The sequence below is a fragment of the Psychrobacter sp. DD43 genome (assembly GCF_904846555.1).
GTDB lineage: Bacteria > Pseudomonadota > Gammaproteobacteria > Pseudomonadales > Moraxellaceae > Psychrobacter > Psychrobacter cryohalolentis.
This window is the reverse complement of sequence record NZ_CAJHBE010000003.1, coordinates 115,344-173,014: the sequence shown is the minus strand read 5'-3', so window position 1 is coordinate 173,014 and position 57,671 is coordinate 115,344. Positions and strand designations below refer to the sequence as shown.

Sequence of the window (57,671 nt, the reverse complement as noted above, 5' to 3'; positions counted from 1 at the left end):
AACGTCGTGATGCTGATGGCACATGGCTTGCCACGCACTTTGACTGGCAAATTAAAACATTTTGGTACAGTATTGTGTGGTTTATCGTTGGCATTGGCATCATTACTTTTGCTCTTGGTAGTTTTGGCGTTAGTATGATGGCGGATAGCGGTAATATCGCTGTCGGCTCGGTATTACTAGCAAGCATTGGTTTTATTATTATGGGTGTTGCCTTTATTTGGCATTTATACCGTATCGTGCGAGGCTGGATTGCTCTAGCGGATGGTCGACCTGTCCCTTAATAATTGAGCTACATCTTATTGTAGAGAGTAGCTATTTATAGTCGATTCCAAATAAAATAGATACGCTATATTGCAACGCGGGACTGGAATAAATTTTTCTGGCGTGCTGTGCCTACGCCGACAGAGGGTGCGTAAAATTTATTCCAGTCCCGCTGTACCGTTTTAATACTGAATTCACTATATATTCTTTATAGTAAAATTGGCTGATGAAACTTTGGTCTTATTTCGACTAAGCTGATATAATCGCTGCGCTTGAGCACATTGGTTTTCTTTATTCATTTTCACTTTCAAGCAGGGTCTGTCGTTACTATGTCTTATGCCTTACTTCGCCCTTTTTTGTTTAATATGGACCCTGAGCACGCGCATGAAATGACCTTATCTTTATTGGATAAAGCTCATAAAGCGCGTGTTTTAGGTTTGGTTTATGGTCAATCTATGCAGCCAACTGATTGCATGGGCTTGCAGTTCTCTAATCCTGTTGGTCTTGCAGCCGGACTGGATAAAAACGGCGATTATATTGACGCCTTAGCTGAGCTTGGTTTTGGCTTTATCGAAGTAGGTACAGTCACGCCAAAGCCGCAAGCCGGTAATGATAGACCGCGTTTATTTAGACTCAAACAAGCAGACGCCATTATTAACCGTATGGGTTTTAACAATGAAGGTGTCGACTACCTCATTGAAAATGTGCAGCGCTGTAAATACAAAGGCAATATCGGCATTAATATCGGTAAAAACGCTGCAACGCCAGTTGAAAAAGCGGCTGATGACTATGTTTACTGCTTAGAGCGTATTTACCCACATGCTTCCTACATCACTGTCAATATCTCTTCGCCAAATACCGCAAATTTACGTGACCTGCAAAGCGGAGAAGCATTAACTCATTTGTTAGATGCGATCAAAAACCGCCACAGTCAATTGGCAACAGAATACGGTTTTTATGTGCCATTGGTTCTTAAAGTCGCGCCTGATTTAGATCCAATTCAGGTAGATTATATCTCTCAGCAACTGCTGGATTTCGAGATTGATGGTTTGATTGCGACCAATACCACGTTGAGCCGCGTAGGCGTTGAAGATTTGCCCGATGGCGATCAAGCAGGCGGTTTATCAGGTCGTCCGGTCAGCCACATTAGTACGCAGATTTTACAACAATTCTCTGATCAGCTGGATGGTAAAGTGGCATTGATTGGGGTCGGCGGTATCGATAGTGGCGCTAAAGCCGTCAAGAAAATCGAAGCGGGCGCAGATATGGTTCAGCTTTATTCAGGGCTTATTTATAAAGGGCCTGGGCTTGTACAGTCTTGTATACAGTCTATCGGTGGTTATTACGACGCGATGGAAAATTAATTTAAGCTATATGGGTTACATTAAAAGTATGAAGGCTTGTTATCTAATACTTAATTCAACACCTGATACAAAAGATATAAAGTAACGAGGCGGTATACATGAGTGGTTTAGACATTGTGATTGCTGTTGTGGTGCTAATAGGCTTATGGCGCGGCTTTCAAGTGGGTCTGATTAAGACGGCAGTTGGTTTGGTCGGTTGGTTTATCGCTCTTATTGCAGCAAGTCGATTGGCCGCTTCCATAGCACCGCAGTTATCGAGTATCATCCAGAACCCTGTCTTACAGATGGCTGCTGCTTTTTTATTGGTAGTGATTGCGATATTGGCTATCATGCACTTGGTTGCCTTTGTCTTTTCAGGTGTCTTAAAAACTTTACGTTTGGGTGTACTTGATAAGATGGCAGGTGGCCTATTAGGTGCTGCTAAAAATGTGCTGATGGTGTTGGTGATTCTTAGCATTAGTGCGCCACTATTGGTACAAATGCCGCAGTGGCAGACATCCGTACTGGCACCTGAGCTATTACCTTATGCGCCTGTTGGTAAAGCGCTCGTCTCAGATATGTTTGGGATGGCTTGGGATCAGGTCAATCAATCATAAGGGTTGAATAAAAAGCTATTCAACCGCATCTAATATTCGTAAAATACCATCCATCAATTATCAATGCTTAATTATTAGCTTAATCAACAACCGTTTGTGTCATAGATCACTCTCTTCTTAAAAAGATTTTAATCTTAGCAAACATCATCAGCTTGGCGGCATATGATAGGTCACAAACTAAAGCGATTTTATCAGTAGTAATGCCGTTATTGTGTTTTTAATGTGTGGTTCAAATTCAAAATAGGATACAACTATGTGTGGAGTCGTTGGGGTCGCAGCTCATGAGCCGGTCAACCAAATTTTGTATGATGCCTTAACCATGTTGCAGCACCGTGGGCAAGATGCGGCAGGTATTGTGACTTTACAGGATGGACGTTTATATTTACGCAAAGAAAACGGCATGGTACGTGACGTTTTTATGAATCGCCATATGTTAAAGCTGGTCGGTAAGTTTGGTATCGGTCATGTGCGTTATCCAACTGCTGGCACGTCAAGCAGTGCTGAAGCGCAGCCTTTTTATGTCAACTCGCCTTACGGTATCACGCTGGCACATAATGGTAACTTGACCAATGCTGAGAGCTTGGCGAAGTCGCTTTATCAAGAAGATCGTCGTCATCTAAATACCGACTCAGATTCTGAGGTTTTGCTCAATGTGCTGGCACATGAAATGCAAAATCTAGGCAAAACCCATCCAACGCCTGCTGACATCTTTGAAGCAGTGACAGCGGTTTATGGCCGTGTTGAAGGCGCTTATGGCGTAGTCGCTTTGATTACTGGTCATGGTTTGCTAGCATTTCGTGATCCAAACGGTATTCGTCCGCTTATATTTGGTAAGCGCATGGCAGCTAATGGCGGCACAGAATATATGGTGGCATCAGAATCGGTTGCTCTGACCGGTTCAGGTTTTAGTATTGTTCGTGATGTTAAGCCAGGCGAAGCTATATTTATTGATCTGGATCATAAATTGCATACGCATCAGTGCGTTGAGCAAAAAGAATATACACCTTGTATCTTTGAATATGTGTATTTTGCCCGTCCAGATTCTATTATGGACAATATCTCCGTTTATAAATCACGCCTACGTATGGGTGAAAAACTGGCCGATAAAATCCTTGCTGAATGGGGTGAGGATCACGATATCGATGTGGTCATTCCTATCCCTGATACCTCGCGTACCTCAGCGATGGAGCTAGCGCTAAAGATGAATATCAAGTACCGTGAAGGGTTTATGAAAAACCGCTATATCGGTCGCACCTTTATCATGCCAGGTCAGCAGCAGCGCAAAAAGTCAGTGCGTCAAAAGCTTAGTGCGGTACCATTAGAGTTTAAAGGTAAAAACGTACTCTTGGTTGATGATTCTATTGTTCGCGGTACAACCTGCCATGAGATTATCCAAATGGCACGCGATGCAGGCGCGCGCAAGGTATTCTTTGCCAGTGCAGCGCCACCGGTTAAGTATCCAAATGTCTATGGTATTGATATGCCAGTGCGTAGCGAACTTATTGCGTCAGGACATAGCGTTGAAGAAGTACGCGAGATTATCGGTGCTGACCGCTTAATTTTCCAAGATTTGGACGATTTGATTGAAGCGGTCAAAGATACTAAGCATAGTAAAGTTGAAGGTTTTGATTGTGCCGTATTTAATGGCTGCTACATCACTGGTCAAATCAATGAAGCGTATCTTGAGCATCTGCAAGAGCAGCGTAACGACACTGCTAAAAAGGGTAAAAAAGGGGTACAAATAGTCGCTGATACGCCAGTAGATATGATGGGTGTAGAAGAACTTTAAGCCTCTTTATATCTTAAAATAAAGTAAGTAAAAAAAGGCTGGATTCTCAATGAATTCAGCCTTTTTGCTATTAAATTTATTGTCGAAATATATAGTTTTAAGAGTGATTCTTTAGATTAAAAAATCATTAAACAACCATAAAAAGCCATTAATCGCAGTGATACCGACCACCATGCTGACTAGTAATTGACGGCTAATATGATAGACAAACAATACCAATAATAAAGCGCCAATTTGTGCCATTAGTAAATGCATCTCCGCGCTATTGATACCAGTACTTTGTGACAAACCTTGATAAGACAAGCTGGTCAAAATAAGCAGTACCATGACCGATAACGGTAAACTTTCATTTAATCGATGCAGCCAAGGCGTATCCAGTAGCTTTTTGGGTATTAAAGCGGGTAGAGCGCGGGTAATAAAAGTCACTGCTGCCATCGCGAACGTTGCAAAAATCAGATAACTACTGCTCATTACTGCCTCCTTGCACACTGCGCTGCACCCAAACTCCACGGACTAAAATCATAAGCATACAAATCGTAATCGCTACCAATAATAACCAGTTACTGGTAAAAAAAGAGGCGATGACTAAAGCAATGACAGCAATAATAATAGGGAAATAGCGTTTGATACTTTGGAATTGCTCATAAGCTAAAATCGCAAACAGACACACCAAGGCAAAATCCAAATGCGGTACCAAATCACTGAGAGCGCTACCAATCATTACACCAATCGCACCTGCTAATACCCACCAGCTTTGATTGAATAAGCTTACGGGCACTATCAATGCTTGTCGTGATTCATTCGGCAAACTGGTCATCACCGAAAAAGTTTCGTCAGTTAGAGCAAACAAGCAATAGGTCTTGGCTATTTTATTCTTTGGCAGATATTGTAATAACGGCATGCCATAAAAAACATGACGCAAGTTAATAGCAGCAATATTGGTTGCGATATTGCCAATCGGTAATCCAGCACTTAACATTGGTAGGCAGGCATATTGAGCGGCACCCGCATACAACACTACGCTGAGCATAATCGTTGCCCATACTGGTATACCAGCAACTTGCGCAAGCACACCAAAGGCGATGCCCGCTGGCAAATAACCCATGGCGACTGGTAAGCTTTTTTTAAAGCCTTCTCCCCAGTCATAGCCCTGTACCTGAGTTTGATTGATCTCATTTGATTGAGTATTCACGTCACATCCTAGTTTTTACCATTTTTGTTTATTATTAAATTTTAAAGGGAGCTTAATAGTGTAATGCTGATCGGTCAATGGTCAATGGTCAATGGTCAATGGTCAATGGTCAATGGTCAAGTTGGAGTTTTTCATAGCTGCTAGTTTGATGAGCACGGTATAAAAATCCAGCAAGTATCAGCATTCTTAGCAACAATAAACACCATACGCTGAGCCAGATGCCCGTCATAGCCCACTGCTGATAAAGCAACCAACTCAATGGGAAAAAGATAGCCGCTAATATAAGGGCTGCATTGCGAATAATGCTACCTGCTGTTAAACCAAAAAATATCCCATCTAACCAGTAAGCCCCAACCCCGACAAGTGGTAACAGGACAGCATATAAATGATAGTCGTAAGCGAGCGTAAAGACCGGTTCGATATTGGTCATAAACTGTAAATATGTGGGCATGGCAAGCCACCATATCGTACTTAGCAGGATAGCAAGACCGTAGCTCACGATGCCAGTACGCTTCACAATAATGCGAAAGCGCGACCAATCTCGTCGACCTGCTGCTTGTCCACTTAACGTCTCAGCAGAGACTGCCGCCCCGTCAAGGGCAAAGGCTGAGATGCTCAATACTTGTAATAAAATGGCATTGGCAGCAAGTATGACATCGCCGCTTTGAGCAGAGAGTCGAGTAATCCAAGCAAAGCTTAACGTTAAAATAAGCGTACGAATAAAAATATCTTTATTTAGTGAAAATAGCCTAAGCATCTTATCTTTATTAAAATGCTGCGGATCAGCAGTAAATAACGCCTGCCAAGAGATTTTCAAATGTAGACGACTTAACCATAATGCCAATACTACGCCCAGCCAGAAGGCAATCGCTGTACCCAATGCAACACCGACCAAGCCCATATCCATTGCAAAAACAAAAAATAGTGTCAGAATGATATTGAGTATAGCGATAAAACCTTGTTGATATAGCATATAACGGGTCTTGCCTTGACCTGCAAACCAGCCAATAAAAGCAAAGTTCATTAGCTCAGCAATCACACCCCAAAAGCGCACATCTAAATAGGTCTTTGCTGCATCGCCGCTATCAGGATTGGCGGCAAGCGCTTGTAGACCAAAATCAATGAGCCAAGGTTTTACCAGTAGTAAAACGGCACCAATCATAAATGCTAAAACCAAAGCGCGTTGCAAGATGGATAACAGCGGTGATTGCTGACCACGGTTATCTTTTAACTCGCCGTTATGAGCAGTGCTTCTATTATCTAATTGTCCAAGAGCTTGAGCAGAAAGTCCAGATGACGCATATTGCAAAAAGTTAAAACTGACGAGCAATAGTGATAGCAGTTGTACTGCAAGTCCGATACCAGCAAGTTTTGCCGTATCATTCATATTGCCAATAATCGCCGTATCAATGACGCTTTGGAGTGGCATTGCAAGATTTGCCAATAATACTGGCAATGCAATAGCAATAATACGTGCATAGCGAGTATCAATAGGCGGCATAGGACGTGGCGGTAGGATAGATGACATAAGGCAATCGCTTAGATAGGCAGATTAAGAATGCTCATAGGTAGTGCTAAGGATAATAACTTATAGCAGCGCTAAAATTTTTAGGTATTGATTTGATTTTGACCATTATACATAAACAAAAGCACCTAGAGTCTAGGTGCTTTTTTCATGATCACGCTTATCTACTCACTTAATAGAGAATTTACCAAGTGAGCAGGGGTACCATTATCAATCTTGTTCAAACATCTTTGGATCATTGAAAGTCACGATTTCTTCTTCAAACTCAGGTTTTACTTTGACGATAAAGTCATCACGTGACAGACCCATCGCTAGAGGAATCGAGCTTGCAATATAGGTAGAGGAGTAAGTACCAGCAAGTAAACCAATAAACAGTGCCGCTGAGAACCAGAATAAGCCATCACCGCCCAAGAACAGCATTGCTAATACCACTAATAGTACGGTTGAAATGGTCATAATCGTACGGCGTAGTGTCTCTGTTAATGACAAATCAATCGTTTGACGCGGACTGATACCGCGGACACGGCGGAAATTTTCACGGATACGGTCATAGACAACGATGGTATCGTTCAATGAATAACCAATCAATGCCAAGATGGCTGCTAGTACTGTTAAATCGAATGGGAAGCCAAATAAGGCAAAGACACCGATGGTCACGATAGCATCATGGAACAAGGACAATACTGCGCCAAGTGCCAGTTTGAACTGGAAGCGCAGGGCAACATATCCCAGCATACACGCTAGTGCAAGCACAATTGACATGACTGAGCTTAAGTAAACCTCATTACCCACTTGACTACCGATAATATTCACGTTGCTGATTTCAACATCGTTATTAGGTAGCGCTAATGCTTCGCTCAAGCTGGTGTTAAGACCATCGATGTTATCAGATTGAGGCGGCAAACGTATTAGCAGCTCTTGCGAGGTGCCTAGGTACTGCACGACTGCATCATCAAAGCCATTATCTGCCAACGCAGTAACCACATCACCTTGCTCGACAGATTGCTCATAGCGTACATCTGCTGACACGCCACCGGTAAAATCAAGACCAAGGTTTAAGCCATTGACCGCAATTGCAATGATACTACCAATCACCAAAATGATTGATAAAATGCCCATTGGCTTTTCTATCTTCATAAAAGGGATGATACGCTGATCACCAACGGCTTTGATACCGCCTTCGGCATAGGCAGCTGCATCGTCAGCAGCGTCACCCAATGCTAAGTTAGGATCGATAGCAGCAGGCGAGAGTACTTGACTGTCTTTACTAGCGCTTTTGCCACTCCGCGGATTTTTATTAGCTGATTTTTTAGCAGTGGCGTTATTGGTTTGGGTATTGCTGCCTTTGCCATCACGGCGCGGCTTTTTACGGCGACGCGTAGTTGCTTCACTATTTGAGCCATTCGGTTCAGGATTGTTCTGTTTTTCTAGAGGATTGTTATTATCGATTGCCATAGTTTTCTCCTAACCGATGCTCAGACGTTTGATAGATTTACGCTTACCATAAGCAATTTGTATCAGTGCACGGGTTACCAAAATAGCCGTAAACAGCGAGCTGACAATACCAATGGCTAAAGTAATCGCAAAGCCTTTAATCGGACCTGTACCAATCGCAAATAAGATAAAGGCGACCAGTAAGGTTGTGATATTGGCATCGAAAATACTACTATAGGCGCGATCAAAACCTGCCACGATAGCCGATTTCGGTCTCACTCCATTAGCTATCTCCTCGCGAATACGCTCAAAAATCAGAACGTTAGCATCGACCGCCATACCAATGGTCAATACGATACCAGCGATACCCGGTAACGTCAGTGATGAGCCTAAGATGGACATAATAGAGATAATAATAATAACGTTAACTGCTAGAGCAATATTGGCAATCACACCAAACAGACGATAGAAGATAATCATAAACGCAAAGACTAATAAATAACCAACCTGCGTAGAGAATAAGCCTTTATCGATATTTTCCTGACCCAGTGATGGACCAATGGTGCGCTCTTCAACGAAATACATCGGTGCCGCTAACGCGCCTGAGCGTAGTAACAATGCAAGCTCAGCGGCTTCAGCACTACTATCCAGACCAGTAATACGGAAAGATGAGCCTAGTACTGCTTGGATATTTGCACGGTTAATGACTTTTGTTTCAGCATATGGCGTCCGAACTTCAATCGTTTCGCCAGTAACTGGGTCTTCTTCATAAGCGATGCGCTGTTTATTTTCAATAAACAATACTGCCATTTGTTTGCCAACCGCTGTACGGGTAGCATTCTGCATCAGCTTACCACCAGCACTGTCTAAGGTGATACTAACCTCAGGTGAACCACTTTCATCAATACCGGTTTGAGCATTGGTAACTTTATCACCAGTGACAATCGCTTGGCGCTCCAATAATACTGGCGGACCATTAAGGGTTTCAAATGGGAACGCTTCAGTACCGGCAGGTGGAATACCGCCTGTATAGTTTTCGGCACCTTCAGCGACCATACGGAATTCAAGATTGGCCGTACGACCAAGGACGCGTTTTGCCTCAGCAGTATCTTGCACACCTGGTAGCTCAACGACGATACGGCTAGCGCCTTGTGATTGTACCAAAGCTTCTGTTACCCCAAGTTCAGCAATACGATTGCGTAGGGTAGTCAAGTTTTGATTGACCGCGTAGCTGTTGATTTCATCAAGCGTTGCATCGTTATACGCTAAAATCAGGGCAGGGCCTTGCTCATCAATAGAAGATTGCAGGGCAAAGGTGTTACCCATTGAGCTTTGCAAAACGTTTTGGGCACGGTTACGAGTGTCTGTATCGGAAAAATGCAATACCACGCTACGCTTGTCGTTTTTGATACCTTTGACAGCAATGCGCTCAGCTCTTAGATCTCGTCGAATATCGCGACTGGCACTGGTCAGACGTTGTTCGAGCGCCTTGTCCATATCAACTTCTAAGACGAAACGAACGCCGCCACGCAAATCAAGACCAAGTTTCATGGGCTTGGCGCCGATATCACGCAACCACTGCGGCGTTGTCTGCGCTAAGTTCAGTGCGACTACATAGTTCTCACCCAAGTTTTTTCTCAATACTTCCTGAGCTTTGAGCTGATCGACTGGATTGTCAAGACGTACCAATGCGCTGTTACCTTTAAACGTACCATCATGGTAGTTCAAGCCAGCTTCTTTTAACAGGTCTTGTGACTGCGTTAAAATGCCATCAGACAACTGTGTGCCTGCTGCAGCACTGGTAATCTGTACGGCAGGTTCGTCAGGATATAAGTTAGGAGCAGCGTATAGACCGGCAATGATAAGTACGACGGTGATGAGTAGGTATTTCCAAGCGGGATATTGCATAATCACTTCTTTAGGTTGATAAACTACTGGCGACGCAGGCCACAAGTTAGCAGATGGGAAGTTAGCGATAACAATGGTGAGGTGCTTATTTAGCTGCCATAGAAGCCATGATAGTGCACCACTGTGATCATCCGCGATGATAATAAAGCATAAAACGGTAAAGCCAAAAATGACCGTAAATAATGTACGGTCATTTTATAATCATTACAACTGTTAATTGATACTGATACAATAATAGCCAGTCATTATCCTGCTGACTAATTTTAACGATCACATATATCAATTATCAAAGATGTCAATGACGTTTAAACGCTTTCGATAGTACCAGCTGGCAATACTGAAATAACAGAAGCACGTTGTACCTTGATATCTGTATTATTATTTAAGCTTACCACTGCATAATCGCCTTCCAAATGTTTGATACGACCCATCAAACCACCAGCAAATATGATTTCGCTGCCGACTGTCAAAGCACTTACCATAGCGCGATGTTCTTTAGTACGTTTTGATTGTGGACGAATCACCAAAAAGTAAAAAATAGCAAAAAAAGCAACTGGTAATAAGATTTGACCGAACAGTGATGCCGCACCGGCAGTTTCAGCAGCATGAGCGGCTTGGATAAATAACAACATAGTTTCTCTCGACAAGTTATAGATAACAATTAATTTAGACGCATAGTAGCAAAAAATACCAGACTTGGTAACTGTTAATCATAAGCTGGTTATGTTTTTCTTAAGCTAAAGGCATGTTGATAGCGCATTATTTTGCCTATCTGACTTTTTAAGCTGTCTACATTATATAGAAACCATTGACTTATAAAACAAGCCCAATAGTAAATAGTTAACATGCCATCAAGCGAAACCCGTATTTCTCTCATTCGCAAATGTGTCGTGATTATTGAAATATATAGCGATTTATTGTGAAATAAGCGCATCAATGCTACTATCGAAAGCAAATAGTCGCCAGTTTTTAAAGTAAGATTTAAGCCATTGTGCTGAGCGATATGTGCTCATTTATATATCAAAGATCCAGACCATATCAGATAATATTTTCTATCTGCTTGCCTCTGCTCATGATATATTGTGACTTCCTTTTACTTCTTTGTTTAGGTTACCTAACTTGTTCACCTCTTTTATGTCTGTACCTCGTTTACATCGTTCGCGTGCTTGTCGTAAAGACGCCTCTGCCAAACCTCCCCCGACGATGCTTGGCGATACTCGCTTGAGTATCAAATCATTGTTGGCGTTATCTGTCTGGATAACGCTGCTGCTACCGCAAACGGTCTGGGCAGCTGAAGGAGTAGCGGACCCAAGTACAAGCAGTATATTGCTGCTCATACTATATGTACTCGTTGCCATTGGTATCTCATTTATCTGTTCACTGGCAGAGTCAGCACTCCTGACGATGACGCCGTCTTATATCGCTGATGTTCAAGAGCGCAATCCAAAAAAAGCCCATATGTTAAGACGCTTAAAGATTGATAATATCGATCAGTCCTTGGCTGCTATTTTGACCTTGAATACAGTGGCACATACACTAGGCTCGATAGGCGCAGGTGCGCAAGCGACGATTGTATTTGGTAGTGCTTGGTTTGGTTTGTTTTCTGCCATCATGACCCTCGCTATTTTATTCTTATCTGAGATTATTCCAAAGACCTTAGGTACGATGTACTGGCGTCAACTCAGTGGCATGGTTGCCTACTTTGTACGTGGTATTATTCTACTGCTATATCCACTAATTTGGATCTCAGAAAAACTCACCAAGTTGCTGGTACGTGGTAAAGAGCCACAAACCTTTAGCCGTCGCGAATTTGCTGCGCTTGCCAGTATTGGTGAAGAAGCAGGACAAATCGATCCATTAGAGTCGCGTATTATCCGAAACTTACTGGCATTTGGTGCTATTAAGGTTGAAGATATTATGACGCCGCGTTCGGTGATGCTGGCTTTTGAAGAGAATAAAACAGTAGCAGAGTTGCTGGTTGATCGTCCAAAATTGACCTTCTCTAGACTACCGATTTATGATGGTGATTTGGATAATATTACAGGCTTTGTATTAAAAACAGACATGCTATTAGCAAAAGTGAATCATGCCGTACATAAGCCACTGACGCAGTTTAAACGTGACATTACTTTTGTTTTTTCAAAGATGAAATTGTTTGATTTGCTTGAGCTGATGCTGAAAAACCGTATCCATATTGCCATTACGGTCGGTGAATACGGGGAAGTCAAAGGTTTAGTTACTCTAGAAGATGTGTTCGAAACTCTCTTAGGTCTTGAGATTGTCGATGAGATAGATCGCGTTGAAGACATGCAAGCATTGGCACGGCAAATGATGGACAGACGTGTCGAGCGCTTGGGTATGAAGCTGAGTGATGATGAGCATTATGAAGACTATACAGCTGACAGTAAGCAGTAAAAACTTAATCAGTTTTTATTGCGTAAACTACTGATAATTTATCGTATGCTTTTTATAAGATAGCTCATTTATTCAAAAAGCATACTTTACTGAAGTAGTCGCAATAATTACACAGGGTGTCACATGGCTGTGAGAATTAAGTGATAGGCTAAAAGTATCCTAATAAGAGGCTGCTAGAAATCTAATATAAAAGCACTTGTTAGAAATGCCTATCAATAGAAATACTCGTTAATTACTACATCGATTGAAGATACTAGTTCGTCAGTAGTTAAAAGTTCAGGGTATAAGATTTATTGGATATAAATAGCACTCTATAATTAAATCGTAGCTATTTCATTGTCGTTCAATAGTAATGATTATAAAGCCACCATTAAGGAATATCATGAAACAACTATGGGGAAAAGGGCTATTGGCTCTATTGATAAAAGGTGCCAGCTTGGCGGCAATCGTTGCTGCTGTTAGTACCATAACTATCACTGCGCAAGCAGCAACCATGACTGAAGCCTTGGTACAAAACTACGCGACTGCTATGAAGTCTGCCGCTAATAATCGAGATATTAATCAGGTGGCGCGTTTAGTTTCTGATGAGGCATTGATTTCATTGTCAAGAAAAGGCAAGTCTACCAGTTTGGATAAAGAGGCTTATTTAAAACTGCTGCAAAATAGCTGGGGCAATACCTCAAACTATCGCTATGACATCAATGTTGATAACATTGTAATTTCAGGTGAACAAGCAAAAGCCAATGTAACGACCAATGAAAGCTGGGTCAAAGATGGTCAAAAGGTCTCCTTTGTTACTACTTCAAGAGTGACACTGGCTTTGTCTACTGGTGACGCCATACTTTTGCGTGCTGTCTCCCAAGTTACGATCAATTAGTCTTCGTTCAATAATAAAGTCAGCCAATGAGCAGAACCTTTAGCCATCAATGATAGGGCACATTAATTTTTGTGCATTATCTTTTATATTGAGCTGGTCTTTATTTGATATTGCGTACTATACTGTCGATCAACTTTATTTCATCACTTCTCGTTGTTAGGAAACTTCCATTATCATGTCTACTGTGTCATCAAACTATCGCTCATTTATAGCTTTACCATTGACGCTTGCGGTGTCAACTCTTCTTATCAGTGCGTGTAGTAATACATCAGCGGTGAAAAAGACGGGGGCGACTGGCAGCACAGCTGTGGTTAAGCGTCCTACCACGCAAGTTCAGCCAACGGGAAATGCAGATTATTCGACTGCATTTTTGGATGCTGAAAGCTTAGATGAGCTTGCTGATTTATTGGAAGCCACCGACATGACTATGGTTGAGGGCAACAAACTTGCTATTCAACAATATGGTGACTTGTGGAATCGCCTGCGTGCTGGGTATCGGATGAACGGTGGACAGCCGGTTTATAATCAGCGTATTGAAGCACAAAAAGGCTGGTTTACCAGTAGACAGGATTATTTAAACCGTTTAACAGCGCGTGCCAGTCGCTATATTTATCACACAGTAAGAGAGGCAGAGCGTCGCAATATCCCAACCGAGCTGGCTTTGCTACCTGTGATTGAGAGCTCCTACGATCCAAGTGGTACCAGTAGTGCGGCAGCGGCAGGTTTATGGCAGTTTATTCCAAGTACGGGACGTATTTATGGTCTAAATCAAAGCAGTACATATGATGGTCGCCGTGATGTGATTGAGTCAACACGTGCCGCTTATGATTTTCTGACGGCATTGCACAATCAGTTTGGTAGTTGGGAGCTGGCATTAGCCGCTTATAATGCCGGTCCTGGTCGTGTGCAAAAAGCCATTGATGCCAATAGAGCTCAAGGTTTACCTACCGATTATTGGTCACTCAGATTACCGACTGAAACCATGAACTATGTACCACGCTTTTTGGCAGTTGCCGAAATCGTTGCCAAACCTGAAAAATATGGTGTCTATTTACCGGCTATCGCTAACCGTCAGCATTTCCGTAGTGTGCCTGTCAACTATGGCGTAAGCTTAGCCGAAGTATCGCAAGTCACGGGTGTTAGCTACGATGAATTAGAAAGATTAAATACGGCGTTAACCTCAGCACGTATCGATTCATCAGGTCCGCAGCGTATTATTATTCCTAATGATGTCAGTCTGACCACTGATGTGAAGCTGAGCGCTTTGAGGGGTAATGGCAGTAGTAATATTCTCGCTTCTAGCAATGCTGTTACGACGACTACGCCAAGCTACTCTGGGTCAACAACGCCAAGCTATAATAATAAGCCATATACTACCAGCTCATCATTACCGGGTACTGGCAAGGGTCTGGCTGACTATGCTGCCAGTGCAAGCGTCCCGCAGCAAACCACCAGCTATATTCCGCCATCGTCATCAACGACCAGCAGCTCAGTTTATAGCAGCAGTGCGTCAGTGCGTACAGAGCCACCTTTAACCTCAGCAGAAACCAAAAAAATTAATGCTGAGCTGAAAAGTAGTAACAGCTTACCGACCACATCAGCGCAAATCACTCAAAACAATACCATCATTCAAGAGCCGCCGCTAAGTAAAGCGGAGCGTGATTTTATTGCCAATCAAATTCGTATTAATACGCCTGAAACCAATGTCATTAACGCCGATGGTAATATCAATTTATCTGCCGTCCAGACGCAGCAGTCCGTCTTAGAAGCCACGGGACAAGAGAAGAAACTGAGCTTTCCAAAAACCTCAGTTAGTAAGCCAAAACCACAAGGCACACGTACCACTTATACGGTCAAACGCGGTGATACTTTGGCTAACATTGCCAGTCGCTCTGGTGTGAGCTGGCGCGATATTGCCGAATGGAATCAGATGGATGCCAGTGCCAAGCTACTCTCTGGTAGTACTTTATATCTATATAATGCCAAAACTATCGAGCCATTGAGCACTACCAGCAGCACTGTCGCGAGCCAGCCTGAAAGTTATGTGGTACAAGGGGGCGATACGCTTATAGGTACTGCCAATCGCTTTGGTTTATCAGTGACGCAGTTAGCAAGTTATAATAATTTGAGCAGCCGTGCAGACTTATTAAGAGGTCAGAAACTATGGCTTATCCCAGGCAAAGTAACAGCGCCAGTCAGCACTCCTGCCGCGCCATCTACTAAACCGAAGAAGTCATCGACTGCGACCAAAAACTATAAAGTAAAAGCGGGTGATGGCTTGATTGCACTTGCACGTCAATTTAATATAACGACTGAGACATTGGCCAGTCTTAATGATATTGGTACGACAGATTCATTATACGTCGGTCAGACCTTAAAAGTACCTGCCAGTGTAGATTTTACTTCTAACAGTGCGCCTACTGCTACACAGAGCACTGCTAACAGCAATAACACCACAACCAAAGCCAGCAGTTCAAGCTCAGTGCCAACTAGCAATTATAAAGTCAAATCAGGGGATACCTTGATTGGCATTGCTAATAGTGTTGGGGTCAGTGCAGAAGATATTGCTGCCGTAAACAGTAACTTTGATGCTAAGGCGCGTTTGCAACGTGGACAAACGATTAAAGTTCCTGTATCAAAAGAATTGGTTGATCGTCAACTAAATGATGAGGCAGTCAGCTACAAGGTAAAATCAGGCGATACTTTGACGGGTGTTGCTCAGCGTTACAATATTGGCTTGGGTGATTTGGCAGCAGCTAACAATCTCAAGACCAATTCCAACTTGATCTTAGGTCGCACGATTACCATTCCTGCTAAAGGTAGCGTGAGTACTAGTGCGAATGCTGCGGCCAGTAGCAAGAGCAGTAGTTCGGTGAGCACAGAGACGACCAGTAAGGCTGATAGCGCGCCATCTACCAGTAATAGTGGTAAAAAACTCGGCAACACAGAAAGCTATAAGGTTCAGTCTGGCGATGGACTCATTGCTTTAGCACGCCGCTTCGGTGTTTCAGTTGAAGACTTAGCTGCTACCAATGACATTTCGACCAAAGCTCAATTACAACGTGGTCAGACCATCAAAGTGCCGAAAGTAACGGTCAGCTATACGGTTGGCTCAGGAGACAGCTTGATTGGTCTGGCACGTAAATACGACGTTTCAACCAAAGAGCTTGCAGATATGAATGACATTGCAGTCGATACCATGCTGCAACGCGGTCAACGCTTAACGGTGCCTAATCGCTAATCTGTGCATGTTTGAATAAATGTTGTTAATAAAAAAGCTGCTCTTATCAAAGAGCAGCTTTTTTTATGGCAGTATCAATTATCAATATCTGATTAAACCGTGGCGGTTTTTATTGTTTCAAGATAGCTTCTGATATTGCTCACATAATGCATGGCTTGACCATAGCGGCTATTTGACGCTTTATTATCAGACAGATAGGCATATATATTTGCCCAACTTTTATCATCGATACCTTTGGCACTCAATTTACGCTGAATACCTTTAACAGCATTTGGTCCCATATTATAAGCCGCAAGCGCAAACCAAATACGATCCGTTTTTGGCACATCGGCAAAATCAGTTTTCATCTGCTCCAAGTAACGAGCACCGCCGCCGATACTTTGGTAAGGGTCAACACGGTCTGAGACACCCATTGCCTTTGCCGTATTATTAGTCAGCATCATAATACCACGTACTCCGGTCGGAGAGACGGCATTGGCATCCAAGTGCGACTCTTGATAACCCATGGCAACCAAAAGCTCCCAATCATGATTGTAGTTGCGCGCTTGTTCTTCAAACGAAGACTGATAATCAGGCAGCTTTTCTGTCAGTGTGGTCTTGAAATGGTCTTGACTATAGGCATCTTTTAATAAGTCTTGATTATAAAAGGCGGCTAGCTTTTGAGTGTTATCAAGCTTGATGCTATCACATAAAAAATAGCTGGCTTTTTGTGACAATGGATCATTGGCAGAATTAAACGTCCAGCTTACTTTAGGATGCAAGCCATTTTTGGTCAAGCTAGCATCATAACCACAGCTGACATTAATAGAAGACAAATTCAGCTGGCTTTTTAATTGGGTGCTGGCCGTGGTCAATGCCATATCCGCATCGCCTGATTGTAATGCTCTTAGCGCAGCTTCCTCATCAGCATAAGCTTTGAGAGTGACTTTTACCCCAAGCTCATCAGCATAGTTACGCACTAAGTCGTAACCAAATCCATGTTGGAAGCCATCGGTCGCAAAATAAGTGCTATCGCCTGGAACAGCAGCGATGGTCAAGGTCTTCTCCAGCATCACATGGTCATAAGCTGGTACTTGGTTATTCATGGTCGTCAAACTCTCAGCAGGGAGTGAGAGCAGGGCGATGCTTGAGATTTGCGCCAATTTCTTGGTTTTGGCGAAACGAGTCACTTTGATAGATGCAATAGCTGGAACGATGTTACTTTCTGTGTTTAGCAAGCGTTTAGATGGACGCAATATATATGAGATACGGCGTTTAGCCCCTCGCGCAGATGCTTTCGCACGATAAGTAATTCGCTGCATGGATGTCTCCTAATTTTAGCCATCCTACTTACCATAAAAATACGTGCTCATTTATGCCAATATCAGCAGCATAAATAGAGGTGCATTTTAAATACTATAAAATTTACATACTTATTGAGCATATAAATCTCATAACATCTCGTTTAAATGTAGCCGTACAGTCTCAGCTGGCAACCTTATAGCAAGGGGTGTAAAAGCATAAAAAAGCACTTTAATACCAGATTGCTAAAAAAAAGGCTGCAAAACACCGCAAAGGCGCTAAATCAGATGATTCCTTCATCAATGATAGACTTGGCTGTGATTCGAACTATTTAAACGACATTATTTAAAAGACACTTTAAAACATCGGTAAGGTCATGAATAAATTATTGGAAAAACGTGGCGTGAGCAGGATATGCTCAGAGTTGTTACGCTGGTATGGTCAATTAAATACTCTGACTATGTTGAGAGTAAATGGTCACTCATACCGTTTATCCAGCAATAAAGACAAGCAAGTTAATCTGTCTGATAAATAAGACTGATCAATAAAAGCCAATGGTTAAAAAACCATCAGGTAGTTTGCTGTACCGCTATTGCGACACCAAAATAGAAAATATCACCTTACTCAAGAATATATAAGCCGAGGTGAGATTGTATTGATTGCTATCTACAGCCCTATTAAAAAAGTAAAAATAATAGGATTTTAGAGCTCAATCATCATTTTAGTGCCATAACCGGAAGCTGTAATAATGGGGAGTCTCATGACAAGACATTCTTTCTACAGATAGTAATATGCAGATATTCATCTGATTATTCAAGTGTGGTTAAGAAAATTGCGATAAAACTTAACAATAGCACTATAGACGGTAATAGTTTAGCCTGTTTTCTGTCGCATAATTTCGATTTAGTGAATATAAGTTCGTTCTGTAACTGGCAAAAATAGAAGAGACAGGTAAGCAAAAATCTGCTTACCTATCTTTTTTAGGAGAAAAATAAGTTTCTGCTGCTTAAGCAGGATTATCGATATCGATAAATGTCACTGGTAAGTCAAACTGCTGAGCAACAATCCTACCTAAAGCTTCAATGCCGCCGCGTTCTGTTGCATGATGTCCGCAAGCAAAATAATCAATGCCAAGCTCACGGGCAATATGAGTCGTACGTTCTGATATTTCACCAGAAATAAACGCATCACAGCCCATTAATGATGCTTGCTCAATCATATCTTGTGCGCCGCCCGTACAGATACCAATCCGTTCAATTAACCTATTACTGTTATGAGTATCGACGTTATACTCAGCGGCAATATGTAATGGCATGCGCCCCAATGCTTGAGTAATTTGAGCGATAAGGCTTTGAGCACTCTGTGCGGTGCAAATGGCAATATTACCAACCGGATGAGTCTCAGCAGGATACAGTGCCTCGATGATGGTCATGTCTAACGCTGCCGCCAATGTGGCATTGTTACCAATGATGGGGTGGGCATCGAGTGGTAGGTGATAGCCGATCAAGGAGATACCATGTTGCATAAGCTTGCGAATACGCTGACCTTTCATACCAGTCAATGGGGCAGGTTCACCTTTCCAAAAATAGCCATGATGTACCATGATTGCATCAGCATTATCTGCAATGGCGGCATCAATCAATGCTTCACAGGCAGTCACACCAGTAACAATACGCTTAATAGGCCGACCGCCATCTACTTGTAGACCATTCGGTGCATAATCTTTGAACGCAGTCGCTGATAAGTAATCATCGCAAAATTCAGTTAAGGATTGTGCAGTAATAATTGTATTTGATGATGTGATTAAGACATCGTGCGTGCTCATAGTATTCCCTTATCAATGTTTCAATTAATAATTGCAGTAGTTCAAGTATTTATAAATAATGAATTATTTCTCGTGATCACTATTTTAACATGATGCGGCAAAAGAATAGACAAGCCCAATAACTGAAACGGTACACGATGCGCTACCATTGTATTATGAGGACAGCTATAATTTACACATGTGAAAGTGCCTTATATCAAGGCGTACGCCTGATATGGCTTAATACCGATTGTCCATGTGAAATTATAGAGGTTTTTATATGTCGTCATCCCCGAATGCCAAGAACAAGGCTGGTCTCTTAAGGTGGTTACCTTGGATTTTACTGCTATTGGTCACAGCCGCCTTTATTTGGTTATTTGCGAGTATGAAGACAGCATCGGAGGCAAAATGGGAGCCGCCAAAGACCACACCTGCTGAGCAGCAAGCTTCCGAGCCGGTATCGGACTCACCAACGCCTATCGCCTCTTATCATAATGGTGTGGCTCGAGCCTCCCAGTCTGTGGTCAATATCTATACCACGCAGACGATGGCAGAACATCCTTATATGAACGATCCGGTGTTGCGCCGGTTTTTTGAATATCATGGCGCACCGTCAGAAGAGCAAGGCAATACCAACCTAGGTTCAGGCGTTATCGTGTCGGATGATGGTTATATCGTCACCAATGCCCATGTGATCGAAAAAGCCGATGAAATCACCGTTGCTTTTAATGATGGTCGCAAAAGCCGTGCGAAATTAATTGGCACAGACCCAGACAGTGATTTGGCAGTGATTAAAGTCGATATGACTGGGCTTACACCGTTGGGCTTTCGTGAAAAACCGACGCTGGTAGGCGATGTAGCACTAGCGATCGGTAATCCCTTTGGCGTCGGTCAAACCGTTACCCAAGGTATTATTTCAGCGACTGGACGTACAGGTCTTGGGGTCAATAAGTTTGAAGACTTTATTCAAACTGATGCGGCTATCAATCCCGGTAACTCGGGCGGTGCATTGGTTGATGCACGTGGTGAGCTGATTGGTATTAATACTGCCATCTACTCACGCTCTGGTGGCTCTATGGGTATTGGATTTGCTATTCCTACCGCTATCGTTGAGCAAGTGATGAATGCTCTGATCAAAGATGGCAAGGTTAGTCGTGGTTGGCTGGGTATTGAGATACAATCACAGCTGAGAGATCCCACACAGCTCGAATCGTCAACAGGCGTAGAAGTGCTTAACGTGGTTCCTAAGAGCCCAGCTGCTAAGAGCGGTCTAAAAGTTGGCGATATTGTTTTGACCATTGATGGGGTTGAGATGACTGATGCCAATACCTTGATTCAGTATGTCGCTCGTAAAGCACCTAATACCACGCTGCATGCTCAAATCTTACGTCAAGGTAAAAATGCGCAAGTGAAGATATTGCTAGAGGAGCGTCCAGTTGAAGAGCCAGTCACCGTTCCTGTTGTGATTCAAGATGAAACGCTTGGGGGTAATCAGCCACCAAGCTTACAAGCTCCAGAACAAGATACCCCAATGATGTCAGAAGCCGAGCGTGACCGTATGCGTGAAGAGCTTTTATTGCTGTTCGAAAGAGATGGTGCACCTTTGTAAAGAGGGTGTTTACCGATTCTCTGATCTCTAAGAGCAATAAAAAAAAGCGCGCTATCTATAAGATAGCGCGCTTTTTTAATAAGTTTTGATTGATCGAATAGTTAGTAATTTATTGATTTAGCAGCTACTTTTCTATCAGCTCATGATTGACATAAATCACGCCTTGTACTCTACAGCAGCAGGGTAGGATTTCATCTTTTTCAATCATGGCTAAGGGCTCAAAAGGATAATCGATAACATGTGAGCTGGCGATGCGCTTGATGCGGCAGCTGCCACAATAACCTTCTTTACATTGATAATTGATATCATGTCCGGTGCGTAGCAATCCATCAAGCAAGCTTTCGTCATCGTGCAAGTAAAATTGCTTCTTACTCGTCATTACCCAAGTCATAGTTTTATCCTATCTTTTTATAATATGGTCAATCCTAAATAAAATAAGTACAATTATTATAACGTGCTACTGGGATAAATTTTACTTGCTTGCTGTGCCTACGCAGACAGAGGCTGCGCAAAACTTATCCCAGTAGCACTACACTTATTCTATGATGAATCGACTATATTAAAAGCTCAATCTTGAAAAACTATCTTCTATAACTCAAAATCATCAAAATCGCTATCTGATAAATCTGAGTCAATCTGACCAACCAAGTATGAGCTGATTTCTGTTTCTTGTGGGGCAACTTGTACGTTATCAGACGACAACCACGTGTTAATCCACGGAATCGGATTTGATTTAGAGTTCGGGAATGCCACTGGCAAGCCAACCGCCTCCATACGTAAATTGGTGATGTATTCGATATATTGGCACAGAATGTCTTTATTCAGCCCAATCATTGAACCGTCTTTGAACAGATATCCTGCCCATTCTTTTTCTTGCTCAGCCGCTTTGCGGAAGATCTCGATGCTTTCCTCGAAACATTCTTTGGCAATATCGACCATCTCTGGATCATCACGACCGATACGCATGAGGTTAAGGATATGCTGAGTACCCGTTAAATGTAGCGCCTCATCACGAGCGATTAATTTAATAATCTTGGCATTACCTTCCATTAGCTTACGCTCAGCAAAGGCAAATGAGCAAGCAAACGACACATAGAAGCGAATGGCTTCTAGGACATTGACTGCCATCAAGCACAAATAAAGCTGCTTTTTCAGTGATTTTAAATCGATGGTAATTTGCTTACCATTGATCGTATGCGTGCCTGCACCGTATAGGTTATATAGCGATGAGCTGTAATACAAATCATCATAGTACTTGGCGATGTCCGCCGCGCGCCCTAGGATATGCTCGTTCTGCATGATGTCATCAAAGACGATAGCAGGGTCATTGATAATATTACGAATGATATGGGTATAGCTGCGTGAGTGAATGGTCTCAGAAAACGTCCACGTCTCAATCCACGTCTCAAGCTCAGGAATCGATACCAATGGCAGTAGCACGACGTTTGGGCTACGACCTTGGATAGAGTCGAGTAGCGTTTGATACTTTAGGTTACTGATAAAGATATGCTGCTCGTGTGAGGATAGATTGCCATAATCCATACGATCACGTGATACATCGACTTCTTCTGGACGCCAAAAGAACGACAGCTGCTTTTCAATCAATTGCTCAAAGATAGGGTGCTTTTGTTGGTCGTAACGCGCCACGTTGACCGGATTACCAAAAAACATCGGCTCTGTTAGCGCATTGTTTGGCGTTTGGGAAAAAATCGAATAAGTCATGGGACTGCCTTTATCATTGATATGGTTATTAAGTTATAGGGTTTTGACTAGATTTGGTTTGATTGGATTATATTACAAGTGCTCTAAAGATATCTGTTCTGGCGTCTGTCCGTCATTCATATACGCTTTAAACATCTCACTCAGCTCGCTATCGTCCAAACCTTCCAATTCATCGATCGCACTCTTACGCAGCGCACTCAAGCCATCATCATCTGATAGTTGCTGCATTTCTTTCTGTACGTCTTTTTTAGTCCCTCTCTTTATTGGTTTTTTCAATACTTTTGTAGCGACTTTCTTTAATGCTTCTGGTTTTGCTGCTGTGCCTTCGCCTAATTGCTCACGGACGTCTGCGATGTCGACTTCTACTTGTACGATATGCGAGCCACCATCGTTTAGGTCTGAAAATACGTTTGGGATAAACAAACCACCGTCTTTGATGATTGCGGTATATTGCACGTCTATGACCTCCGTCATTTTTATTCTTTGTGTGTTTCGATTATGGTTGGCGTGTCGCCAGACTGTCATATACTTTGTTATTTTCTCTTTTGCCTACTGCTAGCACATAAACCACGACTACATCATCTTTTACGATATACACCAGACGATAACCTATCGTGCGTAGTTTAATTTTATAGGCATCCGTATGTCCCGAAAGTTGTGAAGCAGGAACACGAGGGTTTGACAATCGCTGCTGTAATTTTTTCTTAAACTGCTGCTGAATACTGGGCGCTAACTTTTTCCATTCTTTTAACGCTAAAGGATGAAACTCAAGATTATAAGTCATCCAATGTTACCTTGATAGGTATTTGACCATCATTCATCCGTGCGCTAACGGTTTGGCTTAATCCCATATCGTCCATCGCTTCCATCATGCGTTCAAACATATCTGTTGAAACTAAGTAAGCCACGGGTTTATTGTGGTTTAAAATAGCAATAGACTCACCGTCCGACTGTTTAATCAGTGCCGAAGGGTTATTTTTCAACTCTGAGATACTGGCTGTCTGTTTTGCAAATATCGGTTGCATGATTCATTCTCCGCTAATATTATGCTCTAAATATAGGGCTAATTTTAGCACGAAAATCAGGTCTTATTTGTTACTGTATTCACTTTAAATATTTTGGGTAGCCCATCCCGCCTTCCGCTTGTATCTGCCTAGCCGCTGGCGTGCAGTCTATCGTGTCTGTCCGCATTCCTGTTGTCTCGATACTACGTTCAGCCACGGACTGCATCGCCATCGTCGTTAGCAGGATACCGCTATAGTCGAGGCTAAGAAGCCTTGTTTAGGCGTCGCTTACGCCTCTTAACAACATAAAAGGTTATGGCTGATCTGTAGGGTGCGCCCAGCGCACCATCATCTTTCCTATCTTCGGTGCGCGGGGCGCACCCTACAACTCTTATTAATATCCTATTTGGACGTAGGGTGGGTTAGTTTTATCAAATTCTCGTAGAGCATGAAGATAAGACGTAACCCACCGTTTATGTCACTTTTAAGTATTCGTGGTGGGTTACGCTTTGGCTAACCCACCCTACGGCTCAAACTCATATTGAAAGTAGGTTGGTGTCGAGGAACGAGACCCAACACATTATTTATTCAAATCGTTGGATGTCGCAAGCTTCACCCAACCTACGTGCTGTACAAAAGATTATGCAATTTTTTCCGCAAAATCCCCAAAGTATGGCTTCAAAGCTTGCTTGACTTCTTCCTTATATTCACTATTTACAAGCCTTAATACCATTTTAGCAAGTTCATCTTTCTGCAAACCGAAAATACTACTTATTTGACTGGCTAATGATTTTCTATTATATATTTTCAATAACTTTAGATAGTCACTAGACTCAATTGCCTCAGTAAATAGTGCTTCTTTTTCATTATAAATTTTAGCGACTTCAATGTTATTCGTCAGTGACGATAAAGCCGACTCAAGGTTGTCTTTACCAGTGGCTTTGTCGTTAAAACAGTTCAATTGGAACTTAATTTCACTTGCTACATGTAAGGACACTTGTTTTTCAAGTTCTGACTTTAATTTCTTAATAACAAAGCTTTCAACTGAATTTGAATCCTCATCAGGATCTCTTCCAAGTTTAACACTCACTATTTTTGTCAATTCTGGCACACAAAAAAGATTCTCGATCTCTGCAACCTCTAAAGTATAAACACTATTATTTTTTAAAGATTCTATCTCATTTTCGACTCTTCTATCTCTATCTATAATCCCGTAAACATTAAGATGATGAAGCTGTCCACTTGATTTTAAAGCTTTGACAGTTGAGATAACTTCTGCACATGAACCGCTTGGAATAACTAAAAAATCATCAAGTATCGCTTGGTATAATTTTGAGTCAAAACTACCTTTGACACCTTCAACAAGTACAATAGGTTTTCTGCTACCGAGTATCTCTATTAATAAATTTTCAGGTAATCCATCTACATCTTGAACTAATTCCCAATCCCAGTTTGTTCCATCATAAGATTTAAGCCATATTTTTTGAGAATCAGGTAGAGATACTGCAAAGTCAACATCATGGGTCATATAAACAAAAAGGCAATCTGGTCTTAATTTCTGTATTTCGATCCATAGAGGTGCTTGAATAGACTTATGGAGGTGTATCTCTGGTTCATCAATTATTATTACTCCATTCTCAGGTGCTGCCAAACATTGACCTATAAGATAAAAAACAACTCTTTCACCATCGCTCATCTTTGAAGCAGAATAAGTACTTTTTTCATTACCTACTGCACAGGTTTGAACATTCAATCCATTCAGAATTAATTGTCTATGGGGTAAAACCTCTTCCCAAACTTGTTTAACTAAATCTAGTTTAGTTATAGGAGCCACTACTTTATTTGAAGTACGCTTAGATTCGTTTAGATATTTTGCACTTTCATCTGTAAACTCTGAAAACAAATAAACCATTAGTTTATCGAAATCATTAAGAAGGAACGTAGCTGGTAAATTTCCCCAACGATAACCTTTTTTGTAAGCATTATAGTTTGATATATTGGAATCTTGGTGTCCATGTAATAGTTCATTTTCAGCCAGTTCAATTGATTTGGGCATAACATTGTCTGGCATTGTTAATGACTTTTGCGCAGATATACGATGCACTTTTCCTTTCTGTGAAGAATCCATCTCAATCCATGTACCGAGTCTTGTCTTACCTGAACCGTTTGCACCGATTAGGACTAAGCTTTGAGGACATTCAATTGCTTCAATTTCATCATTTTTTCTAGGTAGATTTAAAACAAATGGTTCTGTCATAGGTTTTTGCCTCTATATTTTTAAAGATAGCATATAGAATTTTCTTCATATACTATCTTGTCGAATCATAATCAATCAGCCATTTTAATTGTTTAAGGTGGATAAGACATTTGATGTTTCAATACACCCTACGACTAACTTCGGACAGAGAAAACACCATTTGTTTAAAAACCTAAATCTTACAAGCCCCGCCAGCACAATCATCTTCCATATCCGCTTGGGCATCGTTCGCACCATCACGTGTGTTGTGGTAATACAACGTCTTCACACCAAGCTTATACGCGTTTAGCAAGTCTTTAAGCAATATCTTCATTGGTACACGACCACCTTCATAACGAACGGGATCGTAGTTGGTGTTGGCAGAGATACTTTGATCGACGAACTTTTGCATGATAGCGACCAGCTTGATATAGCCGTCATTGTTCGGCATTTGCCATAGTAGCTCGTACTGATCTTTTAAGGTAGCAATCTCAGGCACGACTTGCTTTAAGATACCATCTTTTGACGCTTTGATAGACACCAGACCACGTGGCGGCTCGATACCGTTAGTCGCATTGGCGATCTGACTAGAGGTCTCAGACGGCATCAAGGCGGTTAGGGTAGAGTTACGCAGACCGTGAGTGGTGATTTCAGTGCGTAGCGTTTCCCAATCGAGATGTAGCGGCTCTTGGCAGATTTGATCCAAGTCTTTTTTGTACGTATCAATCGGCAAGATACCTTGTGAGTACGTCGTCTCATTGAACGCAGGGCAAGCGCCTTGCTCTTTTGCCAATTTGTTTGACGCTTTCAAGAGATAAAATTGCAATGCTTCAAACGTTTGATGCGTCAGACCAAGCGCGCTGTCGTCTGAATAGCGTACGCCATTCTTAGCCAAGTAATAAGCATAGTTAATCACGCCCACACCTAGAGTACGACGACGCATGCTGCCGTTTTGAGCGGCTTTTACTGGGTAGTCTTGATAGTCGAGCAGAGCATCAAGCGCACGGACGATGAGTTCTGCTGGCTCTTCGATATCGCTGACGTTTTCAACTTTACCCAAGTTGACCGCTGATAGTGTACAAAGGGCGATTTCGCCTTCTTCGTCATTGATGTTATCAAGTGGTTTGGTCGGTAGGGCGATTTCCATACATAGGTTTGACTGGCGAATTGGCGCAACAGTCGGGTCAAATGGGCTATGGGTGTTGCAATGATCGACGTTTTGGATGTAGATACGACCCGTGCTGGCACGCTCTTGCATCATTAAGCTGAACAAATCTGCTGCTGGGATTTGACGGCTACGAATAGTAGGGTCATTTTCGTACTTGGTATATAGCTCTTCAAACTTGTCTTGATCTTCAAAGAACGCATCATACAAGCCCGGCGTGTCGCCTGGTGAGAATAGCGAGATGTCTTGACCTTTAATCAAACGGGTATACATGGTTTTGTTTAGCTGGACGCCGTAGTCCATGTGACGGACACGGTTGTCTTCGACGCCGCGGTTGTTTTTCAATACTAAGAGCGACTCAACTTCTAAATGCCATAATGGGTAAAATAACGTCGCTGCACCGCCACGGACGCCGCCTTGTGAGCAGCATTTAACAGCAGTTTGGAACAATTTATAGAATGGGATACAACCAGTGTGCTGTGCTTCGCCGCCACGGATAGGGCTACCAAGGGCACGGATACGACCCGCGTTGATGCCGATACCAGCACGCTGTGACACATAGCGTACGATGGCGCTGGTGGTGGCGTTGATTGAGTCTAGGCTATCACCACATTCGATCAATACACACGAGCTAAACTGGCGCGATGGCGTACGCACACCAGACATGATAGGGGTTGGTAGTGAGATTTTGAATTCTGAAGTCGCATCATAGAAACGCTTCACATAGTTCATACGCTCTGACTTTTCGTAACGGCTAAACAAGCACATCCCAACCAACATGTACAAAAACTGTGGGCTTTCATACACGGTTTTGCTAACGCGATCTTGGACGAGGTATTTACCTGCCATTTGCTCAACAGCTGCATAAGCCAGATTCATATCGCGCCAGTGATCTAGATACTCTTCTAATTCATCAAATTCCGCACGGCTATAATCGGCTAGGATATGCTGATCATATTTACCAGCATCAGTAAGCTTTTTGACATGATCATAAAGGTGCGGCGGGGTGAATTTATTATAAGCAATTTTACGTAAATGGAAGATGGCCAAGCGCGCGGCTAAATACTGATAGTCAGGCGTATCTTCAGAGATAAGATCTGCTGCTGACTTGATAATGGTTTCATGAATATCGCGAGTTTTGATGCCTTCATAAAACTGAATGTGTGATTTTAGCTCCACTTGTGACACCGACACATTATCTAAACCGTGAGCTGCCCACTCGATAACCTTGTGAATTTTATCTAACTCGATAGGCTCTAAACGTCCATCACGTTTGGTTACTTGGATTTTATCGATATGTGTCATGCTGACCTCGTAAGTTGATTGCTTAATAGTTATTTACTGAATGACTTATTAGTGATGCTGCGCGGTGTAAGGACGCCAAGCATGCTTTATAACGCGATATATATGCTCATGATAGAGTGTTTTTTTGAGGCAAAAGCTAGCCACGGCTCATGGTGATGCTTAAAATCACTGAGCACTACATATAGCGTGTTTGTTAATAGGTGGACACAATATAGCGGGAAAATTTTGAAAATGCTATATTGATTTTAGCGGCAAACTATGTTGCTGAGGGCTTATGCGTTGTCCGAATTTGGGCAAAGGACGATGGCATAAGGGTTAGACGCAAATGAGCTTAATAATAAATTTTTTGTAAAAATATAATCACTCTTTGCTTTTTATTTTCTCGTAAATTGTTGACTAATAAAAGCAGTCACGGCAATAATAATGCGGGCGCAGATTGTACATCAAACCACAAAAAATCGCCACCCAAATGAGTGACGATTGTCATTATCTTCAGTGAATTTACGCCCATGATAGTAGGATTTGATAGAGGGCAGCAAGAGACTGTCAACCCTATCATAAGTTACATCACAATGCGTACCGTCTTAGCCGCATCAAGAGACGCATATAGGGTATTGACTTGCTCAGCAGTCGTTAAGTATAAGTTCACCCGTATAGAATGAAAGCGTCCTGTTTTTGAAGGTTTGACTTGCATAGACGCTAAGTCAAAATCAGGAAACTGGCTGCCTAAAATGAGTTTGACTTCGTTCAACAAAGTCTCATGTTCACCTTCATTACCGATAATACTCATCGGGTAATTCATCGGAAAATCCCACAACTCAGGATTTTGAATGTCGGTTTTTTTGCCTTTAATTTTGTCATTGCCTAACGATATTTGAGAGACGTTGACATCTTTTTTAGGATTTTGTTGATTATCGCTCATGGGTGAGTCCTTAGTACTATTTTATAATGGGGCTTGAGTCTTAAAATTGGCTAGTATTTTAACAAACGACTATCGATTAACCACAAAAAAGCTGAGACGCGCTCAGCTTTTGGGCTATATATATCTACGATATATAAAGAGAGTATGCTAAAAAGCTACTGTCTTTATAAGGGGCTTATCAATCATTTTCAAGGAAAGAGCGCAGATGCTCAGAGCGTGATGGATGACGTAATTTACGCAATGCTTTTGCTTCAATCTGACGAATACGCTCACGCGTCACATCAAACTGCTTACCAACTTCTTCTAAAGTATGGTCGGTCGGCATATCGATACCAAAACGCATTTTGAGCACGCGTGCTTCACGCTCAGTCAAGTTGCCTAATACATCACGCGTCGCTTCACGTAAACCAGCAGCCGTCGCATCGTCAACAGGGCTTGAGATCGTACCATCTTCGATAAAATCACCTAGGTGCGAGTCTTCATCATCACCGATTGGCGTCTCCATTGAGATAGGCTCTTTGGCGATTTTTAGTACTTTACGAACTTTGGCTTCGTCCATCTCTAAGCGTTCGCCTAATTCCTCAGGCGTTGGCTCGCGTCCCATTTCTTGTAGCAATTGACGAGAGACACGATTGATCTTATTAATCGTCTCAATCATATGCACAGGGATACGGATGGTACGTGCTTGGTCAGCGATAGAGCGGGTGATTGCCTGACGAATCCACCAAGTCGCATAGGTCGAGAACTTATAACCACGGCGATATTCAAATTTATCGACGGCTTTCATCAAGCCGATGTTACCTTCTTGGATCAGATCCAAGAACTGTAGACCACGGTTGGTATATTTTTTGGCAATAGAAATAACCAGACGTAGGTTAGCCTCGACCATCTCTTTTTTGGCACGGCGGGCTTTGGCTTCACCAATAGCCATACGGCGCGCCACATCTTTCATATCGTGGATTTCCATCTCGAGCTTATGCTCGTAATCACGGATAGCACGTTGTAACAAGATAACATCGTCGGCGACTTTCTCTAACGTGGCAGCAAAAGCAGGCTTACCTTTAATACGCTCAATCAACCAATCAACGTTGGTTTCATTACTTGGAAAAGTCTTACGGAACTCTTCGCGCGGCATACGACCACGGCGAATCACCAAGCGCATGATTTGACGCTCATGCTTACGCACGTCGTCATAGACGTCATGCATGATGGCCATGACTTGATCAGATAGACGGTTATTCAGCTTTAGCATCATAAAGCGGCTAGCCAGTTGCTCATAAGCTTCATTGGCTTGGGTGCTACCACGACCATAATCAAGTAAGGCTTGCTTGGCTTTAATAAATAGATGCTCGATCTCTTCTAGACGCAGGCGTACTTCTTCTGGATCGATACCGCTGGTTTCTTCTTCAGCGTCCTCTTCCACTTCCTCGTCGTCGTCCTCGTCATCATCAAGCCCAGATTTTACTTTGGCTTTTTCTTTGATGATCGGCGGGTTTTCTTTTTCTTCTTTGATGCGCTCGCGTTCTTCCTTCGCTGCTTCTTTGGCTTCTTGAGCAGCGATTTTGTCTTCTTCGGTTTCAGGGTCTAAGAAACCAGTGATAACGTCAGAAAGTTTTTTCTCGCCATCTTGGACTTTTTGATACTCGTCAAGGACGAACTGTACCGTACCCGGCCAGTAAGACATGGCATGCTGTACGTCACGAATACCTTCTTCGATACGCTTGGCAATGGCAATCTCGCCTTCGCGCGTTAATAGATCAACCGTACCCATTTCACGCATATACATACGCACAGGGTCAGTGGTGCGACCAGGTTCGGTTTCAACAGAAGCTAGTACCGCTGCTGCCTCATCCGCTGCCATGTCATCATCACTTGAATCATCGTTCATCAAGATGTCATCGGCATCAGGCGCAGATTCAAAGATTTTGATGCCAACGTCGGTTAGCATTTGTACAATATCTTCGATCTGATCGCTTTCGGTAATAGAGTCGGGCAGTTGGTCATTCACCTCAGCATAGGTTAAATACCCTTGCTCTTTACCCATTTGGATTAAGGTGGCCAGTTGAGATGTGGACTTAGAAACTGACTTATCGTTCATAAATACTCGCTTACTTGCATCGGACATTTTTATATTGTGACTGGCTATCGCTCGCTGGGTGCGTTGATCTTATCAATCGATTGATCAAAATATGGCGTAAAGGTAGTCAATAATATCAAAAATGAGTGGATATGAATAAAGGCTCAAAATACTACAATTACAATGTTATAAAACCGCTAACGCTCAAAAATTTTCAAAAGGCTAATACCTAAAAATAAATATTTTAAAATACGCTTTAACGATAACATTTAAAAATTTATACCTAAAACTGTGCTCAATCATACGGGCGTATCATCATTTTGTCGTTATTCATTAAGCCATGCTATAAATAGTTAGCGACATAGTTTAACACAGACCAGTGTAATCAAGCACGAGGTAGTGATATCTACCGACTGTTTTTTACTGATTATTTACCAGCTATTCCATGTTAAACATAGTTTTAATAACAGGCAGTTTTAATAAGCTAAGACAACAGTGCATAATCATTAATAGTGGGGACAATGTCGACCCTTTTAAAGGGCAGCTGTTTTATAAATAAAATCTAATAATCATATTAAGATTTAACCGTCGCCATTTGGGCCGATTGTTCTGCTTGCTGCGCACGTAACCAGTCATTTAATAACTGGGATTGTTTGCGGACAATCGCCAGTTTTATGTTGTCAGGGTTTTTAATCAAATCTTGTGTTTTCTTCTTCATATGGCGTTCAATCAGTTGGCTGACCAACTCTTCGACCAAACCATCGAGGCTCAAGATATTACGACTGGTCAGGGCTTTATAGAAGCTGCTCCAATCACGACTAAGCGTCTCTTGCGTCAAGGGTTTGACGTTAGAGAGAATAAAGTGCGCCGCCGCATTGGCATCTTTTGGCAAATATTTCAGGCAGCGCTTAATAGTGCTGACGACATCAAGTAATGCCGTGTCCTGCATATCTTCCCAAGCCAGCGGGCGTAAAACATCAGCCGAGGCTTTTTGCTTAAGATGAGCGGGCAGGTGTAGGTCATTAATACCGGCTTGTTGCCAAATGGCTTCGATAGGATCATCAATCAAGGCACGCGGCTGGAATACAAAGCACAGTTGAAGCTGCTGACTGATGGTCATCTCACCATCAAAATCTAGTAGGGCATCTTTGGCTTCGATGTTTTGGCTACGTTTGCCGCCAAGCTTTTGATAAATGTCATTATTGAGCAGGTAGCGGAAACTACTGCCTTTTGGTAAGGCAGTAGTCAAGGCGCGTACTTGTGACATGAGCTTGGCTTTGCCTTCAACCAAACTCAAATCATGACGCTCACTGAGATAGGCAAAGATATACTGTGATAGCGGCATGGCGTTGGTGATCTGCTCACGCATGGCATCCGCGCCCTGACTTTTTATAAAGGTATCAGGGTCGTGATTGTTGGGCAGCGTCAAAAAACGCAGCTCTTTTTCATCACTGAGCACCGGTAGCGCCACTTCAAGCGTACGCCAAGCGGCTTTTTGTCCGGCGCTATCACCATCAAAACTTAAGGTTAATGTTGGATTTAGCGTTAATAGACGTGAGATTTGACTCTCATTAATTGCCGTGCCCATCGATGCAATAGCACCATAAATACCGACTTGATATAGGGCAATGACATCCATATAGCCTTCGACTACTAGCCAGTCATTTGCACGTTTTTGGCGTGATTCATAATAACCATAGAGTACATGCTGCTTATGAAAGACGGGCGAGTCAGAGGAGTTGATATATTTGGGCTTTACCTCATCATCAAGCGCACGACCACCAAAACCAATCGTACGCCCTTGATTGTCTCGAATAGGGAAAATAACCCGATCACGAAGTAGGTCATAATCGCGTCCAGATTCTGAGCGCCGTACTAAGCCAAGCGCTTTGAGACCTTCGATATCTTGTGGAAATTGATGCTCAAGATGTTGCCAACCAAAAGGCGCGTAGCCCAAGCCAAAAGTTTCGAAGATTTCATCGCTAATACCGCGCGATAAGAAGTAATGCTTAGCATGAGGGTGAATACTGAGATTATGTTGATAAAACTGCTGTATCTGCTCTAGCAGCTCATATAAGTTGCCATCTTTATCAGAGATACTATTATCATTGTAGAGAGCAGTATTATCATCACCGGTTAACCATGCAGGCGGATAGCCATTGTCATCTTGATAATGAGCATCATAGCCATCCATTACATAAGGGACGGCATCGTAAGTATCTAACGGTGGGTAATTGTCATAACTATGGTGGTCATCATAAATTGGCGGCTGGGTATCATCAGCTGGCATGATTATGGATGACTGATTATTGGTTACTGGCTGACTATCATTTTTTTGCAGATGCGTTGCCGATGTTGCTGGCTTAATAGCAGATTTTGGCATGGATTTTAGTTTAACTGGGGCACGCTGATAGCTGACGTTTTGCTGTTCTTCTTTTGGCACCTCGATGCCAGTCTGCTTGGACAGCTCATTGACCGCTTCGATAAAAGTGAGGTTTTCATAATCACGTAAAAAACTGATGGCATTGCCACCGACGCTACAGCCAAAGCAGTGATAGATGTTTTTTTGTGGATTGACATAAAAAGACGGCGACTTTTCACCATGAAAAGGACAGCAGCCTTTAAACTCACTACCAGCACGTTTAAGCGTAGTATGACGCCCAATGATACTGACTAAATCAGCTTGGCTATTTAATTGTTCAAGAATGTGATTTGGGATACTCATGCGAAAAACAGTTTACCATAGGTGCAATATTGTTGATGCTCAAAATAATGCAAAAAATAAAACAGAAAAAATAAGGCCAACCGTATCGTTGACCTTATTTTTAGTTGACGTCTGACGCCATGACAGCGTTATTGATTAAAGCGCATAAACGCTCTTAATCAATCATACCAAAATACGATTAATTGCTATCGGTCATATCGATGCTGTCATTTTCAACCGCCCCTAAGCGTACACGGCGATTGTCATCAGTCAGACGCAGCGGAGAAGTGCTGCTTGGCGCTGCTGTATTTGCCGCATTGTCGCTTGGCAATCTCAGTTGAGTGGCATTGCGAATGACTTGAGTTTTGGTCGCACCGCTATAATTGCCAGTCGAAACTGTGGTGTCTTTATCAAAACGACTCAGCTGTCCAAAAGTTAGTTTGTTCACTAGAGAACGCTCACGTTTGGTATTGAGCTTGACACGTCCATCAGCGCTTAGCATGTTCGGATAGTTAATTTGCAATAAAGTTTTATACTCGTTTGCTAAATCAGTTAGACCTAATTTTTCATGGCTATAAGCAAGGACGGCAATCGCATCTGGCACAGATTCGCTGAGTGGATAATATTGAAAGACCCATTTGGCACGATTGACAGCAGCCACATAAGCTTCACGCTCAATATACCAATTAGCAGCGCTCATCTCACTTTCGGCAAACTGATTATAAATAAAAGTCATGCGCTGAGCGGCATCAGGTGCGTAAGGACTGTTTGGGTATTTGTTCAACAGCTCTTGGAAATTGGCGAAAGCAATACGGTAGTAAGCAGTATCGCGCTCTGCTTGATTGAGCTTAAACAGTTTCAAACCTTCAGACGAGCCTTGCATATTGGCAACGCCGCGCACATAGTAAGCGTAGCTCACTTGCGGGTTAGACGGGTACAGACGAATGAACTGCTCAGCACTGGCAGCCGCAGTTTCATATTTACCACTGGCATATTGTGCATACATCATATCGAGCAAAGATTGCTCGGCATATTGTCCAGTCGGATAAAAAGTGCGCAAGTTGGTTAAGTCTTCGATCGCTTGGGTATAGCGACCTTTATCAATCTGAGCAATCGCGTCATTATAGTACGCTTGCTCTGACTTCTCAGCAGTGACCACTGCATCCACGTCTTTACCGCCGGTGAGGTTTTTAAAGGTTTGACAACCCACTAAGTTGACACTTAGGGCAAGTAAAGTGATTGAGGACAGTTTGATAAACGTATTGCCAACAGCTTGCATACTTCTTCTCCGACACAAGACGTATAATAGCAGCGACGCTATCATACTATTTAGTAGATTGATGATAAAAAACGATGCTTGGTGCATCAATAATGGTCTATCATTTTACATGCCAATCACTAAGCATGCGTATTATCGTTATAAAAACATGCTCATTAAAAAACATAGTTATTAATTTATTAAAAATTTACTCTGTAAACATGTTACGCAATAAGGCGTGCATCACATGTAAAGCTTATATAAAAGAGCTGCAATAACGACACAGTGCCATAGCATACAGCAAAACATGGCTTACTTTATAGAATAACATTTGCTGCGTCTATTTTTTCATGAGCTATTTTGTAGTTAGGCGCACCGCTGGCTTATTCTATAATGCGTTTTTATTCAGTGATACCTTAAGTATATTCCAATAATATAGTACAACGTCTGAATCGCCACGCTTATCAGGATTCGTGCCCGCTAGTTTAGCATGAGCGGTTGCAACGGGCGATATTCAATAGTGCTGACAGTGACAAATATACAGTAAATTACAGCCATGTTATATTTTAGAGAGATAATGAGTGTTATAAATTGCCAGATAACACGCAGCTTCTATAGGGCTTAAACGCTCAGCATGTTACACTAGAGCCATATTATGACCATTTTTGACCACGATTATTATTTATGGTCTATAAGTGCCAATCTGTTTTCTTATGAAGTTCTCCGACTGAACATTGTTAGAGGCTTTACTATATATAAATCTGCTATGAATACATGATGCTATGACTACCAATTTACCCGCGAACCAATCCACTGAAGATTCATCAATGACAGACTTATCAACGCAAGGTTCACCTGTGCCAGAATCCACGATACCCAATGAATTATTAACCATTAATGAGCAATTTGACGAGCATTTGGACGATGATAACGTGTCAGATGATGAGCTGCTTAATGACGAAGACGAGCATGGCGATGATGAAGTCTCGGTCGCAGGGCAATCTGTGCCTGTTGTGGTTGACGTGAAGCATACGGTCATAGAAGACGAAGCAGGTTTGCGTATTGATAAACTGGCATCAAAAATATTTACCGATTTTTCACGTGTTCAGTTACAAGGCTGGGTAAGTGATGGCAGCTTGCTTTATAACGGTAGCATACAAAAACCTAAGATCCGTGTTAAAGCTGGCGATATCTTGCATCTGTCAACGACTTTAGAGCAGCATAGTGAGGATCAGCCAGAAGATATCGCAATCGACGTGGTTTATGAAGATGATGACGTATTGGTCATCAATAAGCCAGTCGGCATGGTTGTGCATCCAGGTGCCGGTAATCAAACAGGCACTTTGGTAAACGCGCTATTGTATCACTATCCGCAGCAGCACCATTTGCCGCGTGCAGGCTTAGTCCACCGTATTGATAAAGATACTTCAGGGCTATTGTTGATTGGTAAAACAAAACCCGCACAGCTGGCACTGATGGAGCAGCTAAAGGACAAGTCAGTGTATCGTCATTACCAATGTGTGGTCGCAGGGGATGCAGCGAGTCTATCTCGTCATCGCCGTATTGATGCGCCCATTGGACGCCATCGTAATCAGCGTACCAAAATGACGGTGATGACGGCAGGACGCGAAGCTGTGACTCACCTATTGAATGTAACCGCGCTTAATGGTAACTATTGTTTGTTGGATATAGGGCTTGAGACAGGGCGTACGCATCAGATTCGTGTGCATCTGAGTCATATTACTTATCCTATTGTTGGTGATAGAGTCTATGGCGGTCGTCGTCAGCTACGTGCTGGTCTAACAGAAGCGCAGCGTCAAGCGATTAATAACTTCCCGCGTCAAGCACTCCATGCTTATACGTTGGGTTTCGTTCATCCAACGACTGGTGAAGACGTTGAGGTCACTACACCAATGCCTGAAGATATGCAGCAGCTAATGGCAGTATTAAGTGACGGCTATGATGAAGAATAAGCGATAATGAATAAGTAATACAAAGACGTTTTATTAAAACGGTAAATATGCCATGAAAAATACGCTTCCCATGACATTGCTAGCACAGCTTGATGATGTGGCTGTGTTTCAAACGGCTGCTTTTTCTGATATAGACTATGCAGGTATTGATATATCTCAGTCTAAAATCAATCAGCAGCCACATCAACGACAGCAAGCAAGTTATGGCAAGCTGAACTTGGGGCTGCATGTCAATGATGATGCAAGCGTAGTATTAAGTAATCGGATGCGTGTGCTTGCTAACATTAATGAGCAGATGATCGCGCAGCAAAACCTACCTGGTCATAGCGTGCCTGTCAAAGCGCTACATTGGGTTAATCAAGTCCATGGTAATCATATACATGATACCGATGCTACGGTACTGAGTATGGCGCCTATGGCAGCTGATGCTATGGTTAGCAAACAAGATGGTACTGGGCTTGCCATAATGACGGCTGATTGTGTACCGATCGTTCTTTATCAGCCAGCAACTGGGCAGATAGCGGCGATTCACGCTGGCTGGCAAGGGCTGGCATGCGGCGTAATCAAAGCAACGGCTGAACGCTTTAGCGACAGCGGCGAGATTATGGCATGGATAGGCGTTTGTATCAGTCAAGATAATTACGAAGTGGGTAGCCAAGTCCGAGATAAGTTATTGGCAGGTTGCATCGCGAATAACGCTTTGACGACAGATGCAATAAGTAATTTTGATGAGCGCTACGTGATGGCGTCAGGTACTAGCGAGTTAGACGCAGCGAGTACAGCGGACAAGTTATCAAACAATACGCCAGTCTATGCAGAAAAAATTAAGATAGATTTGCCAAAAATTGCCGCGGATCAGTTGCAGGCAGCAGGGATTGTCGTATGCAATGAGTCCTCTATCCCTTGTAGTTATGCTGACGGGCATTACTATTCTTATCGACGTCAGACCCATTTGCAGCAAGCTGCAACGGGACGCATGGCCTTGATTATTACGCGCAGTGCTTCTATATATAGCTAATCCACTTTTAAAAGGGTACAGAACTACTGGGGTTAATTATTCGCAGCCTCTGTCTGCGTAGACACAGCAAGCAAGAAAAAGTAACCCCAGAAGTACCTTATAACATTTGGATTTTTTTATTTAGGACCGACTATAGTAACTAAAGCATGATCATTTAAAAGAGTAACTGTCACATAATAAGTGCGTCTTCTTATCGTTAACAATCATAAGCCTAATTTACCTTTTTATTTTTTATTTCATTACTTATAGCCATTATTAGAGTTTATATGAATACATCTGTTACACCGTCTATTGTACTACCTCCTGACGAGACTTCTCTTAGCGTATCTAATATATCGATGGCCGTTATTTACCATAGTAACTACGGTCATACTCAACGTGTCGCGGAAGCAATCGTGACGGGCGCTCGTCAGCAACTACCTGAAGCGCAAGCCAAGGCTGTCGATGTCAATGACGTCGATTGGGAGTTTTTAGATCAAGCGGATCTGTTGGTTTTTGGTAGTGCGGTATATATGGGCAGTGTGACAGCAGGCTTTAAGACTTTTATGGATGCGACATCGAAGCGTTGGTATCATGGCAAATGGCAAGGCAAGTGGGCAGCAGGTTTTGCCAACTCAGGTGGGCTTAGCGGCGATAAGCTTGCTGTACTACAGCAGATTTGTCTTTATAGCATGCAGCATGGGATGAACTGGATAGGATTGCCACTCAGACCGACCGGACATGAGCCCCATGATTTAAACCGTTTATCGAGTAATTTGGGTTTGATGACCCAGTCGCTTGATGGTCCACCTGAAGAAACACCAGGCGCGGGTGATATAGATACGGCGATTTGGTTTGGTGATCATTTGGCAAAAACCATCATAAAACATCAGCCGGCCTCATAAAACTTCAAAAGCTATTTATTAAGTAGTAAATACCAAAAAGCAGATATCAAACTGATATCTGCTTTTTTTATTGTCAGCTTTTTATATCTATCTTAGTGCTCGTTATTTTCAACGGCAATATCTGCAACTGGGACAGTTTTAACCAACAGATTTTTGCTCGGAGCGTTTTTGACAGGAATCGGGCTTTCGACAAATTGAAACGACTGACAACCTGTCATAAATAAGGCAGCTGTGAATATATAGGTCAAGGTTAATGACTTCATAATGATATCTCAAAAGGCAATCGGCGACGGTGAAATAGCGCTCATCATAACCAATGCACGGGATTGTGCAAGATATTATCTCATTATAAACGGAAGTAGTACGCTCTGTAAGAAGCGTTTAGGATGGGCGTTATGTATCCATTATGTACAGCCATAATAGGATAAGAAGAAATGTTGGCTTCATTATCTAGCCATAATTTACCAGTAATTCATGTCTATAAATATATAGAAACAAGCTTTTATAACTTTACTAATTGTTTTATAAAGAATTAATTATTTTACCTAAATTTATAATATAAAAAGGTATAACCGTCTATTAAAAAATATATCCAATTATTTATCTTTTTAAGTTTTGTAAAAAAATGATAGCAATGCGTTACTATCCAAGTAATAGAAGTGAAATAGTCTTACAGTAGTAAGGTGAACAGACATTTTTTAGCAATGATCTATAAATGGATATTTTATTACAGTTTTATCTTGTACTGATAATAGCAAAAAATAATGATAAAAATTCAGCTTAACAGTGGATGTTATGCGCAACAATCATAAAAATACATGAGATGTTAGCGAAATGAGGGAATTATGAAGCGATTTTCTATGATGTTATCGATGCTTGCCATTGGTATGGCCTCCAGCGCTGCGATGTCTGAGGATACGAGCCTTACTAATACAAGCTTACCTAATGCGACCTTACCTAATATCAGTCCTGCCAATAGCGTGCTCGTCAATCGAGGTGCCTATATTGCTCGTGCAGCGGACTGTATGGCGTGTCATGGCGAAGACTATACTGGCGGTACAGCAATAGAGACCCCTATGGGGGAGATTTATTCTACGAATATCACCCCCTCCAAACGCTATGGTATCGGCAATTATACTGAAAAAGATCTAAAAAATGCACTGCAAAAAGGTCGTGCGCCTAGCCATATGCTATATCCGGCCATGCCATATCCTTCTTATAGTGGTATGAAAGAAGAGGATATCAGCGCGCTGTTTGCCTATCTGCAAACCGTGCCAGTAGTAGATGAAGCGCCAAAGCATAAAACTGACCTACCATTTCCGTTTAATATTCGTGCACTCATGTTCGGTTGGAACTTTTTAAATGTTCCTTCTACTGAGGGACGTGATGGCCTCAATGAGACGCAGAAGCGCGGTGAGTATCTGGTCAATAATCTAGAACACTGTGGTACTTGCCATACGCCACGCAACAGCACTATGGGCTTCGATAAAAAAATGTATTTATCTGGAGCGCAGTTAGGGCATTGGTATGCACCTAATATTACCCCTGACGAGTCAAGTGGTATTGGCAGCTGGAGTGAGCAAGATATCATTACTTATCTACGCACCGGCGAGCTTGATCAGCGCGCTTATGCTGGTGGTCCAATGGGTGAGGCAGTCGCGCATAGTACCCAGTATCTAAAGCAAGAAGACTTAAGCGCGATTGCCTTTTATCTAAAAACAGTACCTGCCATTCAAACCGATGATAAGGTATCTGCCATCGATGTCTCACGTTTGCCAACCCGTGTAAACGAATCTATCACCCATGATTTACTTGCCCAAAAAGATTATTTGGCTCAAGCCAAAACTGCTGTTAGTAAGGGCAGTAATTCACCAGAAGCCTTGTATTTGGCTACGTGTGGCAGTTGTCATGGTGTGGACGGCTATGGTCAACCTGATGCACAGTATTCACCCATCGTAGGGCTAAGCAGTCTGCGCCGTGATAAGCCTGATGTGCTCGTCAACATGATTTTGCATGGGGTCGTTGGCAGCACCAATACGTCACCGATTATGCCTGCTTTTTCGGATGAGCTGAGCAGCGAGCAAATTGCCAGTATCGCCAATTACGTACGCGTGAACTTTGGCGGTCTTGCCAGCAGCGATGTGAGTGCAGCCGATATCGAGCGCATCGCTGCCACTAGCGCCGAAAAGCCATTTTTAATTAAATACGCAGGCTTGCTGGCGATATTGGGTATTATCGTCGCTATTGCCATCATTATATTTATTATTCGAGCCATCATACGCTCTAAGCACCGTCACTGATTTGGGTTTTATTTCACCTTTCATCAAACAGCGTAGTCATAAATACTATAACGCTATGTTAGATACTGATTATAAGACAAGGATTATGGCAATTAGATAGAGCGTTATCGTTTGGCAATTATAGACAACAACACGCCAAGTACATTGATAAAGATGCGTCTACTATCCTGCACCATTGTCTACTTTAAGGATATTATTATGAAAGACATGCTTCAATCACCTACGCGCCGTCAATTGCTTTCAATGATTGGTAAAACAGCGGGCGCGACCGCCATGTATCAAGCAATGACGACCTTGGGGTTTGCTTCAGAGTCCAGTTTTAAAGAAGCAATGGATCTTAAAGGCGCACCTGCTGGCGCGAGCATTGTCATTCTTGGTGCTGGTCTTGGTGGTCTTACTGCCGCCTATGAGCTGCGAAAAGCGGGCTACGATGTCAAAGTGCTTGAGTTTCAAAATCGTGGTGGCGGTCGTAGTTGGACACTGAACAGCGGTGATAAATATACTGAGCTTGGCGGCGAAGAGGTCACTTGTGATTTTGAAGAAGGCAATTATTTCAATGGTGGACCATGGCGTTTGCCAAGCCACCACTATGCCGTCTTTCATTATTGCAAACAGTTCGGTGTTGAGATGCAACCCTTTATACAAACCAATGACCGTGCTTATTTGCATCGTACTAATCATTTCAATGGCGTACCACAGCGTTTGGGTGACATCAAAAATGACATTCAAGGTCATGTGGCGGAGCTGCTATCGAAGTCAGTAAACGTGGGTGGTCTGGATCGCTCAGTCAATACTGAGGACAAAGAGAAGCTTCTAGAAGGGCTAAAAGGCTGGGGCGTGCTTGATAAAGACTATCGCTATCGCGCCAGTAATGAGACTACCAAACATCGTGGCTTTAGTGTGTTCCCAGGTGGCGGTTTGATGCCAAATGAAAAGCCGTCAAAGCCATTACCAATCAGTGAGATACTAGATTCAGGCATGTGGGGAGATATTTATAGCAATCACATGACCTATGGACATCAGCCGACCATGTTTCAGCCAGTTGGTGGTATGGGTAAAATCGGTGATGCTTTCACCCGCGAATGTCGCGATATGATTGAATTTAATGCCAAAGTCACTAAGATTCATCAAGATGATACCGGCGTTACAGTCGACTATGTGGACAGTAATAGTCCCGATGGTGCAACCAAAACCATCCGGGCAGACTGGTGTGTCTGCAATATACCTTTAACCGTATTAACCCAGCTCGATATCAATGTCTCAAAACCAATGAAACAGGCGATGGCAGCGGTTCCTTATGACACTTCCTATAAAGTAGGTTTGGAATTTAATCGCCGCTTCTGGGAAGAAGATGAGTGGATTTATGGCGGTTTAACCTATACCAATATGCCTATTACCCAAATTGCTTATCCGTCAGAAAATATGTTTAAAGATGGCTCAGGTGTATTGCTTGGTGCCTATGGTTTTGGCGCGACTTCTTATAAATTTAATACTCTAACACCGCAAGAGCGTATCAATGTGGCGCTTGCCTACGGTAAGTATATCCATCCGCAGTATCCGAAAGAATTCCGCGCCGGAACATCTGTCGTCTGGCACCGTATTCCTTGGACACTCGGCTGTTACGGTATTTGGAGTGAGTCGAGTCGTGAGCAGCATTACGATAACCTATGCAGTATAGACAACCGTATTGTGCTGACAGGTGAGCATTGCTCTCATATTCCTGCGTGGCAGGAAGGGGCTATATTATCTGGCATGGATGCAGCTAAACGCTTGCATAAAAAAGCAAAAATGCTGGGTTAATTGCGCCGAAAATAGAGACAATTATTATAAATTCAGAGGCTATCATGAACACTATCATCATGAAAATAACTATCATGAAAAGCATGACACCTAAGATGCTGATGATCATGCTGTTAAGCAGCAGCGCATTATTAGGCTGTAGTCAAAAAGTAGGCGATGTAGAGACGATAGCCAGTAAACACGATGCTGAGCAAACGGTTGACTATCAAGCAAGTCGCAATACAGGCAGCTGGGGCGCTGTCTATATGAGCCGTGACGAGCTAAAAGCGCAGCCTATCAATGTTGTTGATGACAGCTCACTGCCCAATATGGAAAATGACCCTATTATTAGCGAGTGGGAAGCAAAGTTTGAAGGATCCAATGCCTTTATTACGACCGATGGCAAAAAGCTCTATCATGACTCCTGTGCTGGCTGTCATATGCATAAAGGCGAGGGCGCTTATGGTGCAGGCTATTATCCGCCACTGGCTAACAATAGCAAAATGCAGTCAAAATATTACATCATTGATATACTCATCAATGGTTTCCGCGGGATGCCATCGTTTCATATGATGATGAATGATGAGCAAATGGCGGCAGTGACTCAATACGTCGTCAGTGACTTAAATGGTTACACGGATACAGTGACTGCTGAAGACGTGGCCAAGCTGAGACATGCCAATCCGCCCGGTTATGATCCAAGTGAATAGTGTTGCTGTGAACAATGTTTCCTTAGAATAAAAGCTAATCGATTTACTCTCATATAAAAAATCGCCCAATCGATGATTGGGCGATTTTCTTGGTTAAGACATTACGAATTTCTAGCCCTATCTGGGACTGGCTGACCAGACAGGTGAGCGAATCGTACCTTGCCCAGATTTACCAAAGGCTTCGCCGCCGTTTAGTGATTTGATAGTCAGTACGCCCTTACCACCTTGCTTTGATGCATAAACGACACGCTTACCATTTGGTGAAAAGCTCGGTGCTTCATCGATACCAGTATTGCCTAAATTAGCAGTGACCGCGCCGCCGCTGTTCATAATAGCCGCTGAGCGCCCATTTAAAAAGGCAATTTGCGTGCCATCGCTACTAAATTGTGGGCTGGTCGCATAACCACTATTAGATACTTTGGTTGTGCGCCCTGAACCAAATTCATAACGATAAATCTGCGGCTTATTAAATCCAGTCTTATCAGATACAAATACAAAAGATCTGCCATCAGGGGCGTAGCTTGGCTGTACTTCACTGCTTGGCCAATTGGTCAGTCGTCTTGGTTGACCGCCGCTGGCACTCATCTCATAAATATCAGCACTGCCTTCAAAACTACTCGAAAACAGTATTTTGCTGCCATCTGGCGAGAACGAAGGACTTAAGTTGCTACCAGGGAAAGGCGTCAATGGCGTTGCACCGCCGCCGCTCACGCTTTGCACATAAATAACAGGATAAGATTTATCTCGCTGTACTGAATAAGCGATACGATTGCCATCGGGCGACCATGCTGGAGAGAAGATAGAGCCTGAAACCTCAGTAATGGTTTTGGCGTTTTCGCCATCAGCATCCATGACTTTTAAGCGTGAGACTTTTGCTTTTCCGGCACCAATTTCTTCAATATAGGCAATACGCCCTGAGAAGTCCCCTGGAATGCCGGTAATGAGCTCGTACACTTTATCTGCGATGACGTGACCGGCATAGCGCATGCTGTCTTTATTGTTATCAGCGGTTAAAGTCTGCTTGCCTTCGATCACGCGTCCTGTTTTAACCTCAATCACTTCATAATCGGTCACCACTTTACCGCGGCTACTGCGAGTGCTACCTACGACAAGATAAGGAATCCCCATACTTTGCCATACCGGTAATGTCCCTGCCAGCTCGCTGCTACTGCGTGGCTGCTGCGGTAGATTCTGACTGGTAACTTTGAGCTCAGTTTTGCTCAAGTCATTGACAATGATAGGTGACAATACGCTATCACCAGCAAAAGGCACAAAAGCCACTTGATTCTGTTGCACAGGAATCTCGTAATCCAATTCTAAAACGACAGGCGCTGCCAGCACACTTGGCGCGATAAGTAAGCTTGAGGCGCTAGCAAGTAATGATATGAGTAGTTTTTTATGAGTGTGCATGAGTAAGTTAAGCTCCTGAAACAGTATGAGTATCATTTTTATAGGTTATTAGTCCGCCATAAAGATAAGGCAGTCCCTTCTACAGTACAAGCTGTTTAAGGTAACGTTATCAATAATATAAGACATGAGCAACTGATTAATTGCTACCTTTAAACTGTAGAGTAAAGGTCGGGTATTTGGGATCGTCAGCATCGATTGGTAAGCTGCCTGTGTTCAATACGGCTTGTTTTGCTGCTTCATTGACAGCTTCATCAGGTCCTGACGCAGTAACATTGGTGATATTACCGCTGGCATTGACCGTAATTGTGAGGGTCGCACGCTGGGTTGAGCCCTTTGCTGCAGTCGGTGGGTTATAGTTACGTCTAATAAGATTAATGATTTCACTATTACTAGCACCGCGACTACCACCTGATGCTGAGCGGCTGTTGCCTTTTGAAGGGCTTGAGGTTGTGCTATCACCGGATAAAGTTGACTGCCCATCGTTTGATAGACTAAGGGTTTGACCTGAACTACTAGAGCCGCCCGTATTGATTTCTATATTTCGGTCGGTAGCAGTTGGGCGCTTAATCTTGGGAGGATTGTTTTGTTTATTGCGGAAATCTCCAAGCCTTTTTTGCTCTTCAATCAGCTGCTGTCGTCTTTCTTTTTCAATCTGGTCATGTTCTTCTAAGACGGATTCGTCTAAGCGCGCGGCCCACTCAGCCATACTGCGCTCATACTCTTGGTTTTGCTCAAGCAGGCGTTGATGCTGCTCTTCACTCATGAGCATCGGGCTAGTAGCAGATTCATCCGAGCGTGTGAAGACAGGCACTTGCTGAGAGTTTGGTTGAGCAGGATTTGGAGTGCTGACGCTACCATCAAAGGCTTCTGTTGGCGTAGCTGAACTACTTGAGCCGTTTTCCGCTTGCATGGCACTGGCTGCGGCGGCGCGATTGGCAAGAATTTGACCTTGCATCTCGGCTAACTGTTCAGGAGATACCATGGTCGTTTCAATACTACCTGCGGTCTCAACGTCCATATTTTGGTAGGTATAGATAAGTATACCAATGACAAGACCATGTGCCAGCAAACTGAGCAGCGTGGGTAAGGTTAGCCCATTGCCTTCGGGTTCAGTTGGTACATAAACGGTTGGAGCCTTGTGCATGGTAGTGATACTCAAAAACGTGATACTAAAAGATAAGCTACATCAGATTATCTGCTTTATTATAACCGGCTACACCAAAACGGCTGTTTTTTAATATTATAAAATGATTAAACTGCTGGTGTAGGCAATGGAGCGCCAGTTAATAGTCCAACCTTCTGGATACCAGCTTGTTGCAACGTTGCCATCAAAGTCATGATAGCGCCATATTGATTGTTTTGGTCGGCATTGATCATCACTTGTACTGGTTGCGCACCGGCATCACTGCTTTGACTTTGCAAAGTCGAGAGGGTGTCAATCAGCTCAGGCTCACTAACAGGTAAGTCAACATTGCTCTCATAACTGATAAAAATCTCGCCGTTACCGGTCAGAGATACAATGACTGGTAGCTGGCTTTGACTCATGGTGTTGGTTTGCTCTTTTGGCAAATCTACATCGACGCCAGTAATCAGCATCGGCGCGGTCACCATAAATATCACGAGCAGCACGAGCATTACGTCGATATAAGGAACAACGTTCATCTCCGCATTCAGTGCTTTTTTCTCACGGCGATAGGGACTTTGTTTCATAGACCAGCCACCTGAGTGCCCTGGTTGGCTTGGCTTACTTGAGTGCTAGGCTGCGGGCTTTCATTACTGGTTTCGCGCTGTAGCATACCCGTCATCTCATCACAGAATAAGGCACGTGAATCATATAATCGACTAGATTTGGCGGTAAAATGGTTATAAGCCAATACCGCAGGAATAGCGGCAAACAAACCCATAGCGGTGGCAATCAATGCTTCTGCAATACCTGGTGCCACAGCGGCTAGGGTAGCTTGTTCATTTTGTGACAAGCCCAAAAAGGCATTCATGATACCCCAAACAGTGCCGAACAGACCGACGTAAGGTGCAACGGAGCCGATACTGGCAAGCGTTGTAAGTCCTGATTCCAAAAGTAGCTGCTGACGACCAAGACCCACCCTAAGCTTACGCTCAACGCCATCGATAATGTCATCTTTTGGTTGACGTTTTTTGTGCATTCTTAAGTATTCAGAGAAGCCAACATAGAAAATCTGCTCAAGACCTTGGCGCTCAGGTGAGCCCTGAATACCTTGATACAATTTTGCCAAATCTTCACCCGACCAAAACCACGCCTCGAACTGTTGGTCAAAGTTTCTGGCAGTGCCAAGCCGCGCACTCATACGAAAAATAATCACCCAACTGAGTAACGATGCTAATAACAATAGAGCCATCACGATCTGAACCAGCAGGCTCGCTTGAGTAATAAGGTCGATAATATTTAAGGATTCAGGCATGTAAAGGACTCATGGATAATTAATAATAGTCATTAAAAATAGGGTGCTCATATTAACCCCCTAGTGTACTGCTAATCTTGGTAAATATCATTAATAATGTGTTAATTACATAATGAGCAGTTTTTTCCTAAAATTTATGGTGACAGCACTATCATTTTATAATATTGTCCATATGGTCAACTATTTTTTGCTCTTTTACTGACAAGTTCATGGCATTCATTGAAATTATTTATTTATTTCCATAGAATGTTATGATTTGTTGCTGTAATTTTTCACAGCGGTTTTATTTTTAGCAAATCTTGTGTGGCTAAAGGATTAAAAACATCATCTCCAACCGTAGTTTATAGCGTCATTTACAGTCGCAATTTGGAAGCGTCATTTATCGTCGCAATTTAGGTGTATTTTTTATGTTTGAGTTAAAAGCGGCATTTATCGTCGCAATTTGGAAGCGACATTTATCAATACCATTTGATAATGATAATTTACTCACTGCAATTTGGAAGCGACTCCTATGAACGCAATTGAACGATATTTTGGAATCAATGGTCAAAACACCACGATCAAAACAGAAATTTTAGCGGGTGTAACCACGTTTTTAACGATGGCTTACATCATATTTGTCAACCCTAATGTACTTGCTGATGCCGGTATGGATAAAGGCGCAGTATTCGTAGCCACGTGTCTTGCCGCAGCTATTGGTTGTTTTATTATGGGGATTTATGCCCGCTTGCCAGTGGCCCTAGCGCCTGGCATGGGACTCAATGCCTTCTTTACTTATGGCGTGGTTTTGGGTATGGGCTACGCGTGGCAAACGGCGCTTGGCGCAGTATTTTTGTCAGGTTGTATCTTTATCCTATTAAGTTTGTTTAAAATCCGTGAAATTATTATTAATTCTATTCCGGTCAGTATTAAACAAGGTGTTGTCGCTGGTATTGGTGCATTTTTGGCCTTTATTGCGCTCCAAACCGCAGGCGTTATCGTGAATAATGATGCGACGCTGGTGGGACTTGGTGACATGACCTCGTTTTCACCTGCGATGGCAGCCCTTGGTTTTATTGTCATCGTGGGTTTGTCACATAAAAAAGTACCAGGTGCGGTCACTATTGGTATTTTACTAGTCGCGCTTATCAGTCTGCTCACAGGAAATACGCAGTTTTCAGGTATTATTTCAGCGCCGCCACCTATTGCTCCAACGCTAATGCAGCTTGATATTGCTGGCGCGTTTGATGTGGCGATGATTAGTGTTATCTTTGCTTTCTTATTCGTTGATTTATTCGATACAGCAGGTACGCTGATTGCAACCACCACTCAGGCAGGTTTGATTGGTAAAGATGGTAAAATCCCGAATATGGGTAAAGCGTTACTAGCAGATTCGACGGCAACGGTAGCTGGTACTTTCTTGGGCACGTCATCGACGACAAGTTACATCGAAAGTGTGTCAGGTATCGCATCAGGTGGTCGTACTGGACTGATGGCAGTGACAGTTGGTGTGTTATTTTTACTCAGTGTGTTCTTTTCACCACTTGCTGGTATGATTCCAGGATATGCGACGGCAGGCGCTATTTTTTATGTAGCAGTACTCATGATGGAGACATTAAAAGATGTCAAATGGAATGACTTAACAGAAGCGGCGCCAGTGGTGGTCGTACTATTGTTTACGCCTTTGACCTATTCTGTCGCTGACGGTATTGCACTTGGCTTTATCACCTTTACTGCCATCAAGGTGGTCGCTGGTAAATTCTCTGACATCAGTATTCCGGTTTGGATATTGACAGTAGTATTACTGGCCAAGATCGTCTTTATCTAGCTTTTTACATTGACTAACGCTCAATGTTAAGCAAGGTTGATATTGCTGTAGAAATATAGTTTAAGCCCTTCTTATTATTAAATGATAAGAAGGGTTTTTTATGCTTAATTTTCCTATTGTTTCAAGATAGTCGTGCCAACTGTTTGATTCCTAAAACAATTAATCATAAATAGTAAATCAGAAATTATAACCAAAGCGTCACGTTTGCGAATGCGTTAATAACTGTTTGTTTTTTAACACTATTATAATTGGCTAAAATGCATAATATTGTTAGTTTGAAAATTTATTTCATGGTAATATGCGGATATTAAGCGCATCACCTCAATCAACGCCGTAGAGGTTTTTCTTATCAGTGAATCAGCATTGCATATTGCCACTTTATATTGCAAACACTCTCCTTTCACTACTAACAAGAAGAAGGCACTAATGCCGCTTAGTTTTATGTTGTTGCCTTTGTATTGTTGACGTAGTCCGTTGCACAGTCAAACGATCTACTTGACCTTTTCCAGCTTATGCTGGATTTTCTCGTTTTTTAATATTGTCGTGTGTTCTGTTCATTGTTATGTATGTTATCAAAGCCGAATCACTCACACTGCTTAATAGCTGATTGTGATTGATTGCTGTTTTCGATAGGGTAGATGATAAACCGTTTCAATACTTTAGCCTTACGACGTTGTTTTAGCGCCACAATATTTAAAAGTTTCAATATCAAAAATTTTCAATGTTAAAAAGCCCCAGCGCATCACTTATGATGGATTTTCAAGTTATGGAGTTGTTATGAACCCAGTAGAGCAATTTACCCCGCAAGAGCCGATTTTATTTAATCCTATTGATTTGTTATCACCAGAATATATTGCTCAGTCATCAACAGAGCTACATGCGCGTATATCGCCTTTATATAGCGTAGATGAAGAGCGCTGGTTGACGCAGTTATTGCCACTTGCCAAACCGACAGATGCCGAGCGTGACAGTGCAGCTACGCAGACACGTCAGCTGGTTGAGCATGTGCGCAATGATGGTAAAGCGGTAAAAATGGTCGACTCATTATTGCTTGAGTACAGCTTGGATACCCAAGAAGGTGTTTTGCTCATGAGCTTGGCGGAAGCCTTGATTCGTGTGCCGGACAATTATACGGCTGATGCGCTGATTCATGACAAGATGAGCGTCGCTGACTGGAAAAAACATTTAAAAAATGACAATGGTTTTATGGTCAATGCCTCAACGTGGGGCATGATGATGACAGGTCGTGTGGTGAGCATCGATAGTGATACCACGGCATCTGGATTTTTGGATCGTATGACCAAAAAGATGGGTGAGCCTGTTATTCGTAGTGCTATGCAAAAAGCCATGCGTATCATGGGACATCAGTTTGTACTTGGCGAAACGATTGAAGGCGCTAATAAAAATAGCCAGCCATATCGCAATAAAGGCTATACCTACTCATTTGATATGTTGGGTGAAGCGGCAATTACTCATAAAGATGCTGAAAAATACTTTAATGATTATTTGCATGCTATCAAAGCCACCGCAAGTGTGAAAGTTAAAGAGGGCATGCCGAAGCCATCAGTTTCTATCAAGCTGTCCGCATTGCATCCGCGTTATGAAGCCACCCAAGAAGAACAAGTCATGGGGCTGTTGCGTCAACGCTGCTTGTTACTGATTGAAGCTGCGCGTGAGGTAAATGTTGATATCAGTATTGATGCCGAAGAAGCCGATCGTCTTGAGATATCGCTAAAACTATTTGAGTCTTTATATCGCGACAATCTAACAGCGGATTGGGATGGTCTTGGTTTAGTTGTACAAGGTTACTCAAAGCGTGCAATTGCTATTTTGGCTTGGCTGGCACGCTTGGCAACTGAGGTTGGCGACCGTATTCCTGTACGTCTAGTAAAGGGCGCTTATTGGGATACAGAAATCAAGTTGGCGCAGCAAAAAGGTCTATCAGGCTATCCGGTCTGGACGCGTAAAGAAGGGACGGATACCGCTTATCTTGCCTGCGCACGTTTCTTATTATCAGAGCATTTGCGTGGTCTTATTTGGCCACAGTTTGCAACGCACAATGCGCACACGCTTGCTTCAATCATGACCATGAGCTCGCACAGAGACTTTGAGTTCCAGCGTTTGCATGGTATGGGTGATGCGCTTTATGACCATATCTTACAAGCTTATCAAATCCCTGTGCGTATCTATGCACCGGTTGGCGCTCATAAAGATCTGCTGCCGTATTTGGTACGTCGATTGCTCGAAAACGGTGCCAATAGCTCGTTTGTCCATCAGTTATTAGACAAGTCTTATCCAATTGACAAGCTAACTGTACATCCGTATGACAAGCTATTAACCAATGCAACGCTACACAATCCAGATATTCCATTACCGTTAGCTATCTATGGCGCACGCCGTGCCAGCTTTGGTCCCAATATCTTTGTAGAATCGCAGTGGATACCGTTTAAAGCAGCTATCGATACGCATATACACAAAACATGGTCTGCGACTTCGGTTATTAATGGCCACGCAGTCAATGACAATACGGTAGATGGCGACACTCATCAGCTTGACAAGCAAGCTATATGTGCGCCTTGGAACCATGAAGTCATTGCCGGTGAAGTCGTCTATGCCAATGCTACTATCGCACAGCAAGCAATTGCGGCGGCAGTCGCTGGACAAGGCGAATGGCAAGCGGTTGCTGCTACTAAACGTGCGGCTATATTGCGTAAAATAGCGGACTTATATGAAGAAAACTATGCAGAGCTGATGGCATTATGCCAAGTTGAGGCAGGTAAAACCTTACAAGACAGCATTGACGAAATCAAAGAAGCGGTTGATTTTTGCCGTTTTTATGCTGATGAAGCTGAGCGTTTAGATGATGTTATTTATGAGTTTACCGATTTGGCAGGCAAGCCGTCGCGTCAAGTTTATAAAGCACGTGGCACCTTTATTTGTATCAGCCCATGGAACTTTCCATTGGCTATTTATACCGGTCAAGTAGTTGCAGCACTGGCTGCAGGTAATACCGTAGTGGCAAAACCTGCCGAACAGACGAGCTTAATCGCTCATTTCGGTGCGCAGCTTATGTATCAAGCTGGCGTGCCAGTAGAAGCATTGCAACTCGTGATTGGCGCGGGCGACGTTGGTGCTGCATTGACTGCTGCGGACAATATCGCAGGTGTTATCTTTACAGGTTCGACCCAAACGGCGCAGCGCATCAACCAAAGCCTAAATGCCCATGCTCAAGTCAGCGGTGAGCTGCCTGTCTTTATCGCCGAGACTGGCGGACAAAATGCCATGATTATGGACTCAACGGCATTGCCTGAGCAAGTGGTTAGAGATGCGGTATTATCTGCCTTTGGTTCAGCAGGTCAGCGCTGTTCAGCATGTCGTATCTTATGTGTACAAGAAGAGATGGCAGATGATTTGATTGAGCTATTGCAAGGCAATATGGCTGAATTAATCGTTGGCAACCCGCTATATGCGACTACAGATGTAGGTCCTGTGATTGATATTGATGCCAAGCGCGGACTTGAAGCGCATATCGAACGCATGCGCGCTGAGCCAACGGCTACGATTTTGGCGCAGACACCGATGAGTGATAGCTCAGAGGTCAGTCAAGATCAAGCAACGTTTGTATTGCCAACGGCGATAGAAGTAAAAAGTATCGATGTGATCGGTGGAGAGCATTTTGGTCCTATTTTGCATGTACTGCGTTATGAAGCACGTGATCTAAATAAGCTGATTGATGCAATCAATGCGACGGGTTTTGGTTTGACCTTGGGCATCCATAGCCGTATTGAAAACACAGTAGAGCATATCGAGCGCCGAGCCTTTGTCGGCAATACTTATATCAACCGTAACCAAATCGGCGCGGTCGTCAACGTACAGCCGTTCGGTGGCTGCGGTCTATCGGGCACAGGTCCCAAAGCAGGTGGTCCACATTATGTCGCCCGTCTGATGAGCTTAACGACAGAGCAGTTGGCTAATGAGCAAGTGGCTCTGATAGACAATACCACTGCAACCAGTACTCAAACAATAATCGCATAAGGAGTAGCACTATGGCGACTGAATTCAAGAAAAATCATGGCCAAGTTTGTGAAACTTGGCGTTTGCTTGGCGCAGTGAATCGTGCCACTTATCTGCAAGAAGCCGCACCAAGACTGGCATTATTGACCGGTGATGCCAATAAGGCAAAGCGTCTGTTCAATCATTTATTGAGCGCCGCACCCATGCTTGACGAAGAGCACCGTATGACTGGGGCTACGGGCGAGTCAAATGACTTGTACGTGACGGGTCGCGGTAAGACGATGGTTGTTGGCGGCGAGTCTGCTCGCGCTATGGCAGTGCTTGGGCAATTGCTAGCAGCATTATTAACGGGTAATGAGGTGATATTGCATTGCCCAAGCCAAGATGAGATGTGCATTGAAGCGGCAAAAATCCTCTATGAGAGTGGCATCAGTGATGATGTGCTGAGTGTCGCCAATGACTCACAAACCGTCACGCTTTTATACATCGATCGCCTTGCGCAAGTTGCCGTCTCTGGTAATCGGCAAGAGGTGCAAGCGGTCAGTCAAGAGCTTGCCAAGACCGATGGTATGTTGACGCAAGTCATTAGCGTCACTGATATGGACGGCTTATCAGAGATTCTAACGCCTGATTATCTATACCGCTTCGTCACTGAGCGTGTAAAGACCATCAATACCACTGCCATTGGCGGAAATGCAAGCTTGTTAGAGCTTGGCACATAGAAGTAACAGCAACAATTTAGTACAGGCAACCAATAATCTCATAAGAAGTTAAAAGATTAGCTTATTGCCAATAAAGAAATAGCTCGAATAGTAAAAATGACGATCAGTCATTATTCCCAAATATTTGGTGAGTAATTTCTGGTCGTTTTTTTATGCTTAAATTTAGAGGTAGGATAGGTAGGTGTTTTAGTAAATACTCACTTTAGTAATGAAGTTTCTTGGCTTTTCAACCAAAATAAGGTATTTTTTGAGTTGTAAGTTAAACAAAGATGGTGATAATATAAGTTAACCGTTTAGTCAGCAATTATTCACTAAATGGTTAATAACTCCCTTTAACACGGAACGTTGACGTAAGCTAAGCCTCGAAAGCATGTTTTAACGGTGCTTATATTCCTCGATTTTCCGATAGAGTAGTCGTCATTAAGACGATACCCAAACCCTTGATAATGCTTTTGTATTTACTAAAGATGCTCATACATTATAGGTAAATTAAAAAGTTCAAACCGCAAACAGATTAAGCCTGAGCAAGTCAGTAGTCAGATAGGCAGTCAGCTTATTCAATACAGTTATAACTCTCAGTATTGATGTAGGTATGATGATCATCATCGTATAAATTTTATTAACATGGTAATTAAGTACTCACTTAAGGGCAGCGCATTTGTGTGCAGTTATCCTTTAAGATACTGATTGTTAAGATTTTATGATTCGATTAAAGATAAAGCAGTTTTTTATCTTCCTTTTATTCTGACAGCTGAGCATTGCTATGATTCATTTTTATTTGAACGGTCAATATAAGCAATTAACTGACCTCAATCCGAATACCACGGTGCTTGAGTATTTGCGCTTGCACGAACGCCAGACTGATACCAAAGAAGGCTGCGGCAGTGGCGACTGCGGAGCCTGTACGGTGATGGCGCAGCGCTTACCTAGCAGTGGTGAAGATTCTTCTGATTTGCCTTTTTATACCCTTAACGCCTGTATCACGCTACTGTCATTGATGGATGGTCATCATATAATGACGTCAGCTTATATCGCGGACAATCCTGAACATCATCCAGAACGTGCTTTATTGCACCCAGCGCAGCAAGCAATGGTCGAATGCCATGGCTCGCAGTGCGGGTTTTGTACGCCTGGATTTGTGATGACGCTGGCCAGCACCTACGAGAATCATCGTCTGCAAGTCGCAAAAGGAACCATTAAAGATGATTTGAGCTACGATGATATCGTGGCTTCAATTGGTGGAAATCTTTGCCGTTGTACAGGCTATCGTCCGATTATCGAGGCTGGTTTGGCAATGAGTGAGATTGGTAGACAACGCGACGCTGATCAGACGATCGCCAAAGACTTGACCATCAGTTTAGCGACAGATGCGATGGCAAATAGCAGACAGACCGTTTCAAGCGAAATGGGCACTATTGAGCCTGCGCTTACTCAAGGGTCACGTAAGTTATTCATTCCACAGTCTGTTGCTGAGCTCAATCAAGTGCTCGCTGCCCATCCAAAAGCGACCATTTGGGCAGGTGGTACGGACTTAGGTTTGAGTGTGACGCAACACTTGGTTGATCACGATATTATCGTACAACTGTCAGCGATTGACGAGCTAAAATCTTGGTCACTACAAGCGTTAAGCTTAAATACTGATGAGCAGTCTAAAGGCGATAGCGAAGTAGAGTTTTTAGTATTGGGTGCTGGCATGAGCTATAAGAGCATGTTGCCTGCGCTTGAACAGCATTTCCCTGCGTTTGCCAATTTGTTTGAACGTATTGCTTCTCCGCAAATCCGTAATATGGGCACTATCGGCGGTAACGTCGCTAACGCTTCACCGATTGGCGATTTGCCTCCCATTCTATTGGCATTAGATGCTCATATTCATCTGCGTCATTGTGCTGCTATTGACAATGCTAGTAACAGCGCTACTGACAATATCAATGTTAATAATGTCTATTCAAATCAAGTATCTAGTATTGATGAAATCATTCCTTTATCTAAATTCTTTTTAGATTATAAAAAGACCAAACTACGTGCTGGTAGTTACGTGGTTGCCGTTCATATTCCGCTGATGCAAGATCATCAGTATCTCTATATTCATAAGATTAGTAAGCGTTACGAAGATGATATCTCAGCGTGCTTGCTTGCTGCGCGACTTGATTTGTCAGCGGATGGCATGACTATCCAAGATGCAAAATTTGGACTTGGCGGCATGGCGGCGATACCTTTATTGGCAGCAGAATGTCAGCAGGCACTAATTGGACAAGCAGTAAATGTTGCCAGTTTCGAGCAGGCAGCACAAAGGCTACCTAATGATGTCTCGCCGATGACCGATGTGAGAGCCAGCCGTGAGTATCGTATGCATGTGATGCAGCGGTTAATCATTAAGTGTGGCAAGCAATTGGTTGCTGATGTGCAAACGGTAGATGCGTAAGTAAACATATAGCAAGTAAGCTCGGCAAGAGCTAAATAGACGGCCCTAGCGTTTGAACTTGCTTGATTATGCTAACTCACCTAACTTTCGCATCGCTAAAAGATACAGTCAAAACGCTATTGTTAGAGAGATAGGTTTTGCTAAAAATATAAGAGAGAGAGCCATTATGAGCCACCATTCTTCATTATTTGATAGCTACAGTACCCGCAGACAGCGTCCACCAAAAGACAAGATTGGCACCCAAGCAAAGCATGACAGTGCTATTAGTCACGTTATGGGCACTGCCACTTATGTGGACGATATGCTAAAACCACAAAACACCCTGCATTTAGCAATTGGTAAAAGTGCTCACGCGCATGCTCGTGTATTGAATATGGATTTGAGCGCCGTACGAACAGCAGACGGGGTCATCGATGTCATCACCTTTAAAGATTTACCAGCCAAGACTGATATCGGAGCAGTGTTTGATGGCGACCCACTCATGGTCGATCAGATCACAGAATAT

At 42.9% G+C, this 57,671-nt stretch carries 44 protein-coding genes (2 of these 44 cut by a window edge); 19 read left to right on the top strand and 25 right to left on the bottom strand.

The window, feature by feature from the left end:
* The 4 genes from JMX89_RS02730 to purF form a co-directional block, all read left to right on the top strand.
* On the top strand, positions 1–281 hold the 3' portion of the coding sequence (locus JMX89_RS02730; protein WP_227500764.1) for a DUF4870 family protein. It extends 121 nt beyond the left edge of the window; 281 of the gene's 402 nt are visible here — the last part of the coding sequence; its start codon lies beyond the left edge, outside the window; it ends in the stop codon at positions 279–281.
* 309 nt (positions 282–590) lie between these two features.
* A complete protein-coding gene (locus JMX89_RS02725) occupies positions 591–1,625 on the top strand; it encodes a quinone-dependent dihydroorotate dehydrogenase (RefSeq protein ID WP_201531314.1) in 1,035 nt (344 codons plus the stop codon).
* 98 nt (positions 1,626–1,723) lie between these two features.
* Complete coding sequence (locus tag JMX89_RS02720; RefSeq protein WP_133104187.1) at positions 1,724–2,221, top strand: CvpA family protein; 498 nt, start codon at positions 1,724–1,726, stop codon at positions 2,219–2,221.
* 253 nt (positions 2,222–2,474) lie between these two features.
* Entirely contained in the window at positions 2,475–4,010 is a 1,536-nt protein-coding gene (gene purF, locus JMX89_RS02715; RefSeq protein WP_201531315.1) for an amidophosphoribosyltransferase, read from the top strand.
* A 111-nt stretch (positions 4,011–4,121) separates the two neighbouring features.
* Here purF and JMX89_RS02710 read toward each other — a convergent pair whose 3' ends face one another.
* From JMX89_RS02710 to yajC, 6 genes are all read right to left on the bottom strand, one after another.
* On the bottom strand, positions 4,122–4,481 hold the full coding sequence (locus JMX89_RS02710) for an AzlD domain-containing protein (protein ID WP_201531316.1): 360 nt from the start codon (positions 4,479–4,481) through the stop codon (positions 4,122–4,124).
* Complete coding sequence (locus JMX89_RS02705; protein ID WP_201531317.1) at positions 4,471–5,202, bottom strand: AzlC family ABC transporter permease; 732 nt, start codon at positions 5,200–5,202, stop codon at positions 4,471–4,473. The genes JMX89_RS02710 and JMX89_RS02705 overlap by 11 nt, the downstream gene beginning before the upstream one ends.
* Positions 5,203–5,311: 109 nt before the next feature.
* Complete coding sequence (locus JMX89_RS02700) at positions 5,312–6,730, bottom strand: MATE family efflux transporter (RefSeq protein WP_201531319.1); 1,419 nt, start codon at positions 6,728–6,730, stop codon at positions 5,312–5,314.
* A 207-nt stretch (positions 6,731–6,937) separates the two neighbouring features.
* Complete coding sequence (gene secF / locus JMX89_RS02695; protein ID WP_201531321.1) at positions 6,938–8,182, bottom strand: protein translocase subunit SecF; 1,245 nt, start codon at positions 8,180–8,182, stop codon at positions 6,938–6,940.
* 9 nt (positions 8,183–8,191) lie between these two features.
* Positions 8,192–10,069 (bottom strand): protein translocase subunit SecD, encoded by a 1,878-nt coding sequence (secD, locus tag JMX89_RS02690; RefSeq protein WP_201531323.1) that lies wholly within the window; start codon positions 10,067–10,069, stop codon positions 8,192–8,194.
* Between the two features lie 305 nt (positions 10,070–10,374).
* On the bottom strand, positions 10,375–10,701 hold the full coding sequence (gene yajC, locus JMX89_RS02685) for a preprotein translocase subunit YajC (protein WP_011513446.1): 327 nt from the start codon (positions 10,699–10,701) through the stop codon (positions 10,375–10,377).
* A gap of 502 nt (positions 10,702–11,203) precedes the next feature.
* Between yajC and JMX89_RS02680 the strand changes: the two genes are divergently transcribed.
* The 3 genes from JMX89_RS02680 (at position 11,204) to JMX89_RS02670 (ending at position 16,602) form a co-directional block, all read left to right on the top strand.
* On the top strand, positions 11,204–12,484 hold the full coding sequence (locus tag JMX89_RS02680) for a CNNM domain-containing protein (protein WP_020443314.1): 1,281 nt from the start codon (positions 11,204–11,206) through the stop codon (positions 12,482–12,484).
* 382 nt (positions 12,485–12,866) lie between these two features.
* Positions 12,867–13,361 (top strand): nuclear transport factor 2 family protein, encoded by a 495-nt coding sequence (locus JMX89_RS02675; protein WP_201531325.1) that lies wholly within the window; start codon positions 12,867–12,869, stop codon positions 13,359–13,361.
* Between the two features lie 175 nt (positions 13,362–13,536).
* Positions 13,537–16,602, top strand: a complete 3,066-nt coding sequence (locus JMX89_RS02670; RefSeq protein WP_201531327.1) for a LysM peptidoglycan-binding domain-containing protein — start codon at positions 13,537–13,539, stop codon at positions 16,600–16,602.
* Between the two features lie 92 nt (positions 16,603–16,694).
* On the opposite strand, the gene JMX89_RS02665 is transcribed toward JMX89_RS02670, so the two are convergent.
* Together JMX89_RS02665 and JMX89_RS02660 are read right to left on the bottom strand one after the other, a co-directional pair.
* The gene (locus JMX89_RS02665; RefSeq protein ID WP_011513450.1) at positions 16,695–17,903 is read right to left on the bottom strand and encodes a transglycosylase SLT domain-containing protein; all 1,209 of its coding nucleotides are present in this window, start codon (positions 17,901–17,903) and stop codon (positions 16,695–16,697) included.
* 986 nt (positions 17,904–18,889) lie between these two features.
* Positions 18,890–19,708, bottom strand: a complete 819-nt coding sequence (locus JMX89_RS02660) for a Nif3-like dinuclear metal center hexameric protein (protein ID WP_201531329.1) — start codon at positions 19,706–19,708, stop codon at positions 18,890–18,892.
* 259 nt (positions 19,709–19,967) lie between these two features.
* On the opposite strand from JMX89_RS02660, the gene JMX89_RS02655 reads away from it, so the two are divergent.
* Positions 19,968–21,296, top strand: a complete 1,329-nt coding sequence (locus JMX89_RS02655; RefSeq protein ID WP_201531331.1) for a S1C family serine protease — start codon at positions 19,968–19,970, stop codon at positions 21,294–21,296.
* Between the two features lie 124 nt (positions 21,297–21,420).
* Here JMX89_RS02655 and yfaE read toward each other — a convergent pair whose 3' ends face one another.
* From yfaE to JMX89_RS02600, 12 genes are all read right to left on the bottom strand, one after another.
* Positions 21,421–21,687 carry a class I ribonucleotide reductase maintenance protein YfaE gene (gene yfaE, locus JMX89_RS02650; protein ID WP_011513453.1) on the bottom strand — a complete coding sequence of 89 codons (267 nt, stop codon included), beginning with the start codon at positions 21,685–21,687 and terminating at the stop codon, positions 21,421–21,423.
* Between the two features lie 197 nt (positions 21,688–21,884).
* Complete coding sequence (gene nrdB, locus JMX89_RS02645) at positions 21,885–23,018, bottom strand: class Ia ribonucleoside-diphosphate reductase subunit beta (protein WP_201531333.1); 1,134 nt, start codon at positions 23,016–23,018, stop codon at positions 21,885–21,887.
* A 72-nt stretch (positions 23,019–23,090) separates the two neighbouring features.
* Positions 23,091–23,492, bottom strand: coding sequence for a hypothetical protein (locus JMX89_RS02640; RefSeq protein ID WP_227672984.1), 402 nt, complete (start codon positions 23,490–23,492; stop codon positions 23,091–23,093).
* A 22-nt stretch (positions 23,493–23,514) separates the two neighbouring features.
* The gene (locus tag JMX89_RS02635; protein ID WP_201531335.1) at positions 23,515–23,802 is read right to left on the bottom strand and encodes a type II toxin-antitoxin system RelE family toxin; all 288 of its coding nucleotides are present in this window, start codon (positions 23,800–23,802) and stop codon (positions 23,515–23,517) included.
* Positions 23,792–24,043, bottom strand: coding sequence for a type II toxin-antitoxin system Phd/YefM family antitoxin (locus JMX89_RS02630; RefSeq protein ID WP_201531337.1), 252 nt, complete (start codon positions 24,041–24,043; stop codon positions 23,792–23,794). Before JMX89_RS02630 ends, JMX89_RS02635 begins: the two co-directional genes overlap by 11 nt.
* Positions 24,044–24,122: 79 nt before the next feature.
* A complete protein-coding gene (locus JMX89_RS12875; protein ID WP_265088669.1) occupies positions 24,123–24,248 on the bottom strand; it encodes a hypothetical protein in 126 nt (41 codons plus the stop codon).
* 414 nt (positions 24,249–24,662) lie between these two features.
* On the bottom strand, positions 24,663–26,279 hold the full coding sequence (locus JMX89_RS02625) for a DUF4435 domain-containing protein (RefSeq protein WP_201531339.1): 1,617 nt from the start codon (positions 26,277–26,279) through the stop codon (positions 24,663–24,665).
* Between the two features lie 172 nt (positions 26,280–26,451).
* On the bottom strand, positions 26,452–28,728 hold the full coding sequence (nrdA, locus tag JMX89_RS02620; protein WP_201531341.1) for a class 1a ribonucleoside-diphosphate reductase subunit alpha: 2,277 nt from the start codon (positions 28,726–28,728) through the stop codon (positions 26,452–26,454).
* 562 nt (positions 28,729–29,290) lie between these two features.
* Positions 29,291–29,650: a YbeD family protein gene (locus tag JMX89_RS02615; protein ID WP_011513459.1), complete on the bottom strand. Its 360-nt coding sequence runs from the start codon at positions 29,648–29,650 to the stop codon at positions 29,291–29,293.
* 178 nt (positions 29,651–29,828) lie between these two features.
* Entirely contained in the window at positions 29,829–31,748 is a 1,920-nt protein-coding gene (gene rpoD / locus JMX89_RS02610; protein ID WP_201531343.1) for an RNA polymerase sigma factor RpoD, read from the bottom strand.
* A gap of 553 nt (positions 31,749–32,301) precedes the next feature.
* Entirely contained in the window at positions 32,302–34,452 is a 2,151-nt protein-coding gene (locus tag JMX89_RS02605) for a DNA primase (RefSeq protein ID WP_201531345.1), read from the bottom strand.
* 178 nt (positions 34,453–34,630) lie between these two features.
* Complete coding sequence (locus JMX89_RS02600; protein ID WP_011513462.1) at positions 34,631–35,710, bottom strand: outer membrane protein assembly factor BamD; 1,080 nt, start codon at positions 35,708–35,710, stop codon at positions 34,631–34,633.
* 806 nt (positions 35,711–36,516) lie between these two features.
* Between JMX89_RS02600 and JMX89_RS02595 the strand changes: the two genes are divergently transcribed.
* From JMX89_RS02595 to JMX89_RS02585, 3 genes are all read left to right on the top strand, one after another.
* Positions 36,517–37,662 carry an RluA family pseudouridine synthase gene (locus tag JMX89_RS02595; RefSeq protein WP_413786909.1) on the top strand — a complete coding sequence of 382 codons (1,146 nt, stop codon included), beginning with the start codon at positions 36,517–36,519 and terminating at the stop codon, positions 37,660–37,662.
* 52 nt (positions 37,663–37,714) lie between these two features.
* Positions 37,715–38,680 carry a polyphenol oxidase family protein gene (locus JMX89_RS02590; RefSeq protein ID WP_201550781.1) on the top strand — a complete coding sequence of 322 codons (966 nt, stop codon included), beginning with the start codon at positions 37,715–37,717 and terminating at the stop codon, positions 38,678–38,680.
* A 266-nt stretch (positions 38,681–38,946) separates the two neighbouring features.
* Complete coding sequence (locus JMX89_RS02585; RefSeq protein WP_133104204.1) at positions 38,947–39,564, top strand: NAD(P)H-dependent oxidoreductase; 618 nt, start codon at positions 38,947–38,949, stop codon at positions 39,562–39,564.
* Positions 39,565–39,656: 92 nt separating this feature from the next.
* Here the strand turns inward: JMX89_RS02585 and JMX89_RS02580 are convergent, their stop codons facing one another.
* Positions 39,657–39,827 (bottom strand): hypothetical protein, encoded by a 171-nt coding sequence (locus JMX89_RS02580; protein ID WP_156772645.1) that lies wholly within the window; start codon positions 39,825–39,827, stop codon positions 39,657–39,659.
* A 582-nt stretch (positions 39,828–40,409) separates the two neighbouring features.
* On the opposite strand from JMX89_RS02580, the gene JMX89_RS02575 reads away from it, so the two are divergent.
* The 3 genes from JMX89_RS02575 (at position 40,410) to JMX89_RS02565 (ending at position 44,353) form a co-directional block, all read left to right on the top strand.
* The gene (locus JMX89_RS02575; protein ID WP_201550779.1) at positions 40,410–41,864 is read left to right on the top strand and encodes a cytochrome c; all 1,455 of its coding nucleotides are present in this window, start codon (positions 40,410–40,412) and stop codon (positions 41,862–41,864) included.
* Positions 41,865–42,062: 198 nt separating this feature from the next.
* Entirely contained in the window at positions 42,063–43,664 is a 1,602-nt protein-coding gene (locus tag JMX89_RS02570; protein ID WP_201550777.1) for a flavin monoamine oxidase family protein, read from the top strand.
* Between the two features lie 44 nt (positions 43,665–43,708).
* Positions 43,709–44,353, top strand: a complete 645-nt coding sequence (locus tag JMX89_RS02565) for a c-type cytochrome (RefSeq protein WP_201550775.1) — start codon at positions 43,709–43,711, stop codon at positions 44,351–44,353.
* 117 nt (positions 44,354–44,470) lie between these two features.
* Here the strand turns inward: JMX89_RS02565 and JMX89_RS02560 are convergent, their stop codons facing one another.
* From JMX89_RS02560 to tolQ, 4 genes are all read right to left on the bottom strand, one after another.
* Positions 44,471–45,763, bottom strand: coding sequence for a PD40 domain-containing protein (locus JMX89_RS02560; protein ID WP_201550773.1), 1,293 nt, complete (start codon positions 45,761–45,763; stop codon positions 44,471–44,473).
* Between the two features lie 136 nt (positions 45,764–45,899).
* Positions 45,900–46,922, bottom strand: a complete 1,023-nt coding sequence (locus tag JMX89_RS02555) for a cell envelope integrity protein TolA (protein ID WP_227672983.1) — start codon at positions 46,920–46,922, stop codon at positions 45,900–45,902.
* Between the two features lie 92 nt (positions 46,923–47,014).
* Positions 47,015–47,473, bottom strand: a complete 459-nt coding sequence (tolR, locus tag JMX89_RS02550; RefSeq protein WP_133104210.1) for a protein TolR — start codon at positions 47,471–47,473, stop codon at positions 47,015–47,017.
* Complete coding sequence (gene tolQ / locus JMX89_RS02545) at positions 47,470–48,201, bottom strand: protein TolQ (RefSeq protein ID WP_201531354.1); 732 nt, start codon at positions 48,199–48,201, stop codon at positions 47,470–47,472. The genes tolR and tolQ overlap by 4 nt, the downstream gene beginning before the upstream one ends.
* A 511-nt stretch (positions 48,202–48,712) precedes the next feature.
* Between tolQ and JMX89_RS02540 the strand changes: the two genes are divergently transcribed.
* The 5 genes from JMX89_RS02540 to xdhB all read left to right on the top strand — a co-directional run.
* Complete coding sequence (locus tag JMX89_RS02540; RefSeq protein ID WP_201550770.1) at positions 48,713–50,008, top strand: NCS2 family permease; 1,296 nt, start codon at positions 48,713–48,715, stop codon at positions 50,006–50,008.
* A 777-nt stretch (positions 50,009–50,785) separates the two neighbouring features.
* Positions 50,786–54,043 carry a bifunctional proline dehydrogenase/L-glutamate gamma-semialdehyde dehydrogenase PutA gene (putA, locus tag JMX89_RS02535; protein WP_201550768.1) on the top strand — a complete coding sequence of 1,086 codons (3,258 nt, stop codon included), beginning with the start codon at positions 50,786–50,788 and terminating at the stop codon, positions 54,041–54,043.
* A gap of 11 nt (positions 54,044–54,054) precedes the next feature.
* Positions 54,055–54,744, top strand: a complete 690-nt coding sequence (locus JMX89_RS02530) for a 1-pyrroline-5-carboxylate dehydrogenase (RefSeq protein ID WP_201550766.1) — start codon at positions 54,055–54,057, stop codon at positions 54,742–54,744.
* A 763-nt stretch (positions 54,745–55,507) separates the two neighbouring features.
* Positions 55,508–57,166 carry a xanthine dehydrogenase small subunit gene (locus JMX89_RS02525; protein ID WP_201550764.1) on the top strand — a complete coding sequence of 553 codons (1,659 nt, stop codon included), beginning with the start codon at positions 55,508–55,510 and terminating at the stop codon, positions 57,164–57,166.
* A gap of 166 nt (positions 57,167–57,332) precedes the next feature.
* Positions 57,333–57,671 carry the 5' portion of a xanthine dehydrogenase molybdopterin binding subunit gene (xdhB, locus tag JMX89_RS02520; RefSeq protein ID WP_201531361.1) on the top strand. The gene runs 2,232 nt beyond the window's last position, so only the first 339 of its 2,571 coding nucleotides appear in the window; the start codon lies at positions 57,333–57,335; its stop codon lies off the right edge, out of view.

Excerpts from the sequence above, each read along its gene's own strand:
- nrdB (WP_201531333.1), bottom strand. The coding sequence starts at position 23,018 with ATGACTTATTCGATTTTTTCCCAAACGCCAAACAATGCGCTAACAGAG.
- JMX89_RS02710 (WP_201531316.1), bottom strand. The coding sequence starts at position 4,481 with ATGAGCAGTAGTTATCTGATTTTTGCAACGTTCGCGATGGCAGCAGTG.
- rpoD (WP_201531343.1), bottom strand. The coding sequence starts at position 31,748 with ATGAACGATAAGTCAGTTTCTAAGTCCACATCTCAACTGGCCACCTTA.
- JMX89_RS02575 (WP_201550779.1), top strand. The coding sequence starts at position 40,410 with ATGAAGCGATTTTCTATGATGTTATCGATGCTTGCCATTGGTATGGCC.
- yajC (WP_011513446.1), bottom strand. The coding sequence starts at position 10,701 with ATGTTGTTATTTATCCAAGCCGCTCATGCTGCTGAAACTGCCGGTGCG.
- putA (WP_201550768.1), top strand. The coding sequence starts at position 50,786 with ATGAACCCAGTAGAGCAATTTACCCCGCAAGAGCCGATTTTATTTAAT.
- secF (WP_201531321.1), bottom strand. The coding sequence starts at position 8,182 with ATGGCAATCGATAATAACAATCCTCTAGAAAAACAGAACAATCCTGAA.
- JMX89_RS02525 (WP_201550764.1), top strand. The coding sequence starts at position 55,508 with ATGATTCATTTTTATTTGAACGGTCAATATAAGCAATTAACTGACCTC.
- JMX89_RS02630 (WP_201531337.1), bottom strand. The coding sequence starts at position 24,043 with ATGCAACCGATATTTGCAAAACAGACAGCCAGTATCTCAGAGTTGAAA.
- JMX89_RS02560 (WP_201550773.1), bottom strand. The coding sequence starts at position 45,763 with ATGCACACTCATAAAAAACTACTCATATCATTACTTGCTAGCGCCTCA.
- JMX89_RS02660 (WP_201531329.1), bottom strand. The coding sequence starts at position 19,708 with ATGAGCACGCACGATGTCTTAATCACATCATCAAATACAATTATTACT.
- JMX89_RS02655 (WP_201531331.1), top strand. The coding sequence starts at position 19,968 with ATGTCGTCATCCCCGAATGCCAAGAACAAGGCTGGTCTCTTAAGGTGG.
- JMX89_RS02600 (WP_011513462.1), bottom strand. The coding sequence starts at position 35,710 with ATGCAAGCTGTTGGCAATACGTTTATCAAACTGTCCTCAATCACTTTA.
- JMX89_RS02720 (WP_133104187.1), top strand. The coding sequence starts at position 1,724 with ATGAGTGGTTTAGACATTGTGATTGCTGTTGTGGTGCTAATAGGCTTA.
- JMX89_RS02565 (WP_201550775.1), top strand. The coding sequence starts at position 43,709 with ATGAACACTATCATCATGAAAATAACTATCATGAAAAGCATGACACCT.
- JMX89_RS02605 (WP_201531345.1), bottom strand. The coding sequence starts at position 34,452 with ATGAGTATCCCAAATCACATTCTTGAACAATTAAATAGCCAAGCTGAT.
- JMX89_RS02585 (WP_133104204.1), top strand. The coding sequence starts at position 38,947 with ATGAATACATCTGTTACACCGTCTATTGTACTACCTCCTGACGAGACT.
- JMX89_RS02570 (WP_201550777.1), top strand. The coding sequence starts at position 42,063 with ATGAAAGACATGCTTCAATCACCTACGCGCCGTCAATTGCTTTCAATG.
- JMX89_RS02590 (WP_201550781.1), top strand. The coding sequence starts at position 37,715 with ATGAAAAATACGCTTCCCATGACATTGCTAGCACAGCTTGATGATGTG.
- tolQ (WP_201531354.1), bottom strand. The coding sequence starts at position 48,201 with ATGCCTGAATCCTTAAATATTATCGACCTTATTACTCAAGCGAGCCTG.
- JMX89_RS02640 (WP_227672984.1), bottom strand. The coding sequence starts at position 23,492 with ATGACGGAGGTCATAGACGTGCAATATACCGCAATCATCAAAGACGGT.
- JMX89_RS02580 (WP_156772645.1), bottom strand. The coding sequence starts at position 39,827 with ATGAAGTCATTAACCTTGACCTATATATTCACAGCTGCCTTATTTATG.
- nrdA (WP_201531341.1), bottom strand. The coding sequence starts at position 28,728 with ATGACACATATCGATAAAATCCAAGTAACCAAACGTGATGGACGTTTA.
- JMX89_RS02595 (WP_413786909.1), top strand. The coding sequence starts at position 36,517 with ATGACAGACTTATCAACGCAAGGTTCACCTGTGCCAGAATCCACGATA.
- JMX89_RS12875 (WP_265088669.1), bottom strand. The coding sequence starts at position 24,248 with ATGCAGTCCGTGGCTGAACGTAGTATCGAGACAACAGGAATGCGGACA.
- yfaE (WP_011513453.1), bottom strand. The coding sequence starts at position 21,687 with ATGACTTGGGTAATGACGAGTAAGAAGCAATTTTACTTGCACGATGAC.
- JMX89_RS02670 (WP_201531327.1), top strand. The coding sequence starts at position 13,537 with ATGTCTACTGTGTCATCAAACTATCGCTCATTTATAGCTTTACCATTG.
- JMX89_RS02615 (WP_011513459.1), bottom strand. The coding sequence starts at position 29,650 with ATGAGCGATAATCAACAAAATCCTAAAAAAGATGTCAACGTCTCTCAA.
- JMX89_RS02540 (WP_201550770.1), top strand. The coding sequence starts at position 48,713 with ATGAACGCAATTGAACGATATTTTGGAATCAATGGTCAAAACACCACG.
- secD (WP_201531323.1), bottom strand. The coding sequence starts at position 10,069 with ATGCAATATCCCGCTTGGAAATACCTACTCATCACCGTCGTACTTATC.
- JMX89_RS02665 (WP_011513450.1), bottom strand. The coding sequence starts at position 17,903 with ATGCAGCGAATTACTTATCGTGCGAAAGCATCTGCGCGAGGGGCTAAA.
- JMX89_RS02675 (WP_201531325.1), top strand. The coding sequence starts at position 12,867 with ATGAAACAACTATGGGGAAAAGGGCTATTGGCTCTATTGATAAAAGGT.
- JMX89_RS02700 (WP_201531319.1), bottom strand. The coding sequence starts at position 6,730 with ATGTCATCTATCCTACCGCCACGTCCTATGCCGCCTATTGATACTCGC.
- purF (WP_201531315.1), top strand. The coding sequence starts at position 2,475 with ATGTGTGGAGTCGTTGGGGTCGCAGCTCATGAGCCGGTCAACCAAATT.
- JMX89_RS02725 (WP_201531314.1), top strand. The coding sequence starts at position 591 with ATGTCTTATGCCTTACTTCGCCCTTTTTTGTTTAATATGGACCCTGAG.
- JMX89_RS02530 (WP_201550766.1), top strand. The coding sequence starts at position 54,055 with ATGGCGACTGAATTCAAGAAAAATCATGGCCAAGTTTGTGAAACTTGG.
- tolR (WP_133104210.1), bottom strand. The coding sequence starts at position 47,473 with ATGAAACAAAGTCCCTATCGCCGTGAGAAAAAAGCACTGAATGCGGAG.
- JMX89_RS02680 (WP_020443314.1), top strand. The coding sequence starts at position 11,204 with ATGTCTGTACCTCGTTTACATCGTTCGCGTGCTTGTCGTAAAGACGCC.
- JMX89_RS02625 (WP_201531339.1), bottom strand. The coding sequence starts at position 26,279 with ATGACAGAACCATTTGTTTTAAATCTACCTAGAAAAAATGATGAAATT.
- JMX89_RS02635 (WP_201531335.1), bottom strand. The coding sequence starts at position 23,802 with ATGACTTATAATCTTGAGTTTCATCCTTTAGCGTTAAAAGAATGGAAA.